Origin of the sequence: Pseudomonas sp. MEJ086 (assembly GCF_030209025.1) — a bacterium.
In the GTDB taxonomy this organism is placed as follows: Bacteria; Pseudomonadota; Gammaproteobacteria; order Pseudomonadales; family Pseudomonadaceae; genus Aquipseudomonas; species Aquipseudomonas fulva_A.
On record NZ_JARVSV010000030.1, the window covers coordinates 1 to 57,400 of the forward strand.

Consider the following 57,400-nt stretch of genomic DNA (forward strand, 5'->3'; position numbering starts at 1 on the left):
ATTGGCAAGCGGTCCTTGCCGCATACCGGTACCCCGTAGGAGCTGGCTTGCCAGCAAAGCGGTCTCACCCTCGACGTCAGCGTGAATTCCACCGCCGCCAGCGCCGGTGAGCCGGCTCCTACACAGCCCGCATTGGCAATAGGTCCTTGCCACATACCGGTACCCCGTAGGAGCTGGCTTGCCAGCGAAGCGCTCTCACCCTCGACGCCAGCGTGAACGTCAACGCCGCCGGCGCCTACAGGAGAGAATCAGTCCTCGGTCTTCCAGTTCTTGCGGCTCATGTAATCGCGGGTTTCCTTGACCACGATGCCGGAGAGCAGCAACAGGCCGATCAGGTTGGGCAGCGCCATCAGGCCGTTGGCGATGTCGGAGAAGGTCCACACCACCTCCAGCGAAGTTACCGCTCCGACGAACACCACCACCGAGAAGATCAGCCGGTACGGCATCACCGCGACGCGGCCCATCAGCCGTTCCATGCAGCGCTCGCCGTAGTACGACCAGCCGAGGATGGTGGTGTAGGCATAGACCAGCACACCGATGGTCACCGTATAGATACCCCAACCGCCGCCGAGGCCCTGCTCCAGCGCCCAGGCGGTCATCGGCGCGCCCTTGAGACCCTCCTGGGTCCAGGCGCCGGTGACGATGATCGCAAAGGCGGTGAAGGTCACCATTACCAGGGTGTCGAGAAAGGTCTGGGTCATCGAGACCATGGCCTGGCGCACCGGCTTGTCGGTTTTCGCCGCTGCCGCGGCGATGGCACCGGTCCCCAGGCCCGACTCGTTGGAAAAGATGCCCCGCGCCACGCCCATCTGCACGGCCAGGATAATGCTGGAGCCAAGGAAACCACCGGCCGCCGCGCTGCCACTGAACGCATCGGTGAAGACCAGTACGATGGCGTCCGGCAGACGGTCGGCGAACACCACCAGCACGGCGACGTTGCTGATGATGTAGAGGACGATCATCACCGGCACCACGCCCGCGGCGAAACGCCCGATGCTCTTGATCCCGCCGATGATCACCACGGCAGTCGCAATGGCCATCACCAAGCCGGTGGCGGTCGGCGAGATGCCCCAGGTGTCATGAAGCTGATGGGCGGCGGTGTTGGCCTGCACCATGTTGCCGATCCCGAACGAGGCAATCGCGCCGAAAATCGCGAAGGCGATGCCCAGGCTCTTGCCCAGGGTGCCGCCGACTCCACGGGTCAGGTAGTACATCGGCCCGCCACTCTGCTCGCCCCTGGCATCGGTGACCCGGTACTTCACGCCCAACAAGGCTTCGGAGTACTTGGTGGCCATGCCGACCAGGCCGGTCATCCACATCCAGAACAGCGCGCCCGGGCCACCGATGCCGATGGCAGTCGCCACCCCGGCGATATTGCCGACGCCGATGGTCGCCGCCAGCGCGGTGGCCAGAGCCTGATAGTGAGAAACGTCACCGGGTACGTCACCCTTTTCCTTGCGTTTGACGAAAGCCAACCAGAAGGCGTGGCCGAGCACGCGAAACTGGATGCCACGCAGGCGAATGGTCAGGTACAGACCCGTGAGCAGCAGCAGGGGGATGAGCAGAAACGGGCCCCAGATAAAACCACTGATGGCCGAGAGTACAGCGAGAAATTGTTCCATCGAGGATATCCTTCTTGTTCTATCCGGTGCGGCTCGTGGCCGGCAGGAACGGCACCCGGGCTGGTAGCACGGGATGTCGAGGGATGAACGCAGATGCGTCCGTGCAGCCTTGGGCGGCAGCGTTACGAACCCTGGGAACGTAACGAAATGTTAGGCGAATCAATCGATTGCGACGGGGCCGATTGTTGCCAGGAGGGCAAGGCTATAACAACTTGCCCGCGAGAGGGGCCGAAAAAACGGGGAATTTAGCTGCAGCAGCGCACCGAATCAGGCGTTCGCCTCGCCCACCCGGGTTTCGCCAGAGGTCATTGAGCGCACTGCAACGGCAGCTGCCGCCACTGTGCCCAGGCGGCCTCCCAGCCGTCGCGGTGCGACACCTGCGCAAGGCTGACGGCCTCCACGCACCGCGCCTCGCCAAGGCCATCGAGGTACTCGCGCAGGACTTCGGCCGGTACCACACGATCATCGTCGCCCACCAGGTGACGTTGCGCCACATGCGTCAGCCGCTCACGATAATCCAGCGGCTCCAGCGAGCCGGTCAACGGGCTCAACTGGCGCACCTGCACCCAACGACGCGGGCTCAGGTTGCCCGCGAGCGTCTGCACGCTGGCGACATCATCACGGCGGGCGGCGAGCAACAGGGCCAGGGCCGCGCCACCGGAGTAGCCGACCAGTTCGAAGTCACGGTTGCCGTAGCGCGTCTTGATGAGATCGAGGGCACCGTCGAGGCTGGCCAGCACCTCGCTGCCAAAGCGCCGATCCGTCCACAGCGCGGTGTCGCAGGCATCGCTGCGCACGAACTGACAGGGCCGCGCCAGGTACAGGCTCGGTGTGGGATCGGCGAACGCCAGACGAGCCACCAGCAGGTCACGGGGAGAAGGGTCGAGGCTGGGCTGCGAACGGGTCGCCCAGGCCTGACCATCGCCTTCCAGATACACCCGAATCCGCGAGGTGGACAGCGCTCTGCCTGGCGCGCTCAGGAGCAACGGAAAGGGCGTGCTGTCGAGGGTTTGCAGGCGTTGATCCTGCTTGCCCGCCAACTCGTCGAGCTGTTGCAGCGGGGATTGGCAGCCGCTCAATGCAACGCTCAGCAATACGCCAAGAAGCAGCGCGCCCGAGCTCGCGCGGCTGGCCATCAGCATCCCGTCAGCTTCTCCTCACGGCGCTCGCCGGGAAAGAACAATGGCCGCAGGCGTACGCCCACGCCATTGCCGATGAACGCTGCCACCAGCCAGAGCCAGCCGTGCAGGCTGCCGGAGGCGATACCGCTGAAGTAGGCGCCGATATTGCACCCATAGGCCAGACGCGAGCCGTAGCCGAGCAGCAGGCCACCGATCACCGCGGCGATCAGCGAACGCAGCGGAATATTCAGGTTCGGAGCGAAGCGCCCGGCCAGGCCAGCGGCCAGCAGTGCGCCGATGACGATGCCGATATCCATCACCGTGGTGATGTCCTCCCACAGCGGTGCGGCAAGCGCCTGCGCATTGCCCGGTTGCTGCCAGAACGCCCAGGCGGAAACGTCGACACCGGAGCCCTGCAGCACCTTGGCGCCCCACAGCGCGAATGCCGACGTGATACCCCATGGGCGACCGGCCAGCGCCAGGGTGGCGAAGTTGAGCAGCGCCAGCAGCACCGCGCCCCAGATCAGCGGCCAGGGGCCACGCAGGAAACGTTGCCAGCCCTGATGCTCACTGGGCGCCGCACGCTCCAGGCTGCCATGCCGACGCAGTTCCAGACGGGCACTTAGGGCAGCGATGGCGGCGAACAAGGCGAGGCTGACCAACAGTGCGGGCACCAGACCCAGGCTGGTGACGATGGAGGTCGGCGGCAGGCTTGGCAGGGCCGACCACCACTGCAGATGATGAGTCGCGCCAACGCCACCGATGATGAAGAACAGCAGCGTCACCAGCATCCGCGCATTGCCACCGCCCACGGTGAACAGCGTGCCGGACGCACATCCGCCGCCCAACTGCATGCCGATGCCGAAGATGAAAGCGCCGACGATCACCGAAGTACCTGCCGGCGCCACCAGCCCCTTTACCGGCTCACCGAACAGCGTGCCCACAGACAGCGCCGGGAAGAACAGCAGCACGGCAATCGCCAGCATCACCATCTGCGCGCGCAGGCCGGCGCCACGGCGCTCGTTGAGCAGCACGCGCCAGGCCGAGGTGAAACCGAATGCTGCGTGGTACAGCACCAGGCCCAACGCACCACCGACGATGAACAGCAACGCCTGACGACCACTCACCGCGAAGGTGAGGGCCAGGGCACCAGCCAGCAGCAGCGCGATGGCGACCAGCGGCGTGCCTGGACGATTGGCCGGCGCGGTGGCAGGAATGGACAAACTCATATAGACCTTCGAATAACCAATTGAAACGGTCGGTTATTTTAGCCTTTCCCAAGCGCCATGGCAGTCATTGGTTAGACCGACTCATGCAGTGCCCATTTCGTCGCGCTATAAGCGGCTGGTCAATGCACCGCTGCAGATCACACCAAGCAAAAAAAGGGGCCGTTCCAGTCCATGTGAAAACGTAGCGAGCGAAGGTCAGGCAAGGCAAAAATCGGCGAAAAGTGCAGTTTACGAGGTGTAAACGAGCATTTTGAGCCGGCTTTTGACGCCGCATGAACGAGCGCAGTAGTTTTCACACAGCCTGGTTCGGCCCCCAGAGGTAAAACGGTGGGCAGTCAGGCCTCGACTTCGATCAGCACCTCGCCCGGGTTGACCCGGTCGCCCTTGGCCACGTGCACGGCCTTGACGGTGCCGGCGATCGGCGCCTGCACTTCGGTTTCCATCTTCATCGCTTCGGTGATCAGCACGGCCTGTCCCGCCTTCACGGTGTCGCCCTCCTTGACCAGTACGTCGACGATATTGCCCGGCATGCTGGTGCTCACGTCACCCGGCGCACTGGCGGTGCGGCGCTTGCTGCCGGTGCCGCCGGCGACGTAGTCGTTGAGCGCTTCGAACACCACCTCTTCGGGCATGCCGTCGATGGACAGGTAGAAGTGCCGCTTGCCCTCGCCCTTCACACCGACGCCGGTGATATCCACGCGGTAACTTTCGCCGTGCACGTCGATGATGAATTCGGTCGGTACGCCAGCCCCGCCGGCTGCCGCCACGCCGCTGCCATCGGGAATCGGCAGCAGCGCCTCGGGTTGCAGGCTGCCGGCTTCGCGCTCCTCGAGAAACTTGCGGCCGATATCCGGGAACATGGCGAAGGTCAGCACGTCCTCCTCGGACTTGGCCAGGTCGCCGATCTGCCCGCGCAGGTTGGCCATCTCCGGCTTGAGCAGATCGGCCGGCCGCACGTCGATCACTTCTTCACTGCCGATGGCCTGCTTGCGCAGCGTTTCGTTGACCTTGCCCGGCGCCTGGCCGTAGCCGCCCTGCAGGTAGAGCTTCACCTCGTTGGTGATGGTCTTGTAGCGCTCGCCGGCGAGCACGTTGAAGAACGCCTGGGTGCCGACGATCTGCGAAGTGGGCGTGACCAGAGGCGGAAAGCCGAGGTCTTCACGCACCCGCGGAATCTCCGCCAGCACTTCGTTCATGCGGTTCAGCGCGCCCTGCTCCTTGAGCTGGTTGGCCAGGTTGGAAATCATTCCGCCCGGCACCTGATTGACCTGCACCCGGGTGTCGACCGCCGTGAATTCGCTCTCGAACTGGTGGTACTTCTTGCGCACCGCGTGGAAGTACATGCCGATTTCCTGGATCAGCGAGAGGTCCAGGCCGGTGTCGTATTCGCTGCCCTTGAGCGCGGCGACCATGGACTCGGTACCGGGATGGCTGGTGCCCCAGGCGAAGCTGGAAATGGCCGTATCGATATGGTCGGCGCCCGCCTCGATGGCCTTGAGCTGGCACATCGAACCCAGGCCCGCGGTGTCGTGGCTGTGGATAAATACCGGCAGATCGATCTCGGCTTTCAGCGCTTTGACCAGATCGGCCGTGGCGTAAGGCGTGAGCAGACCGGCCATGTCCTTGATGGCGATGGAGTCGATGCCCATGGCCTGCATGGCCTTGCCCTGGGCGACGAAGGCATCGACGGTGTGCACCGGGCTGGTGGTGTAGGCGATGGTGCCCTGGGCGTGCTTGCCGGCGGTCTTCACCGCTTCGATGGCAACGCGCAGGTTACGCACATCGTTCATGGCATCGAAGATGCGGAACACGTCGATGCCGTTCTCCGCCGCCTTGGCAACGAAGGCGCTGACCACGTCATCGCTGTAATGGCGATAACCGAGCAGGTTCTGCCCGCGCAGGAGCATCTGCAGGCGGGTATTGGGCAATGCCGCACGCAGCTCGCGCAGGCGCTCCCACGGGTCCTCCTTGAGGAAGCGCACGCAGGCGTCGAAGGTCGCGCCGCCCCAGACTTCCAGCGACCAGTAGCCGACCTTGTCGAGCTTGTCGCAGATCGGCAGCATGTCTTCGGTGCGCATGCGGGTGGCCAGCAGGGACTGGTGGGCGTCGCGCAGGATGGTGTCGGTGACCGTGATTTTTCTTGTCATGGTGTGTTCCTCACAGGCCGGCATGGGCGGCGATGGCGGCGGCGATGGCCAGGGCCAGTTCGCCCGGCTTGCGTTTGATCGAGTAGTTCAGCAGCTCGGGATGGTTGTCGACGAAGCTGGTGTTGAAGCGCCCGCTGCGAAATTCGTCGTTGGCGAGAATCTGCTGGTAGTAGGTGGCGGTGGTCTTCACGCCCTGTACGCGCATGTCGTCGAGCGCACGGGAGCCACGGGCCAGGGCCTCTTCCCAGGTCAGCGCCCAGACGATCAGCTTCAGGCACATGGAGTCGTAATACGGCGGGATGGTGTAGCCGGTGTAGATCGCCGTGTCGGTGCGCACGCCCGGGCCGCCAGGCGCGTAGTAGCGGGTGATCTTGCCGAACGACGGCAGGAAGTTGTTGCGCGGGTCCTCGGCGTTGATCCGGAATTGCAGGGCGAAGCCGCGGTACTGGATGTCTTCCTGCTTGATGGAAAGCGGCAGGCCGGAGGCGATGCGGATCTGCTCGCGAACGATGTCGATGCCGGTGATTTCCTCGGTGATGGTGTGTTCCACCTGCACCCGGGTATTCATCTCCATGAAGTACACCTCGCCCTCGGCGAGCAGGAACTCCACGGTACCGGCGTTCTCGTAGCCTACCGCCTGGGCGGCGCGCACGGCGAGGTCACCGATGTAGGCGCGCTGCTCCGGGGTCAGTTGCGGGCTGGGGGCGATTTCGATGAGCTTCTGGTTGCGCCGCTGGATCGAGCAATCGCGCTCGAACAGGTGCACCACGTTGCCGAAGCTGTCGCCGAGAATCTGCGCCTCGATGTGCTTCGGGTTGACGATGCACTTCTCGAGAAACACCTCGGCCGAGCCAAACGCCTTGGTGGCCTCGGAGATCACCCGCGGGAACGCCTGCTCCAGTTCCTCGCGGCTGTTGCAGCGACGTATGCCCCGCCCACCGCCACCGGAGGTGGCCTTGAGCATCACCGGGTAGCCGATGCGATCACCTTCGCGCAGCGCCTCGGCGATATCCGCCACGTTGCCCTCGGTGCCCGGCGTCACCGGCACGCCGGCCTTGATCATGCTGCGCCGGGCCTCGGTCTTGTCGCCCATGCGGCGGATGACCTCGGCGCTCGGGCCGATGAACCTGATGCCGCGTGAGGCGCAGATTTCTGCCAGCTCGGCGTTCTCGGAGAGAAAGCCGTAGCCGGGGTGCAGCGCGTCGCAGCCGGTTTCCACGGCGAGGTTCACCAGCTTGCGCGGGTTCAGGTAACCCGCCAAAGGGTCGTCGCCAATGCCATAGGCCTCGTCGGCACGCTTGACGTGCAAGGCCTGGCGGTCGGCATCCGAATAGATGGCCACCGACCGAATGTTCATCTCGGCGCAGGCCCGCACGATACGGACCGCGATCTCGCCACGGTTGGCTATCAGGATTTTCTTGATCACGAGCCAGCATCCTCGATCACGTGAACAGGCAACCCTTTAAGGGTCGAGATATGACCGGATAACTCCACTCCGGCTTCTGTCTTAACCCTACTCGGCTGTAACAATTAACCAAAATCAATATTTATTGGGTCCTGCATAAGTAAAAACTTATGCTGGACGAACAAGAATCCACTGGAGTGGTGAATAAAATTCGCAAGTCATTGTTACGTATGACCTTTCGTCAACTTCAGGTGTTTCGGTCGGTGTGCGACAACCGCTCGTACAGCCGCGCTGCTGAAGAAATGGCCCTGACCCAGCCAGCAGTGAGTCTGCAGATCCGCCAGCTCGAGGAGCTGCTCGATCAGCCGCTGTTCGATTACGTCGGCAAGAGGCTGTACCTGACCGAGGCAGCCGAAGCCCTGCAGCGCGCCAGCGAAGACATTTTCGGCCGCCTGGAAAGCCTGGACATGCAGCTGGCCGATCTCAAGGGCTCGCTGCAGGGCCAACTGAGCCTGGCCATCGAGTCCAGCGCCAAGTACTTCATGCCGCATCTGTTCGCCGCCTTTCGCCGCGAGCATCCGGAAGTCAGCCTGCAACTGACCGTGGTCAATCACGCCCAGGCGGTCAGGCGACTGAGCGCCAACCGGGACGACCTGCTGATCATGTCCCAGGTGCCGGCGGACATGTCCCTGGAGTTTCTGCCCTTCCTGAACAACCCGATCATCGCCGTGGCGCCCGCTGATCACCCGCTGAGCCAGGCACGATCGTTGCAGTTACAGGACCTGTGTGCCTGGCCATTGCTGGTGCGCGAACCTGGCTCGGGCACCCGGCGAGCCTGTGAAGAGTACTGTCACCAGAAGCGTGCACATTTCGCCCAGTTGCAAGAGGTGGGCTCCATGGAGGGGCAGCGCGAGGGGGTGATCGCCGGGCTGGGCCTGGCCCTGATACCGCGCCATGCCGTGCGTCGCGAACTGCAACTGGGCGTGCTGCGCGAGTTACCGGTAGCCGAACTGCCGTTGTTGCGCAGCTGGTGCGTGGTGCATCCGCGGGGCAAATACCTGTCGCCTGTCGCCCAGGCGTTCTTCAATTTCGTGCGTAACGAGCGCACGCAGATTGGCGCTCTGGCCGAGCAATTCAGCGGCGCGAGCAATTCGCTGTAGGGATTTCGTATATGATATCCAAAACCCTCACCTAGCGGGTGCCTCAGCGTGCCATTACCTCCCCTGAACGCCCCGAATCTGGGCATCACCCCGTCCGCTTCCGAGGTGATCACCAAGCACCTGCGCGATGCCATCGTCTCCGGCCATTTCGCCGAAGACGAGCCGGTGCGTCAGGACGACATCGCCAAGCTGTTCAACGTCAGCAAGATTCCCGTGCGCGAGGCGCTCAAGCGCCTGGAAGCCGAAGGGCTGGTGGTGTTCCAGCGCAACAAGGGAGCGGTGGTCACGCGCATCTCCGAGCCGGAGCTGGCGCAGATGTTCGAGGTGCGCATTCTCCTCGAAGACAAGGTACTGCGCCTGGCGATTCCCAACATGAGCGAAGAGACCTTCGCCCGCGCCGAGCGCATCTGCGAGGAGTTCATCGGCGAGGAAGACATCGGCCGCTGGGCCGAACTCAACTGGGAGCTGCACGCCTGCCTCTACGAGCCGGCGCAGCGTCCGTTCCTGGTCAGCCTGATCCGCTCCATCCACGACAAATTGGAGCGCTACCTGCGCATGCAGATGAGCCTTTCCGAGGGCAAGGATCGCGCCGACCGCGAACACCGCGAGATCATCGCCGCCTGCCGCGCCCGTGACGTCGAACTGGCGGTCACCCTGCTCGACCAGCACATCATCGGCGTCTGCCGCAGCCTGTTCGAGCACCTGCCCGAGCACCGTTGAATCGGCAGGCTTAAACATACGGAAGCGGCCGTTCAGCAAAATACCTGCGGCTCACGAGATCGCGGGCGTGGCCCACTCCCACACTGAACCGATGGACACTTGCTACTGCCTTGCAAAGGTTCCTCGAACCGCGACGCCCTAGATCCGGTTCGACGCATCCAGCGCCTTGAGCAGGCGAGCGTCGTGGCCGTAGATATCGGGGCGGAACTGCACCTGCCCGTCGGCGCCGACCTGGGCTGTCCAGTACGCCATCAGGATCGGTACCGGGCGCGGCAGATCGGCACGCAGCGTGCGACCACTGTCCCACTGCCTGGCGATCCGCGCGCGGTCGGTTGGAGTGGCTTCGGCGAGCAACTGATCGACCAGCTCGGTCACCCGCTCGATGCGCACGCAACCTGAGCTGAACAGCCGCGGCAGGTTGTCGAACAGGCGCTGGCTCGGTGTGTCGTGCAGGTACACCGAGAACGGATTTGGGAAGCGGATCGCCACTTTGCCCAATGGGCTGTGAGCGCCAGCAGACTGACGAATCATCACGCGGCCAGGGCGCTCCCAGTCGACGCCACGCGGATCCACCGGATTGCCTTCGTAATCGATCACCTGCATATGGTTGGCGGCCAGATAGCCGGCGGCGTCGCGGCGCAGCTCCGGCAGTTTGTCCTCGCGCAGGATGGTCGGTGGAATCGTCCAGGTCGGGTTCAGGGTCAGGTGAGTGATCCGCGAGCGCAGCAACGGCGTCGGCCGGGCCGGGCGGCCAACCTGGGTGCGTGCCTGCCAGGCGATCGCATGGTCACGCAGGAAGATCACTTCGGCGCCAGCCACGTCGATCAGTACGCTGGTCGGCTCGATCTCGTGGGACAGCCAGCGCAGGCGCTCCAGGTTGATGCGGATCTGATCCATGCGCTCGCTGGCCGAGCGGTTCAGCTCGGCCAGCGTGCCCGGGCCGACCACACCATCGGGCTTGAGCAGGTGGTTGCGCTGGAAGGCCTTGACGGCCTCCACCAGCGCAGTGGAGTACACCGATGTTTCCTCGGCGACCAATGCCGGGGCGCCCTGGGAAAGATCGCCATGCAGTTGCAGGCGCTGCTCGAGCAGGGGCACGCGCCCGTCCACCGCACCAGGACGCAACAGGGTTCCGCCCGGAATCGCCAGCCATTGCGGCAGTGCCTGACGACGCAGATCGGCATAGCGCTGACGCAGCTCCCGGTAGGGGCCGAAATCCGGACGGGCCTGCTCGAAGGCTTGCGCCGGATCGCTCAACCCCGCCTGGGCGATGGCCAGCAGCGGTGCCTGGCTCTGCTCCATGGCCATGCTCTCGGGCTCCCAGAGCGGCTCGACCTGAGACTGCTCCAGACGCCCATAGGCCAGGTCACGCAATGCCTGCAGATAAGCCGTGGTGGCGAGCACCTCGACACAGGCGGAAAGACGTGGCGACGGGCTTTCCACCGCGGCCAGCTCACGCAGCGGCTCAAGATGGTAAGCGCGAGGCTCGAGGCCATCGTCGGCCAGCGTATCCAACTGCGCGAGCAAGGTGGGCAGGTTCTGCTCACTCCACACCGGCTGCGAACCACGCAGCAGATAGAAAGGCTCCAGCCATTCGCGATCCTTGGCGGTAAGGTTCAGGGCCGGCGATACGCAGGTCAGGCTGGGTTCGGCGAGCTGCTGTTCGAGAGGGCTGGGTGGCATGGCATCGGCCACGGCCAGAGGAGCGGTGAGGACCAACGCCCAGGCGGCGGATGAAGTGGGAGAAAACAAAGCGCCGCTCCAATTTACGACAAAGTGAATGACAGCCCGTCGGATTGGCCCGCGGGTCAGAAGATTTCGGCTGCTAGAATCGCGGGCTTTGTTGTGCCCGCATCGCCTGGCGAAGGCTCGACATATCGATGGCCGAAACTCAGAGACTTGAAATGATGACCACGATTCAGCGAATTTGCTTAGCCTTTCTTTGCCTGGCATTGCCCGTTCCGTCCCTGATGGCCGCCACACTGGCTCCCGATCCCCTGCTGGAAAGCCTGTCTGCCAAAGCACCGGCATTGAATCGCAAGGTACTCAACCATGCCATCGACGCCATGCGTTGCGCCATCAATAATGGCGCCGTACCCGCTCAACGACTGGCGGTCATCGATTTTTCCAAGCCCTCCAGCGAACGCCGCCTGTGGATCTTCGACCTGACCAGCAAACGCTTGCTGCTGCACGATCTGGTCGCCCATGGCCAGCAGTCCGGTGAAAATTTCGCCACCCGGTTCTCCAATACCGAAGGCAGCCATCAGTCCAGCATCGGCTTGTTCCGCACCCAGGAAAGTTATACCGGCAAGCACGGCTACTCGCTGCGCATGGACGGCCTGGAACCAGGCTTCAATGATCTTGCCCGCCAGCGCGCCATCGTCATACACCCGGCCGATTACGTGAACCCAGCCTGGATCAAGACCCAGGGCCGAATCGGCCGCAGCCAGGGCTGCCCTGCCGTGCGCCCGGAAGTCGCCCGCATGGTGGTAGACAGCCTCAAGGGCGGCCAATTCATGTTTTCGTACTACCCGGATAAGCGCTGGTTGCAGTCGTCGGCGTTCATCAATTGCAAGCCCGGCCTGGTCGCGAGCATCGTCAGCGCCAAAGAGGGCTGATACGCGGTCGATTGGTGGGTGCCATGCAGGGCGTCAGGAACGGCCTGGACCACTATGCCGATTTCGTCATCACGCCCGCGCAAATCCTTCAAGCCGGGCAGCCCGCCTCGCGTCACCCTGTAACCATTCAATCGGCATACAGGCGCAGCTCCCATGAAACGCATCGAAGTGATCGACTCACATACCGGCGGCGAGCCGACCCGTCTGGTGGTCAGCGGCTTTCCTGATCTCGGCAAGGGCAGCATGGCCGAGCGCAAACAGCTGCTGGCCAGCGAGCACGATGCCTGGCGTGCCGCCTGCATTCTCGAGCCACGCGGCAATGACGTGCTGGTCGGCGCCCTGCTCTGCGAGCCGGTCGACCCTAGCGCCTGTGCCGGAGTGATCTTCTTCAACAACACCGGCTACCTCGGCATGTGCGGGCACGGCACCATCGGCCTGGTGGTATCGCTGGCGCACATGGGGCGCATCGGCGCCGGCGTGCACAAGATCGAAACCCCGGTGGGCACGGTCGAGGCGACCCTGCATGAAGATCGCTCGGTCAGCGTGCGCAACGTGCCGTCCTACCGTTACCGTCAGGCCGTCGAACTGCAGGTGCCGGGCTATGGCTCGGTGCAGGGCGATATCGCCTGGGGCGGTAACTGGTTCTTCCTGATCGCCGACCACGGCCAGCGCATCGCGGGAGACAACGTCGAAGCCCTGACCGCGTATACCTACGCGGTGCAGAAGGCGCTCGAGGACCAGGGCGTTCGTGGCGAGGACGGCGGCCTTATCGACCACATCGAGCTGTTTGCAGAAGATGAACAAGCCGAAGGCTCGCAGCCAAGCGTCGCGAGCGATGAGGAGGCAAGGCGGGAGCTGGCGAAAAAGCGCAGTTTACTGGCTGTAAATGAGCATTTTTCGCCAGTTCCCAACGCAGCATCATCGAGCGCAGCAGCTTCGCTGCGAGCCGACAGCAGGAATTTCGTGCTCTGCCCTGGCAAGGCTTACGACCGCTCGCCCTGCGGCACCGGCACCAGTGCCAAGCTGGCCTGCCTGGCCGCCGATGGCAAGCTGCAACCCGGCGAGATCTGGCGCCAGGCCAGCGTGATCGGCAGCCTGTTCGATGGCTCGTTCGAATGGCAGGGCGACAAAGTGATTCCGACCATTCGTGGTCGCGCCAATATCAGCGCCGAGGCGACCCTGCTGCTCGAACAGGACGACCCGTTCGCCTGGGGCATCCGCCCGTGAACCCGACGCGGGTCGCTGATGTGATCGTCATCGGCGCTGGCATCATCGGCGCCGCCTGCGCCCGCGAACTGGCCCGCCGCGGCCAGCAGGTGCTGGTGATCGATGCCGGTCTGCATGGAGCCACTGCCGCGGGCATGGGGCACTTGCTGGTACTCGACGACAACCAGGCCGAACTCGACATCAGCCGCTACTCGGTGCGCCGCTGGCGTGAGCTGGGCCCGCAATTGCCGAGCGACTGCGCCTATCGCAACAACGGCACGCTGTGGCTGGCCGCCAACGAACAGGAGCTGGCGGCGGCGGAAACCAAGAGCGTCAACCTGCGTGCCGAGGGAATACGCTGCGAAATGGTGCCCGGCCACGCCCTGCAGGGGATGGAGCCGATCCTGCGCGACGGTCTGCACGGCGCCCTGCGCCTACCCGACGACGGTATTCTCTATGCACCGAACACCGCCCGCTGGATGCTCGACGCTCCCGGTATCACACAACGCCGCGCCAAGGTCACGGAGCTGGACGGCAACCGTGTACGCCTCGAAGACGGCAGCTGGCTGAGCGCCGATGCCGTGGTGCTCGCCAATGGCATACAGGCCGTGGAATTGTGCCCGGAGTTGCCCATCGCGCCGAAGAAAGGCCATCTGCTGATCACCGATCGCTACCCGCATCCGGTCACTCACACCATCACCGAGCTGAGCTACCTGACCAGCGTGCACAACAGCAGCGGCGCCTCGGTGGCCTGCAACATCCAGCCGCGGCCGACGGGCCAGCTGTTCATCGGCACCTCCAGGCAGTTCGATACGCTGGACCCCGAGGTCGAGGGCTGGTTGCTGGCCCGCATGCTCAAGCATGCCGCGAGCTATGCGCCAGGCCTGGCGCAACTCAATGGCATTCGCGCCTGGGCGGGCTTTCGTGCCGCCACCCCGGACGGCATGCCGCTGATTGGCGAACACCCTGCACAGCCCGGCCTGTGGCTGGCGGTCGGCCACGAAGGGCTGGGTGTTACCGCCGCGCCGGGTACCGCCGATCTGCTCGCTGCACTGCTGTTCAACGAGGCCGAGCCAATCCCTGCCGCGGCATATTCGCCGCGACGTTACCTGAGCCAAGCTGGAGACCCCGCGCATGCCTGACCTGCATCTCGATGGCCGCCCGCTCAGCGTAGCGCCGGGCACCACGGTCGCCGCAGCCCTGGCGCTGGCCGGTGATGGCAGCACGCGCACCTCGGTCAGCGGCCAGCGCCGCGCTCCCCTCTGCGGCATGGGCGTCTGCCAGGAATGTCGGGTAACCATCGACGGCCTGCGCCGACTGGCCTGCCAGACCCTGTGCCGCGATGGCATGCACGTGGAGACGCGGCCATGAGCGAACAGACTGACGTACTGATCATCGGCGCTGGCCCGGCGGGCATGTCCGCAGCGCTGGCCGCGGCCAACGATGGCGCCCAGGTGGTGCTGCTCGACGACAACCCGTTGCCGGGCGGACAGATCTGGCGGGACGGCGCTCAGGCAAGCATCCCAATCCAGGCACGCCGCCTGCGCGATGCGGTGGATACGCACAGCAATATCCAGCGCCACGCCGCCACTCGTGTGGTGGCACGGTCAGGCAGCCATGGGCTGCTGGTAGAAGACTCCCAGCGCGGCTGGGTGATCGCCTACCGCAAGCTGATCCTGTGTACCGGGGCGCGAGAGTTGTTACTGCCGTTTCCCGGCTGGACATTGCCCGGTGTTACCGGTGCCGGTGGCCTGCAGGCGCTGATCAAGGGCGGCTTGCCAGTAGCCGATGAACGCATCGTGATCGCCGGCAGCGGCCCGCTGTTGCTGGCCAGCGCGGGTACGGCGAAACACAACGGTGCCCGGGTGCTGCGCATCGCCGAGCAGGCATCAGCCGGCTCGGTCGCCGCCTTCGCCCTACAACTGCCGCGCTGGCCGCACAAGCTGTTGCAATCCTTCAGCCTGGTCGACAGCGGTTACCGCCCTGGCACTCGGATCGTCGCCGCGTTGGGCCAGCATCGCCTGGAAGGCGTACGCCTGCAGCGCGGCGACAAGATCGAAGAGCTGGAGTGCGAGCGCCTGGCGTGCGGTTTCGGCCTGATTCCCAATGGGCAACTGGGGCAGGCCCTCGGCTGCACGCTGGATAACCACGCCATCAAGGTGGATGCCTGGCAGGCCACCGATGTGGCCGGCATCTATGCCGCGGGGGAATGCACCGGCTTCGGCGGCAGCGAACTGGCCTTGGTCGAGGGCCGCATCGCCGGCCATGCCGCCGCCGGTAACCGCGGGGCAGCGCAACGTCTCTGGAAAGGGCGCGCACGCTGGCAGCGCTTTGCCGATGAGCTGAACAAGCGATTCGCCCTCGACCCGGCACTAAAACGCCTGGCCGAGCCGGATACCCTGCTGTGCCGCTGCGAGGACGTGCCCTACGCCGCCGTCGCCAGGCACGGCAACTGGCGCGAAGCGAAACTGGCGACCCGCTGCGGAATGGGGGCCTGCCAGGGCCGGGTATGCGGTGCAGCCACGCAATACCTGTTCGGCTGGCAGCCAGGGGCGCCCCGCCCACCGTTCGGACCGACCCGAATCGATACGCTGATGCAGCTGGAAGGCCCATTCCAGAGCCACCAATAATGGCAATGAATCTCATTTTCGAGAAGGTGTTCCAGCGCTCCATCAAACGGTAACAAACCGGGTAGTGCGGTAACGCTTTCTGTAGCGAAAACCCGAGCCGAAAAAATCGTAAAACACTAAGTAATTGAAAAATATAGATATTCTAAAATTGGCACAGGATATGCTCTATGTTCCGCACAACAAAAATAACAAGACACATCTGATAACAAGAACAAGACAACGGCTCTAGCATAAGAAAGACAAAATCGCAGAGACGCAGCTAACTGATTTCTTTGGAGAGGACCGCCCTCGGGCTTGTACCGCAACCGGGTCGAGAACAATAAAACTGCTTTGCAAGGCAGCGACAGACGGGTTGGATCTCAGGATCACGGCAACATCAGCGTCCAAACAAATCCGTTCGCTCTTGGCCCCCATTGGGGGCCGCGGCTAAAAACAAGAACAAAAGGCCGGTAGCACTAATAAGAACGATGATTCGAACAAGATTTAGGGGAGCCTCGGCTCCCCTTTCTGCTTTCTGGCGCTCAGCCTTGTTTCCCTTCCATGCTATGGCCAGTTCCCTTTCCTAATCCAAGTACCCCAGGAATTGCCGCTGGGCCGCATCTCTGCGTCTTGTGGATAACTCAGGTCTTATCGTAGGAGCCGGGGCGCCTAGCCCTTGCCAGCGATTGATGGCCATAACGCGCATCTACTTATGGCCACCACAGCATCGCCCGCAAGCGGGCTCCTACAGATTGCGGAGTACTCACGCGATTCTATTGGGAGCCGCCATCGCATTGCAGGGAGGCGGGGCACCAAGCAATGTGGGTAACTCTCATGTCCCTGCTTTGAGGCGAATGCCTCAGGCTTTCGGTCACTCGAATCACAGGCATGAAAAAGGCCGCATCCCCTTCCGGGCGATGCGGCCTTCGTTAGCGTGCAGGTGAGCTTACGGCAGCGCGTAGGCGATCACGTAGTCACCGCGGTCCGGCGACTGACGGGCGCCACCGGCCGTTACCACGATGAACTGCTTGCCGGTCTTCGGCGACACGTAGGTCATCGGCGTGCCCTGGCTGCCTACCGGCAGGCGCTGTTTCCAGACTTCCTTGCCAGTGCCGCTATCGAACGCGCGCAGGTAGTAGTCCTGCGTACCGGCGAAGAACACCAGGCCAGACTGCGTGGCCAGGGAACCGCCCAGGGTCGGCATGCCCACCGGCATCGGCAGGCGCATCTTGATGCCCAGCGGACCGGTGTCTTCCACGGTACCGACCGGTACCTGCCAGGCGATCTGCTGGGTCTTCATGTCGATGGCGGTCAGCGTGCCGAACGGCGGCGCCTGGCAGGGAATGCCAGCCAGCGACAGGAAGCGGTTCTTGTTGACCGCATAAGGCGTGCCCTTGAGCGGCACCGCGCCCATACCGGTATTGACGGCTTCGCCACCGGACGAGGCCGGACCGCGATTCTGCGCCGGAATCATCTGCACCCACAGGCCAAGACGCATGTCGTTGACGAAGATGTAGTCATTGACCGGGTCGGTGGACAGGCCACCCCAGTTCATCCCACCCAGTGAGCCGGGAAAGCTCAGCGACACGTCGGTGCCCGGTGCGGTGTACAACCCCTCGTAGCGCATCTGCTTGAAGGCGATGCGGCAGAGCATCTGGTCGAACGGTGTGGCGCCCCACATATCCGACTCGGTCAGGGTCTGCGCGCCGATCTGCGGCATGCCCACCGACAGGGGTTGTTTGAGCGCGTATTGCTCCCCTTTGATGTCTGCCGCCTTGACCGCCACTTCCGCCACTTCGGTCAGCGGCTGACCGGTAGCACGATCGAGCACGAATATCTGCCCGGCCTTGGTACCGATCACCACCGCAGGCACCTTGCTGCCATCAGCCTTGGGGAAATCGATCAGGCTGGGCTGCATCGGCAGGTCGAAATCCCAGAGATCGTTGTGCACGGTCTGGTAGACCCACTTTTCCGCACCGGTGGTGGCGTCCAGGGCGAGGATCGAGGCGCCGTACTTGTGGTTCAGCTCGGTACGCTCGGCACCGTACAGGTCGGTGGACGGGCTGCCCATGGGCAGGAATACGGTGTTCATGGCCGGATCGTAGGACATCGGCGCCCAGGAGTTCGGCGTGCTGCGCACGTAGGTCTGGCCGTCGGCCGGGGCCTGACGCTCCTCAGGATTGCCCGGATCGAACGCCCAGCGCATGGCGCCAGTGACCACATCGAAGCCACGAATCACACCGCCAGGCATGTCGGTCTGCACGTTGTCGGCCACACGCCCGCCCACCACGACGGTGGTACCGGCCAGCAGTGGCGGCGAGGTGAGCTGGTAGTGGGGATCCGGCGCAGCACCCAGACCGGCCTTGAGGTCGACCTGGCCATTCTCGCCGAAGCCTTCGCAGAGCGCGCCGGTGTCGGCGTCTACGGCGATCAGGCGGGCGTCGATGGTGTTGGTCAGCAGACGACGACGGCAATTGGCGCCTTCGGCGATAGCCACGGTCGGCACCGCGACGGCACCCGCAGCATCAGGCTGCTGCAGCGGTGCATCGGCGTCGAAGTAGGCCAGGCCACGGCAACGCTGCCAGACCGAAGCCTGAGCGTTGATGTCGTTACGCCACAGCTCGCTGCCGGTATCGGCGTCGAGGGCGATGATGTTGTTGTGTGGGGTGCAGATGAACACCTTGTCACCCACCTGCAGCGGAGTGAGCTGATCCTCGGCGCCATTACCATTGCTCTCCGCCACGTCACCGGTGTGATACGTCCAGGCGACCTGCAGGTCCTTCACGTTGGCACGGGTGATCTGATCCAGGGCGGCGAAACGGCTACCGCCAGCGGTGTTGCCGTAGTGTTCCCAGTTCTTCTGGGCCTGGGTCGGGTCGACCGGCTTCACGGCCGGGCCATCGCCGTTCGCCGCGACGGTGGGGTGAGCCAGGAAGGTACCGCTGAAGCTGGCGATCAGCGCCACCGCCAGTACGGCTGCCAACCCGTAGGCACCACGCCCGCCGCGTGCGCCTGCCGCTTTCTTCAGGGTCGGATAGATCAGCGCGACGACCAGGCCCATCACGCCAAAGGTGAACAGGCGAGAGAACAATGGCCAGAACACCAGGCCGACATCGACCAGCGCCCAGATCACGGTACCGAGCAGCGCCAGGGCGAACAGCCAGGCGCCGGTGGGCTTGCGAGCGGCGATCAGCACACCACTGGCCAGCACGGCCAGGCCCATGCTCAGGAAGTACAAGCTGCCGCCGAGACTGGCCAGATAACCACCACCGCCCAGCAAGGCAAGGCCGACCAGGGCGATCAAGACGCCGACGATCAGCAGTAGTGCACGCGTGCCGCGCTGGGCACCTTTACCCTCATTCATCGTTTTATCCTGTTTTGTCACGAACACAGAAACACAGCATCGACGCCACCACCCCTGAGGATAGTCGCCAATACTGTTTGTAATAATTGGTATGCGTACCAGTGTGCACCGAAACGGGACGCGTCGCACCCGAAAATTAACCAAACGGTACATTTTCCTGCGTCAATCCGACGCGGTAGGCTCAGCGCCACCTGATCAGCCGCCACCCGCCATGCAAACTCTGCTGCCCACCGCCCTACATCAAGATTTGCCTGCGCTGATCACCAGCCTGCGGCAGATCGAGCCGCTGCTCGACGCCCTGCCCGAGGTGGTGTTTTTCATCAAGGACAGCCAAGCCCGCTACGCGCTGGTGAACCAGACGCTGACGCAGCGGCTGGGCTTCAAGAGCAAGGCCAGGCTGCTCGGGATGACCGCCGAACAGGTGTTCCCGGCCAGCTTCGGCCCCTCCTACACGGCGCAGGATCGCCGGGTACTCAAGGACGGCAGCCAACTCGCCGACCAGTTGGAGCTGCATCTCTATTACGGCAATCAGCCCGTCTGGTGCCTTACCCACAAACTGGCACTGCGTAACCACGCGGGCGAGATCATCGGCGTGGCGGGTATTTCCCGGGATGTGCAACTGCCGCAATCGAGCCACCCGGCCTACCCGAAACTGGCGGCGGTGGACGCCCATATCCGCGAGCATTTCGCCCGGCCGATCAGCCTGGCCGAGCTCACCGGCCTGGCAGGCCTGTCGGTGGCGCAGCTGGAGCGCCACTGCAAGCGCATCTTCCAGCTCACTCCGCGGCAGATGATCCACAAGGCACGCCTCGGTGAGGCCAGCCGCCTGCTGCTGCAGGACCTGCCGATCACCGAGATCGCCCTGCGCTGCGGTTACACCGATCACAGCGCCTTCAGCCGCCAGTTCAGGTCGCTGACCGGGCTGACACCCAGCCAGTTCCGGGACTCGCACAGGGACTGATACCGGCGCTGTTCCGAAACGGGGCGCTCGACGCTACACATCGCTCCCTTATGTAACACCCCGCCTGCACTGAACGCCGCACCCTCCCCTCTATTTTCCGCCAATCCCTCGGCCCGTGGGCCGCTCAGCGACGAGCCAAAGAACAGGCACAGCCATTGCATATCAAATATCGTATACGAAATTTCCTATAACCAGCGTCTGCACAGTTTCGAGGCCCCTATGAAGAACCCCGCTTTTGCCGTAGCCCTCAGCGCAGTACTCAGCACCACACTGATCGGCACCGCACACGCCGACAAGCTCGACTCGATCATCGAATCCGGCAAGCTGCGCTGCGCGGTGACCCTGGATTTCCCACCCATGGGCTCGCGTGACGACAAGAACCAGCCGGTCGGCTTCGACGTCGACTACTGCAATGACCTGGCGAAAGTGCTTGGCGTCGATGCCGAAGTGGTGGAGACACCGTTCCCGGATCGCATCCCGGCGCTGGTTTCCGGCCGCGCCGACGTGATCGTCGCCTCCACCTCCGACACCCTGGAGCGTGCCAAGACCGTTGGCCTGACCGTGCCCTACTTCGCCTTCCAGATGGTCGTGCTGACCCGCGACGACACTGGCATCAACAGCTATGCCGACCTCAAGGGCAAGCCTGTGGGTAACACCAGCGGCACCTACGAAGCCATCGCTCTCGAGAAGGACGTGAAGGCGTGGGGCGACGGTACCTTCCGCGCCTACCAGTCGCAGAACGACACCATCCTCGCCGTCGCCCAGGGCCATATCGCTGCCACCGTAGTGACCAACACCGTGGCCGCCGCCACCCTCAAGTCCGGCAAGTACAAGGGCCTGAAAGTGGTCGGCGATGCGCCCTACGTCGTCGACTACGTGTCCCTGGCGGCCAAGCGTGACGAGTACGGCCTGATCAATTACCTCAACCTGTTCGTCAACCAGCAGGTGCGCAGCGGCCGTTACGACGAGCTGTGGAAGAAGTGGGTCGGCGACGAAATCAAGCCGGCCAACCTGACCGTGCCGGGCGTGTACTACTGATCAACCGCCATTCCTAGGGTGGGTCGAGGCGCAGCGCCTGACCCGCGCGGCCCGACCCACCCGACCAGCAACACCCACGATTTCATGCTCGCGCGCCCCATGGCGCCGGGCTTTTCATTCACGCCTGGAGCCATCGATGCCAACAGTCGCTGACCATCCCTCGCCCCACCTGCCAGCCTGCGCCATTCAGGGCCGCAGCCTGGTCGCCGGGTGCGCCGAGGGTGAGTTGCTGTTCGCCGAGATGGGCCTGAGTTTCTGGGGCGGCGTCGACCCGTTCACGGGCGAGGTGATCGACCGTCATCACCCGCTCAGTGGCGAGAACCTGGCGGGCCGCGTACTGGCGATTCCCAGTGGTCGCGGCTCCTGCACCGGCAGCAGCGTGATGATGGAGCTGCTCAGTGGCGAGCATGCCCCTACCGCGCTGGTGCTGGCCGAGGCCGACGAGATCCTTACCCTGGGTGTGTTGGTGGCCGAACTGCTGTTCCAGCGCTCCATCGCCGTGCTGTGCATCGGCCATGAAGCCTTCACCCGCTTGCGCGGCCAGGCTTACGCCCGACTCGATGGAGAACGGCTGCACCTTTATCCACAACCCCCTGCCGATGCGCGGCCGACAGGTGTGGCTTCGATACGTCAGCAGCCGCTGTTCGCCAGCGCCCTGCAATTGAGCGAAAGCGACCGTGCCCTGCTAGATGGCAGCCATGGCAAGGCGGCACAGGTGGCCATGCAGTTGGTGCTGCGCATGGCCGAACTGCAGGGCGCCAGCGAATTGCTGGATATCACCCAGGCGCATATCGACGGTTGCATCTATACCGGCCCGGCCAGCCTGCGCTTCGCCGAGCAACTGGTGGCCTGGGGGGCCAAGGTAAGGGTTCCCACCACCCTCAATTCAATCTCCGTGGACCAGCGTCGCTGGCGTGCACTGGGCATCGACGCCGCATTCGGCGAACCAGCCAGTGCACTCGGTGATGCCTACATGGCCATGGGCGCCCAGCTCAGTTTCACCTGTGCGCCCTACCTGCTGGACAGCGCACCCGCCCGAGGCGAGCAGATCGTCTGGGCGGAATCCAATGCGGTGGTCTACGCCAACAGCGTGCTTGGAGCACGCACCCTCAAATATCCCGATTACCTGGATATCTGCATCGCCCTCACCGGCCGTGCGCCCAGGGTCGGCTGTCACCTCGACGAGCACCGCATGGCCAGCCTGCAGATACAACTGCCAGAGCTCGCCGAGCTGGACGATGCCTTCTACCCGCTGCTCGGCTACCACGTCGGCCTGCTCTGCGGCAGCGGCATTCCGCTGGTACGCGGCCTGGAACAGGCTCAGCCGAGCCTGGACGATCTCAAGGCCTTTGGCGCCGCCTTCGCCACCAGTTCGGCAGCACCACTGTTCCATATCGCCGGGGTGACGCCGGAAGCCAGGCACCCGGAGAACGTTATCCACAGCGCCGAATCGACGCCCACCGAGCCGGTCACCCTCGCCGATCTGCGGCGCAGCTGGGACGAACTCAACAGCGCTGATGAAGCCGAGGTAGGCCTGATCGCGCTCGGTAATCCGCACTTCTCGCTCAGCGAATTCGCCCACCTCGCGCACCTGTGCGCGGGCCGCAGCAAGCATGCTCAGGTAAGCCTGGTGATCACCTGCGGTCGAGCGATTCTCGAGCAGGCCCGCGCGGCCGGCTACCTGAGCGTGCTGGAAGCATTCGGTGCGACGCTGGTGACCGACACCTGCTGGTGCATGCTCGGCGAGCCGGTGGTGCCGACCCGTTGCCGCACCCTGATGACCAACTCGGGCAAATACGCCCATTACGCGCCCGGGCTGGTCGGCCGTTCGGTGCACTTCGCCAGCTTGGCCGAGTGCGTCGACGCCGCCTGTTCGGGCCAGGCCAGCGGCCGTCTGCCGCGCTGGCTGCAACCGGCTTCCCCTGTGGAGAACCCCACGCATGTTTGATTACACCTTCCATTGGCGCCAGGCATTCAAGGCTCTGCCCGACATGCTCGCCGGCGCCTGGGTGACCTTCGAAACGGCCGCCCTGTCGATGATCTTCGGCGTGTTCATCGCCCTCGCCCTGACGGTGATGCGTGAGCTGAAGAACCCCGTGGCCCGCGGCTTCGCCAATGGCTGGGTATCCATCGCGCGCAACACGCCGTCGCTGTTCCAGATCTACATCCTGTACTTCGGCCTGGGCTCGATGGGCTGGCACGTCAGCTCCTGGGTCGCCCTGCTGGCCGGCATCACCTTCAACAACGCCGGCTACCTGGCGGAAAACTTCCGTGGTGGCCTCAAGGCGGTACCCGACACTCAGGTGCGTGCTGCCCGCTCGCTGGGCATGAGCGCCTTTCAGGCCTATCGGATGATCGTCGTGCCGCAGCTGCTGCGCATCGTCTTCTACCCACTGACCAACCAGATGGTCTGGGCCGTGCTGATGACATCGCTGGGGGTGATCGTCGGCCTCAACAACGACCTTACCGGCGTCACCCAGGACTACAACGTCAAGACCTTCCGCACCTTCGAGTTCTTCGCCATCGCGGCGGTGCTGTATTACCTGATCGCCAAGGCGATCGTAGCGGTTGCCCGGCTGCTGGCCTGGCGCCTGTTCCGTTACTGAGGAAGCACGCACATGTTCGATACCAGCTTCACCTGGAACGATTTCCTCTACCTGCTCGACGGTGCCTGGGTCACCCTGCAGCTGACCTTCTGGGCCATCCTGCTGGGCTCCTTCGCCGGCCTGCTGTTCGGTCTGTTGCGTGCCCTGCTGCCCCGCGCCACCCTGCCGCTGGCGTGGGTACTCGACGTGTTTCGCAGCGTGCCACTGCTCATCCAGTTCGTGCTGTTCAACTCGTTCAAGAGCATCGCCGGCATCGATATCAGTGCCTTCGCGGTGGGCTGCATCGTGCTGGGCATCTACGCCGCCGCCTACTTCACCGAGATCGTGCGGGCCGGTGTGCTGTCGGTGCCGTTCACCCTGCGCCGCGCCAGCCGCTCGCTGGGCATGAGCTATGTGCAGGACCTGCGCTACATCGTCCTGCCGATGGCCACGCGGGTGGCCTTCCCCGGCTGGCTGAACCTGGTGCTCAGCGTGATGAAGGACACCGCGCTGGTCATGTGGATCGGCATCGTCGAGCTGCTGCGCGCTTCGCAAACCATCGTTACACGCATTCAGGAGCCGCTGCTGGTGCTGTGCATCGCCGGCCTCATCTACTACGTCATGAGCCTGGTGGTCGCCCAACTGGGCGCCCGTCTGGAAAGAAGGTGGCAGGAAAATGATTGAGATCGACAACGTATACAAATCCTTCGGCGACCTCGAAGTGATCAAGGGCGTCAGCCTGACCGTCAACAAGGGTGAAGTGGTATCGATCATCGGCGGCTCCGGCTCCGGCAAATCGACCCTGCTGATGTGCATCAACGGCCTGGAGTCGATCAAGAGCGGCAGCATCCGCGTCGACGGCACCGAAGTGCACGCCCCGGGCACCGACATCAACAAGCTGCGGCAGAAGATCGGCATCGTGTTCCAGCAGTGGAACGCCTTCCCGCACCTCACGGTGCTGGAAAACGTCATGCTGGCGCCGCGCAAGGTACTCGGCCTGAGCAAGCAGGAAGCCGAGGCCATCGCCGTCCAGCAACTGACTCACGTGGGCCTGGGCGAGAAGCTCAAGGTGTTCCCCGGCAAACTGTCCGGCGGCCAGCAGCAGCGCATGGCGATCGCCCGCGCCCTGGCCATGAGCCCCGACTACATGCTGTTCGACGAGGCCACCAGCGCCCTCGACCCGCAGCTGGTCGGTGAAGTGCTCGACACCATGCGCATGCTCGCCGAAGACGGCATGACCATGGTGCTGGTGACCCACGAGATTCGCTTCGCCCGAGACGTGTCCGACCGTGTGGCGTTCTTCCGCAACGGCCTGGTGCACGAGATCGGCGCGCCCGAGCAGGTGCTCGGCAACCCGCAACGACCGGAAACCGCCGACTTCCTCAAGTCGGTTCACTAAAGAGGACTGCCCCGTGCGCTCCAGCAAAGTCATTCATGTGGTCAGCTGCCATGCCGAAGGTGAGGTCGGCGACGTCATCGTCGGCGGCGTCGCGCCACCACCTGGCGATACCCTGTGGCAGCAGTCGCGCTGGATCGAACAGGACGACTTCCTGCGTAACTTCGTGCTCAACGAACCGCGCGGTGGCGTGTTCCGCCACGTCAACCTGCTGGTGCCGGCGAAGAACCCCAAGGCGCAGATGGGCTGGATCATCATGGAGCCGGCCGATGTGCCGCCGATGTCCGGCTCCAACTCGCTGTGCGTGGCCACCGTGCTGCTCGACAGCGGCATCCTGCCGATGACCGAGCCGCAGACCTTCTTGACCCTGGAAGCGCCAGGCGGCCTGGTGGAAGTGATCGCCGACTGTCGCGACGGCAAGGCCGAGCGGGTCGAAGTGAAGAACGTACCCTCGTTCGCCGACAAGCTCGACGCCTGGATCGAGGTCGAAGGCCTGGGTTCGCTGCAGGTCGATACCGCCTACGGCGGCGACAGCTTCGTCATCGCCGATGCGCGCCACCTGGGGTTTGCCATCCAGGCCGATGAAGCAGCCGATCTGGTCGCCGTGGGCCTGCGCATCACCAAGGCCGCCAACGAGCAGCTCGGCTTCCAGCATCCGCTGAACCCGGACTGGAGCCATATCTCCTTCTGCCAGATCGCCGCTCCGGTGGTTCACGAGAACGGCATCGCCACGGGCGCCAATGCGGTGGTCATCCGCCCCGGCAAGATCGACCGCTCACCCTGCGGCACCGGCTGCTCGGCACGCATGGCGGTGCTGCATGCCAAGGGTCAGCTGGCGGTGGGCGAACGCTTCATCGGTCGCTCGATCATCGGTTCCGAATTTCACTGCCGCATCGACTCGCTGACCGACGTGGCCGGCCGTGCGGCGATCTACCCCTGCCTATCCGGCCGGGCGTGGATCACCGGCACTCACCAGCACCTGCTCGACCCGAGCGATCCCTGGCCAACGGGCTATCGCCTGTCGGACACCTGGCCGGTGGAGCTGAAGCTGTAAGGACCCGTTCATGAGAACCTGTTCATGATTTTTCAGCCCATGCTCGTCGATTTTGGCAGCTCAGTGGCGAAAGCGTCCATCGGCGCAGTATCCGTGGGAGCGGGCCATGCCCGCGAAAAATCACGGGCATGGCCCGTTCCCACAATGGACCAGCGAAGGACGCTTCTGCCTTGTAGCTGCCGCTTCAGGTAAACAAAGATCGTGAACAGGCTCCAAGACCTGTTGAAAACTTGAAACTGCCGGTTCGCCGGCGCAACGAACCGGGCGCCATGCCCACCAACGGAAAACGGACGGCCTGCTACGGCCATCTGCTTTCGTATACGAAATACTTTTACCCTGCCCAGGAGGCAACACCATGAGCAGCAACATCTTCACCGGCACCATTCCCGCCCTGATGACCCCCTGCACCGCCGACCGCAAGCCGGACTTCGACGCCCTGGTGCGCAAGGGCAAGCAGCTGATCGAGACTGGCATGAGCGCGGTGGTCTACTGCGGTTCCATGGGCGACTGGCCGTTGCTCACCGAAGCCCAGCGCCAGGAAGGGGTGGCACGCCTGGTCGCTGCCGGCATCCCGACCATCGTCGGCACCGGTGCGGTGAACAGCCGCGAGGCGGTTTCCCACGCCTCCCACGCCGCCAAGGTTGGCGCCCACGGCCTGATGGTCATCCCGCGCGTGTTGTCCCGTGGCGCTTCACCGGCCGCTCAGGAAGCGCACTTCGCCGCCATTCTCGAAGCCGCGCCAGAGCTTCCGGCGGTGATCTACAACAGCCCGTACTACGGCTTCGCGACCCGCGCCGAGCTGTTCTTCAAGCTGCGTCGCAAGTACGCCAACCTGATCGGCTTCAAGGAATTCGGCGGCGCCGCCGACATGCGCTACGCCGCCGAGCACATCACCTCGCAGGATGAGGACGTGATTCTCATGGCCGGCGTCGACACCCAGGTGGTGCACGGCTTCGTCAATTGCGGCGCGACTGGCGCCATCACCGGTATCGGCAACGCCCTGCCGCGCGAAGTGCTGCAACTGGTCGAGCTGAGCAAGAAGGCCGCCAAGGGCGACGCCGTTGCCCGCCGCCTTGCCCTGGAGCTGTCCGAGGCGCTGAACGTGCTGTCGTCCTTCGACGAAGGCACCGACCTGGTTCTCTACTACAAGCACCTGATGGTACTGGGCGGCGACCAGGAATACGCCCTGCACTTCTACGAAACCGATGCCCTCAGCGATGCCCAGCGTAACTATGCGGAGACGCAGTACAGGCTGTTCCGCCAGTGGTACGCCAACTGGTCGGCCGAAAACAACGCCGCCTGATCGCTGCAAGTCGGCCGGGTGCCTCCAGCGCATCCGGCCGAGCGGGCTCGTGTCCATCGACCGCTTGCCGATTTCGCCGAACAGATTCGTTTGCCTGCCGGCAGCCGCTATCCCGTTCGCGCGTCTTTACCGTTCACCGGTCAGGCCCTGACACTGCCGAGTTTGACGCCCTGCCAACGCCTGCGCCTCCGATCGCGATACCGGAATTGAGCGACTCGGTGCAGTGCACAGACATGGCAGACTTGCGCAACTTATCAGACATCGTACAATCAAAGCCTTTCCGTACGTGTTCATACGTCACCAACAGGAGCTAACAATGCCCGCTACCATCGGCCACAACATCATCGGCGGCGCGTACAGCGCAGCCGGCTCCGTAGTCCACAAGAGTCACGACGCCACCACTGGCGAAGCCCTTTCCTACGACTTCATCCAGGCCACTCCTGAAGAAGTCGATGCCGCTGCCAAAGCCGCCGCTGCCGCCTACCCCGCTTACCGCAGCCTGTCCGCGGCCAAGCGCGCCGATTTCCTCGACGCCATCGCCGACGAGCTGGATGCCCTGGGTGACGACTTCGTTGCCACCGTTACCCGCGAAACCGCCCTGCCGACCGCCCGGATCCAGGGCGAGCGTGGCCGTACCAGCGGCCAGATGCGCCTGTTCGCCAAAGTGCTGCGTCGCGGCGATTTCTACGGCGCGCGTATCGACCGCGCCCTGCCGGATCGCCAGCCGCTACCGCGCCCGGATCTGCGCCAGTACCGCATCGGCCTCGGCCCGGTTGCCGTGTTCGGCGCCAGCAACTTCCCGCTGGCCTTCTCCACCGCTGGCGGTGACACCGCTTCCGCGCTGGCCGCTGGCTGCCCGGTGGTATTCAAGGCCCACAGCGGCCACATGGCTACCGCTGCATTCGTGGGCGAAGCCATCCTGCGCGCTGCCGAGAAAACCGGCGCGCCGAAGGGCGTGTTCAACATGATCTACGGCAGCGGCGTCGGTGAGACTCTGGTCAAGCACCCGGCCATCCAGGCCGTTGGCTTCACCGGTTCGCTGAAAGGCGGTCGCGCCCTGTGCGACATGGCTGCAGCGCGCCCGCAACCGATCCCGGTGTTCGCCGAGATGAGCAGCATCAACCCGGTCATCCTGCTGCCGGAAGCCATCAAGGCCCGTGGCGAGAAGATCGCTGGCGAGCTGGCAGGTTCGGTGGTCATGGGCTGCGGTCAGTTCTGCACCAACCCTGGCCTGGTGATCGGTGTTCGTTCGCCTGAGTTCAGCGCCTTCCTGGAAAGCTTCACCGCCAAGATGGCCGAGCAGCAGCCGCAGACCATGCTCAACGCCGGCACCCTGAAGAGCTACGTGAAAGGCCTGGAAGCGCTCAACGCACATTCCGGCATCACGCACCTGACCGGTGCCAAGCAGGAAGGCAACCAGGCTCGCCCGCAACTGTTCAAGGCCGACGTCAGCCTGCTGCTGAACGGCGACGAGCTGCTGCAGGAAGAAGTCTTCGGTCCGACCACCATCGTCGTCGAAGTGGCTGACAAAGCCGAGCTGCTGGCGGCCATCAATGGCCTGCACGGTCAGCTGACCGCCACCCTGCTCACCGAGCCGGGCGATCTGGCCGGTAGCGAAGAGCTGTTCGCGCTGCTCGAGCAGAAAGTCGGCCGTGTGCTGTTCAACGGCTACCCGACTGGCGTGGAAGTCTGCGACTCCATGGTCCACGGTGGCCCGTACCCGGCGACTTCGGACGCCCGTGGTACGTCGGTCGGCACCCTGGCCATCGATCGCTTCCTACGCCCGGTTTGCTACCAGAACTGCCCGGACGCGCTGCTGCCCGACGCCCTGAAGAACGCCAACCCGCTGGGCATCGCCCGTCTGGTCGATGGCGCCAGCAGCCGCGACGCGCTGTAAGAAACGGCTCGGCGCTCCGGCGCCGGCCCGCTCTGCGCCGTAAAGAGAAAGCCGACCTCAGGGTCGGCTTTTTTGTGGGCGGTGGATTGGCGTTGTACTTGTGTGCCGCCGCGCTCGAACCGGGCTATGGCAGAGGGCATTTGCGCGGATCTACTGTGGGAGCGGGCATGGCCCGCTCCCACGAACGTGCGATGCGCACCGATCAACTCGTAGGGTGGATAACGCGAAGCTTATCCACCAGCGATCGCGCCGTGCGCGCAGTCAACTGCCAGCCTCGAGGCGCTTGCGCGAAAACCCTGTCGCTCACGACTACCCCCAGGTCGCACTCGAATCCCGCCACGGCGGGCGAGCCACGTAAGTTATCCACAGATGGACGCAAAGGCCCGGGCCAGGCGCGTTCGCATGTTGGAGCAACTGCGCGGAGGCAGCCATGAGCGTGACCACTTATCCACAACAGGCGACGCACGTCGATCTTGGCATTCTGCGCAAGGTGATCGCCGCCTCGGCCATCGGCAACTTCGTCGAATGGTTCGACTTCGCCGTCTACGGCTTCCTGGCCGTCACCATCGCCGCGCTGTTCTTCCCTCAGGGTGATCCGGCCCTGGCGTTGCTGCAGACCTTCGCGGTATTCGCCGTGTCGTTCGCACTGCGCCCGCTGGGCGGCATCGTGTTCGGCATCCTGGGAGACCGCATCGGCCGCAAGCGCGTGCTGTCGATCACCGTGCTGCTGATGGCCGGCGCCACCACCCTGATCGGCCTGCTGCCCACCTATGCCAGCATCGGCCTGGTCGCGCCGCTGCTGCTGGCCCTGGCGCGCTGCCTGCAGGGCTTCTCTGCGGGCGGCGAGTACGCGGGCGCCTGCGCCTTCGTCATGGAGCACGCGCCAACCGAACAGAAGGCCCGTTATGGCAGCTTCGTACCCGTCTCCACCTTCGCGGCCTTCGCCTGTGCGGCGGGCCTGGTGTTCGGCCTGGGCCTGTGGCTGGACGAAACGCAGATGCAGGCCTGGGGCTGGCGCGTACCCTTCCTGATCGCCGCACCGCTGGGCCTGGTGGGTTTGTACATGCGCCTGCGCCTGGATGAATCGCCCGCATTCCAGGCCCTGGCCGCGCAAGCGCACCCGGAGCACTCGCCACTGCGCGAAACCTTGCGTGAGCACGGCGCCACCGTGCTGTGCCTGTCAGCCTTCATCTCCGCCACGGCGCTGTCGTTCTACATGTTCACCACCTACCTGACCACCTACATGCAGGTGGTCGGCGGCGCGGCGAGGCCCACGGCACTGCTCGCCAGCCTCATGGCACTGCTGTTCGCCGCCTTGCTGTGCCCCTTCGTGGGCCGCTATTCGGATCGCGTGGGCCGCCGCCGAACCATCCTCACCGCTGGCGTGGCATTGATCGTCGCGGTCTATCCGGCCTTCACCCTGGCTGCCTCGGGCAGCCTGCTGGCCTCGGCCCTCGGCGCCATGCTGCTGGCCGTCGGCGCGGTGATCTGCGGGGTGGTAACCGCCGTGCTGCTCTCCGAACAATTCCCCACCCGCGTGCGTTACACCGCCTCGGCCTTCACCTACAACCTGGCCTACACGGTGTTCGGCGGCACCGCACCACTGGTCGCCACCTGGCTGATCGAGGTGACCGGCAACCGCATGTCGCCGGCCTTCTACCTGATCGCCATCGCCCTGCTGGCTCTGGTAGGCGGCCTGTCGCTACCGGAGTCGTCGAAGCGTTCGCTGGAAGACCCGATGTCGTAAGGCAGCGTTATGATGGGCGCCCTCCTCGTTCCAATGGGTGCCCCCATGCGACTCGATCCCGTACATGAACCCGACGGCCGCCTGCTCGGCCAATGCTTCCGGCTGCACCAGCCGGCCTCGCTGGAAGAGCTACTGAGCGCCTATGACGATGTGCCCGACGGACATCGCCATCTGTTCACCCTGGATGACCTGGGTCAAGCGCTCTACACCGCGATGCATGCGAGCAACCGCCATGATCTGGACAGCGGCGACTGGCTGCAGGAGGCGGGGATCGCCGCGAGCTGGCTGGAAGATGGCTATCCACGGGACGACCTGTCGCTGCAGCAGCGACTGCACATCCGTCGCCAGGGGTTTGAACGCACGATGCAGGAAACCTCCTTCGACGACCTGTTCGCCAAGGATCTGCGTGTGGATGAAGACAGCCTCGCCGACCTGGTGGCTGCCAATACCGACCTGGTCTCGGTGCTCGATGATGAATGCTATCTGCTGCGGATTCCCGTACAGCGCGCCTGCGAGGCCATCTACGGCTTCGCCAATGGCTACTTTTCCAGCGACCTGTCGCCTCAGGAGAATTTCCGCCTGGCCGAGCATCTGGAAAACCACTACGGCTATGCCCTGTTCGGCATCGGCGCCAGCCTCATCGCCTTTCGTCGCTCACGGGCCCTGGATCAGGCGCAGACCGCCAGCCTGCTCGATCTGCTGAGCCGCCTGTATGCCCGCGAGGACAATGGGGCGCAGGTTCGTGCACTGTTCGCGGACAGTATCGAGAACCGCGAGCTGCTGGTGCTGCGCTACACCGAATGACCGGGTGAAATCAGATCGGCAGCAGATCCGTCTCGACGCCAGCGCTCGACTCATCGCGGTTGCCCGATTGCATGGCCAACAGACGCGCCAGCGTCGTATCGATTTCGATGAAGTCGGGTCGGGCACTGACCTGCGGTTGCTGGCAACGCATCACCAGCTCTTCCAGCAGCGCCGCGTAGAGCGCGGGCACTTCGCTTCGGGTGAGCAACTCTTCGAGCAGAATGCCAAAGGCGCGCACCTCGATGCGCTGCACGGCTGCGTGTTGCCAGGGGGCCGCCGGGGGCTGGAACGACGCGGCACCGAAGTCACCGAGCAGCACCTCGCCAGCGTCATCGAGCAGGATGTTGTGGCCGTAGAGGTCGCCGTGGGAAATGCCCTGCGCATGCAGGTGACGCAACGCCGAGGCGATGCCGCAGACCACTCGCAACGCCTGAGCGAAGGGCGCCCGCCAGGCTGACGGATAGGTGTCACGGCTGCAGCTCTCCAGGCTCGGCGGCCCGGCCAGGGTGCTGAACCGCGGATCGACGAGGCCCAGTAACAGCCCCTGCTCGCCTTCGGGTGCCGCAGCGAGGCGCCCGAGTACATCGATCAGATTCGGGTGGCGCCCGGCGGCGAGGCAGGCGCGCATTTCGCTGTCCGGGGTACCGTCGCTGGTCATCTGGCCCTTGAACAGTTTGAGCGCCACGGCCTCGCACGCGCCATCCGGCCGCTGCCAGCGGGCATGATGAATGATGCCGGAGGCGCCCTGACCCAGTACCTCACCGACCTGCAACGCCTGCCACGGCACCTCGGGTGCCAGGGATTCGAATGCCGCACTGCTGTCGAAAGGATTACCGGCGTAGGCCAGCCAGGCCAGGCGGGGCAGATCCAGCAGCGCATCCGGCAAGCCGGGTAGTCGATTGGCGGCGATGCGCAGCAACTCCAGCTTCTCCAGGCGCGCCAGGCTGGCGGGCAATGCACTCAGGCGATTGCCGGCGAGCATCAGTTTCTGCAGTTCGACGCAGTCGCCGAGGGCTTCAGGCAGACTCTCCAGGCAGTTGTCGGTCAGGATCAGCCAGCGCAGGTGCGGAGGTAGGGCATTCTCGGACAACTCACGAATACGGTTGGACTTGAAGCCCACCATGCGCAACGACAGGCAGCGACCCACCGACTCCGGCACATGCTCGAAGCGATTGTTGGAGCAGAACAACACCTGCAGACGATGCAGCCGGTGCAGGTCGTGGGGCAAATCGCTCAGCAGGTTGCCGCTCAGATTGAGCACTTCGAGGCTGTCGGCCAGCGTGTAGATTTCCTCGGGAAACTGCTCCAGCGCGGCGCACAGGTCGAGACGGGTGATGCCATGGAGCTGGCCGGCACGCAATTGATCGAGGGTATGCATGCTGGCGCAGGCTCGGGCAGGAAGGAGCCTGCCATTCTAAGCGATCATGGCCCTTGGCCACCCAGTGCCCATAAGAAAAATTTCCCGTTTGCCGAACAGTTGTCGAAAGGCACGCGTCGCGACAGGTCAGCGCCGTATCACGGGCCTAGGGCCTGTTAACACTACCGCACGACCGCGCCGGAGCCCGTTTTGCCGCGAGGCAAGGCACGAGCCGCGAAGTTTAGCGGGCTAAATGAGCCGGCGAGAAACGCCGTATCGCGGCAAAACGGGCCCGGCCCTGTGGGTTGCGCGAAAAATCTCGCCATGCGTTGTTGGAGGACTTGGCAAGGGAACAACCATTCCCTGCGTCCTCCGCCTAGCCTGGCGAGATTTTGCGCAGCAACGCGGCTTGCGCGGTAGCGTTAACAGGCCCTAGCGAGTCGATGTGCCGGTACTCGGCGCCCAGCTCATCTGCCAGCTGCGCAGCGCGGCCCAGACGGATCGGCGCGCATTCGATATCCACCAGTGTCGCCGGACAGGGGCTGGGCGGCAGGGCTGGCCATTCCCGCAAGCGCCCGTCGGTGACCACCAGCAGGCGTTGCTCCTCACCCGGCTTGAGACGCTGACGCCGCTGCAGCCAGCCATGGGCGTCCTGCAATGCCGGGATCAACGGGCTGCCGCCACCGGCCCCGAGCTCCACCAGCCATTGTTGCAGAGCGCCGGACGCCTTCTGGCCCTGCCAGTGCCATTGCGGTCGTGCTCCCTGGGCGTCCAGCACGGCGATCCGCGCACGCTCGCGGTAGGCCCGCTCGAAGACTTCGGCGAGCACCCCCTTGGCCTTGCCCAGCGCACCGTGGCGCCGGGTCGAGGCCGACGCATCGACGACGATCAGCCATAGCTGTGTCGGTGCGCTGCTTCGGGACCGATGCTGCAAATCCGCACGACGCTTCGGCTTGCCTTGCAACAAGGTGGCAAGCCAGTCGATGGCGCCGCTGGCACCACGCTGCCTGGCACCACGGCGGCCCTGTGCCTGTTTGCCGGGGGCCGGCTTCGCATCCATCCCCGCTCTGGCACGCGGGGGGATGCCTAGGGCTTTTTTGCCCAGCGCGGCGGTTCACGGCGCTCACCGGTAGCTTGCGCTTGCGGCGGCAGCTCGCCCCACTGACCTTCCCCCGCTGCGGGCTGCTCGCTCGGCGCCTGGGCGGGAGGGTTGGCCGGCGGCTGAGCCTGCTGCCGGGGCGGCGTGTGCCGACGGCGATGGCGCAGCACGAAATCCTCAACCGCATCGATATCCACAGGCTCGATGCCAGCCGCGCCACGCCATGCCGCATGGGCGCGGGCCGCGCGCAGCCAGACCAGGTCGGCGCGCAAGCCATCGACACCGGCCTCGAAACAGCGCTCGGTGATCGCCTCCAATGCCTGATCGTCGAGCGCGATGCGCGCTACCTGAGCACGGGCCTGTTCACACCGCTCGGCCAGTGCCGCCTGCTGCTCGGCCCACTGCGCGATGAACGCCTGGGGGTCGGCATCGAAAGCCAGGCGGCGGCGGACGATGTCGGCCCGCGCCCCCGGTTGCGGCTGGCCATCCAGCGCCAGGTTGAGGCCGAAGCGGTCGAGCAGTTGCGGGCGCAGCTCGCCCTCTTCGGCGTTCATGGTGCCGATCAGGATGAAGCGCGCACTGTGGCGATGAGAGATACCGTCACGCTCGACATGATTGACGCCACTGGCTGCCGCATCGAGCAGCAGATCGACCAGATGATCGGGCAGCAGATTGACTTCATCCACATACAGCACCCCACCATCGGCCTTGCTCAGCAGGCCGGGCGAGAACTGCGCGCGGCTTTCGCCAAGGGCAGCGTCCAGATCGAGCGTACCGACAATGCGCTCCTCGCTGGCACCCAGCGGCAGGGTAACGAACACGCCGCTCTCCAGCAGCTCGGCCAGGCCGCGGGCCAGGGTCGATTTGGCCATGCCCCGCGGGCCTTCGATCAGCACCCCGCCGATTGCCGGATCGACCGCCACCAGGCACAGCGCCAACTTCAGCGAGTCGGCACCGACCACGGCGGCAAGGGGGAAGTGGGCGTTATCGGTCATGGCGCAATCCGGCTGAGCAAAGCTGCCATTGTAGCAGCGGGCGGTCGAATCCCACCCCGCTGTTCTGCTATGGTCGGCGGTTTCGCGATGCTGTCGCGTGCGATTTATCCAGGGAGACTCAGATGCGCCTGTGCATTTTCTGCGGTTCCAATGCGGGCACCAATCCCGTCTATATCGAGGCGGCTACCCGCCTCGGCCAAACGCTGGCCAAAGCCGGCATCGGCCTGGTGTATGGCGGCGCGTCCGTCGGTCTGATGGGCGCCGTGGCCGACGCGGCGCTGGAGGCCGGTGGCGAGGTGATCGGCGTGATTCCGCGTTCGCTGTGGGAAAAGGAAGTGGCCCACACCGGCCTTGATGACCTGCGAATCGTCGACTCCATGCATCAGCGCAAGGCGCTGATGGCCGAATTGTCCGATGGTTTCATCGCCATGCCAGGCGGCGTCGGCACCCTCGAAGAACTGTTCGAGGTGTGGACCTGGGCACAACTGGGCCACCACCGCAAACCCTGCGCACTGCTCAACATCAATGGCTACTACGACCGCCTCAGCGCCTTCCTCGACCACATGGTCGACGAAGCCTTCGTCAAGGCGCCGCACCGCGAGATGCTGATCGTCGAACAGGACATCGACGCACTGCTGAAGGCGATCAACGGCTATGAAGCGCCGCAGGTGGGCAAATGGATCGGCCGGCAGGAAACCTGATGAACGAGCAACCACGCCTGGGTTGTGGGGCGGCCATCGTGCAGGACGGGCGCCTGCTGCTGGTGCGCCGCCTGCGTGAGCCGGAGGCCGGCTGCTGGGGGTTGCCCGGCGGCAAGGTGGACTGGCTGGAGCCGGTCGAGCAGGCGGTACGCCGCGAGATTGAGGAAGAACTCGCCATCCGCCTGACGTCACTGAGGCTGCTCTGCGTGGTCGATCAGATCGATGCGCAGCGCGGCGAGCACTGGCTGGCGCCGGTCTATCTGGCCGATACCTTCGAGGGTGACGCACGCAACGTCGAGCCCGACAAACACGACGACATCGGCTGGTTCGCGCTGGACAGTCTGCCCGAGCCGCTGACCGTGGCGACCCGCCGCGCATTGCCCGCGCTCAACCGACAGCGCTTGCAATCGACCACCGCGATGAATTAACGTCGAGCCCATTCAACGGAGTCTTGCATGTCCACATCCCTGATCCTGACCAGCACCCGCCTCGATGCAGCCTGCATCGTGATCGCGCGTGCCCAGGCATCCGTGGTCGCGGCGGCCTCGTATTTTTATGGGTATTGGTTTAGCCACAGGCGCGCCTGATACCCCACAGGCGCCCTAGTAACTCAGGGTCGCCACCAGACAGTTTCTCGAAACCCCCGGTCGGCCTCCCGACCGGGGGTTTTGTTTTTTCCGGCACATCGATTGTTCACAGAGGATTTCACCATGACCGCCGACACCACCTACCAAAACGATTACCGCTACAGCTGGCGATTTACCGGCAGCCGCGCTGCCCATCCACTCAATCGAACATCCCATCGAGCCAGATAGTGCGCCGCGCGCGGTAACGTCCGCGCCGGCCGAGGAAACCACCATGTCCGTAGCCGTCAATTCCCGCTCCACCGCCAAACCCGCCGATCTGCATCTGGTCGACACCAAGACCCGCCGCCAGACCTCGCCGTTGCCCAGCGCCACCCAGTTGCGCGAAGAGCTGCCACTCTGCGCTGCGCTCGCGCGCCAGGTGCAGCAACAGCGCCACTCGATCCGCGCCATCCTCGATGGTCACGACCCACGTCTGCTGGTAGTGGTCGGCCCCTGCTCCCTGCACGACGACGCCGCCGTACTCGAATACGCCGAGCGCTTGGCCGCACTCAGCCAACGAGTGGGTGATCGTCTGCTGCTGGTGATGCGCGCCTACGTCGAAAAACCGCGCACCACGGTGGGCTGGAAGGGGCTGGTCTACGACCCGGCGCTGGATGGCAGCGGCGACATGGCCGAAGGCCTGCGCCGCTCGCGAAAATTGATGCTGCGCATGCTCGAGCTTGGCCTGCCACTGGCCAGCGAGATTCTGCAGCCGCTGGTGGCTGGGTACTTCGACGACCTGCTCGGCTGGGCGGCGATTGGCGCACGCACCAGTGAATCCCAGGTGCACCGCGAGCTGGTCAGCGGTCTGGAGATGCCGGTGGGCTTCAAGAACGGCACCGACGGCAGCCTCGGCATCGCCTGCGACGCCATGCGCTCGGCGGCCCATGCGCACCAGCACTTCGGCGTCGATGGCCACGGCCGGCCAGCGCTGGTGCAGACCCACGGCAACCCGGACACCCATCTGGTGCTGCGCGGCGGCCACGGCGCGCCGAACTACGACGCTGCCAGCATCGCCATTGCCCGCGCCGAGCTGGAGCGCCAGGGCATCGCGCCACGGATCATGGTCGACTGCAGCCACGCCAACAGCGGCAAGAACCCGCTGCGCCAGCCCGACGTGCTGCGCAGCGTGCTCGACCAGCGCCTGGCCGGCGACGGCGCCCTGCGTGCGGTGATGATCGAAAGCCACCTGCTCGATGGCGCTCAGAGCCTCGGTGGCGAGCTGCGCTACGGTGTATCGATCACCGACGGCTGCCTCGGCTGGACCGGCACCGAGCGCATGCTGATCGACGCCGCCGTGCGCATGCGTCATCTGGTCTAACGCCAGGCGCAGCGATACCCAGGACACTCTCCCGGGTGTCGCTGCACTCGACCCGAGCGAATGACGCATCATCGATCAGGCCCTCTGAAACGCCCAGCCCTGCGTTGTCCACCCTTGCGATCGTGAAGCGGTGGACGGATCGGGCTGCGTAGGTGAAGCGTCGTCCACCCTACGCCTGAAGGCAGCTTCGAGGCGATAGCAGCCGTTCGTAGTCGGGGGCCAATTGGTGGGCTAAAGCCCACCCTACAGCCGCGCATCTAGCCGTAGGGTGGGCTTTAGCCCACCAAATCGAAGGTCCGCTTTCGCCACTTTTCAGCCAACGCGCCAAAAACCTCAGCGTTCTTCACTGTCGAGGAGCAGGTTTTCCAGGGCTTCGCGATAGTCGCCCGGCTCCTGCCACATGCCGCGCTGCTGGGCTTCGAGCAGACGTTCGATGATGTCCTGCAGGGCACCGGGGTTGTGCTGCTGGATGAAGTCGCGGGTGTCTCTGTCCATCAGGTAGGCGTCGGTGAGCAGGGCGTACTGATGGTCATCGACCAGCTCGCTGGTGGCGTCGAAGGCGAACAGGTAGTCGATGGTCGCGGCCAGCTCGAACGCACCTTTGTAGCCGTGGCGCTTCATGCCTTCGATCCACTTCGGGTTGGCCGCACGGGCGCGCACCACGCGGGCCAGCTCCTGCTTGAGGGTGCGGATACGCGGCGTATCGGGCTGGCTGTTGTCGCCGTGGTAGCTGGCTACCTTGGCCCCCCGCAGGGTTTCCACCGCCGCCAGCATGCCGCCCTGAAACTGGTAATAGTCGTTGGAGTCGAGGATGTCGTGCTCGCGGTTGTCCTGGTTGTGCAGCACCGCCTGCAGATGCTCCAGGCGCTCGGCGAACTGGCCCCGTGCGGGCGTACCTTCGCTGCCTTTGCCGTAGGCGTAGCCGCCCCAGTTCAGGTACACCTCGGCAAGATCCGCGCGGCTCTCCCAGAGGCGCTCTTCGATGGCGTTCTGCACGCCAGCACCATAGGCGCCGGGCTTGGCGCCGAAGATCCGCCAGCCGGCCTGACGCCGTGCCTCGAGCTCGTCCAGCCCACCATCCTGCAGCGCCAGGGCTTCCTGCCAGACCCGCGCTGACAGCGGGTTCATGTCCGGCGACTCGTCCAGATCGGCGACCGCCTGCACGGCGTCATCGAACAGGCGGATCAGGTTGGCGAAGGCATCACGGAAGAAGCCGGAGACCCTCAGGGTCACGTCGACACGCGGACGCCCGAGCTGCTCGAGGGGCAGCACGTCGAAGCGCTCGACCCGCTGGCTACCCGCCTGCCATACCGGGCGCACGCCCATCAGGGCCATGGCCTGGGCGATATCATCGCCACCGGTACGCATGGTCGCGGTGCCCCACACCGACAGGCCGAGCTGGCGCAAGTGGTCGCCTTCGTCCTGCAGGTGACGTTCGAGCAGGCGGTCGGCAGCCTGCACGCCGAGGCGCCAGGCCGTGGGCGTAGGCAGGTTGCGCACGTCCACGGAATAGAAATTGCGCCCGGTGGGCAGTACGTCGAGCCGCCCACGACTCGGCGCGCCGCTCGGGCCGGAGGGCACGAAGCGGCCCTCCAGCGCATCGAGCAGGCCATGCATCTCGGCATCGCCACAGGCGTCCAGCAGCGGCGCGATATGGCTGCGCAGGCTGTGTAGCACTGCGTCACTGCTCGGGCCGCAGGGCCGCTCACCCTCGATCAGCCGTAACCCCAGCAGCTCCAGGCGCTCACGGGTATCGCCCAGAGTGCGCCAGGGCTCATCGCTCAGATCAGCCAAAATTTTCGGGCGCGGGCCCGTCCACGGCGCGGCCATATCGCAATCGAGGGGGTCGAAGTCCAGCGCCAGGTCATGGGCCAGGGCACGCAGCAGGCTGGCATTGCCGCCCTGGCCATCGCCGCGAGGGATGCGCAGCAGGGCCAGCAGGGTGTCGCGGCGCAGCGTGCCGGCCGGTGATTCGCCGAACACATGCAAGCCATCGCGAATCTGCGACTCCTTGAGGTCGCACAGGTAGGCGTCGAGCTGCGGCAACCAGCTGGCGGGGTCGTCATTGAGCTGCAAGCCCAGCTCACGATCGAGGCTGGCCTCGCGGACCTTCTGCAGAATCTCGCCGCGCAGCTCACCGGCGCGGCGCAGATCGAGCTGGCTGGCGTCGTAGTACTCGTCGGCCAGACGCTCCAGATCGCGCAGCGGACCGTAACTCTCGGCGCGGGTCAGCGGCGGCATCAGGTGGTCGATGATCACCGCCTGTGTGCGGCGCTTGGCCTGGGCACCTTCGCCGGGATCGTTGACGATGAAGGGGTAGATGTTCGGCAGGGCACCGAGGATCGCCGTCGGCCAGCAGCTTTCGGACAGGCCAACGCTCTTGCCCGGCAGCCACTCCAGGTTGCCGTGCTTGCCGACATGGATCACCGCCTGGGCAGCGAACACCTGGCGCATCCAGCAATAGAAGGCGAGGTAGCCATGCGGTGGCACCAGATCGGGGTCGTGATAAACCGCCGCCGCATCCACCTGATAACCCCGCGCCGGCTGGATGCCGACGAAGGTCAGACCGAAACGCAGGCCGGCGATCATCAGCCGACCCTCGCGGAACATCGGGTCGTTTTCCGGTGCGCCCCAACGCTCCAGCACCGCCTGGCGATTGGCCTCGGGCAAGGCTGCAAAGAACGTCTGGTAGGCGTCCATGGCCAGGCTTTGCGCACAGGGCCGCAGGTCGAGGTTGTCGAGATCGTTGGTCACGCCACCGAGCAACTGATGGATCAGCGCGGTGCCGCTGTCCGGCAAGGCCTCTACCGGGTACCCCCGCTGCTGCAAGGCCTGGAGGATATTCAGGGCCGCCGCCGGGGTGTCCAGGCCGACACCGTTGCCGATGCGCCCGTCGCGGGTTGGGTAGTTGGCCAGCACCAGGGCGACGCGCTTGTGCGCAGCCGACGTGCGCTGCAGCTCGCACCAGCGCCGCGCCAGTTCGGCGACGAAATCCATGCCAGGCAGGTGCGCGCGGTAGCAGACCACATCGCTCTGGCTGCGCTCGCTGCGCCAGGCCAGGCCCTTGAAACTGATCGGCCGGGTGATCAGTCGGCCGTCCAGCTCCGGCAGCGCGATATGCATGGCCAGGTCACGGGGGCCAAGGCCCTGAGCGTTACCTTGCCACTGCTCTTCGCTGTCCAGCGCGCAAAGCGCCTGCAGCACCGGCACATCACGGCGGAACGGCCGCGCCTGGGGCGACTCCGGGTTGGATTGTGCGAAACCGGTGGTGTTGAGGATCACGCTCACGCCAGCTTCGTCCAGCCAATCCTCGACCTGCGCCAGGCAGGCAGCCTCCTTGAGGCTGGCCACGGCGATGGGCAATGGATTGAGGCCCTGGGCCTGCAGCCGCTGGCAGAAGGTGTCGACGAAGGCGGTGTTGGCGGCCTGCACATGGGTGCGGTAGAACAGCAGCGCGGCAACGGGCGCATCCGGCTGCCAGCTGGCACGCCAATCCTGCAGCGACGCATTGCCCAGGTGCGGGTGATACAGGCCGACCCGCGGTAGCGCTCGGGGAGGCTGGCTGCCGTAACGCCGGCCAAGATAGCGATCAGCGATGCAATGGAAAAACTGCCGCGCGTTATCCACACCACCCTGACGAAGGTATTGCCAGAGCCGCTCGGCGTCTTCGCCGGCGACATTGCCCAAGCCGGTCAATTCCGGATCGGGGCTGTCGTCGCCAGGCACCAGAATCAGCGTCTTGCCCTGCCCCGCCAGCTCCACCAGCCGCTGGATGCCATAGCGCCAGTAACTGACACCGCCGTGCACGGAAATCAGAATGACCTTGGCATGCTGCAGGACCTTCTCGACGTAGAAGTCCACCGAGGCGTTGTTACTCAGCTGCGCCGGGCTGGCCAGGCGCAGGCTGGGGTAATCCTCGGGCAGATGACGGGCGACCTCGGCCAGCAGCGACAGGTGCGAATCACCGGTGCACAGCACCACCAGCTCGGCGGGGGTCTGGCCGAGGTCGGCGATGCTGTCGGCCGGCAGCGACTGGCCGGGCTGGGTGCGCAGGAGGTGCATATTCTCGCCTAAGGCATCGCCCGCAAGCGGGCTCCTACGCGAACCGCAGGAGCCCGCTTGCGGGCGATCATGGTTATACCAGCGCCGCTTTCAGCTCAGCCGCGATGGCCGTGTGGTCGAGCTCCTGGCCGATCACGATCAGGCGGGTAACCCGCGCTTCATCGGCCTTCCAGGCGCGGTCGAAATGCTTGTCGAAACGCAGGCCGACCCCTTGCAGAAGCAGACGCATGGGTTTGTTCGGCACGGCGACGAAGCCCTTGATGCGCAGGATGCCATGTTTGCCGACCACATCCTTCAGCGCGGCCAGCAGGCGGGCTTCATCGGCTTCCGGTAGTTCCACGTGGAACGAGTCGAACTCGTCGTGATCGTGGTCTTCGTCTTCATTGTCGTGGTGAGTCTTGCGGCCTTCAATGTGCAACTCGGTCTCGCTGTTCAGGCCCAGCAGCACATTGAGCGGCAACGAACCGCCATGGGCCTCCACCACCTTGACCGCTGGCGGCAGCTCTTCGCCGACTTCGGCGCGCACCGCTGCCAGGGTCTCGGCATCGAGCAGATCGGCCTTGTTGAGGATCACCAGATCGGCGCTCGCCAGTTGGTCGGCGAACAGTTCGTGCAGGGGCGACTCATGATCGAGGTTGGGGTCGAGCTTGCGCTGGGCATCGACCTGATCGGGGAAGGCAGCGAAGGTGCCGGCAGCCACCGCCGGGCTGTCGACCACGGTGATCACCGCATCGACGGTGCAGGCGTTGCGGATTTCCGGCCAGTTGAAGGCCTGGACCAGTGGCTTGGGCAGGGCCAGGCCGCTGGTTTCGATCAGGATATGGTCGAGGTCGCCGCGACGCTCCACCAGTTCGCGCATCACCGGGAAGAACTCTTCCTGCACGGTGCAGCACAGACAGCCGTTGGCCAGTTCGAAAACCCGACCGTTGGCTTCTTCCTCGGTGCAGCCGATGGTGCATTGCTTGAGGATCTCACCGTCGATACCCAGTTCGCCGAACTCGTTGACGATCACCGCAATGCGACGGCCCTCGGCGTTTTCAAGCATGTGCCGCAGCAAGGTGGTCTTACCAGCACCGAGGAAGCCGGTGACGATGGTGACGGGTAGTTTGGCGAGCGTTTTCATGATTGGCCCTGCGTCTGAATGAACGGCGAGCGGGCAATAGGATGGCAGGCGCCAGCCGAGGCTGGCGAAGGCATCACCGGATCACCCCGCCCGGTTGTCGAAAGCGTTATCGAGGCAGGTCTCCTGGCTCACAGGTCATGGCGCGTAGCCGGCCTTCCCGGTTTCCCAGTGGCGATTGGCGATGCGCTCGCTGCTTACAGTTGCGGGGGCAGCCACGGCTTGCCGTGTTCCCTCTTAGCTCCACGCGAGTGGAGAACCTCGAAAGACGCAAGGCTACGCAGAGCCTGCGACACGGTCAATCACGAGCTGATCCGTAACATATTGACGCATCTGCCGCTTCATGATGTCCTTGCGCGGTTGTTTCAGGTGTCTCACGCCGCCGTGCGTGAGGTGAAACGGGAAGCCGGTTCGAGTCCGGCGCTGCCCCCGCAACGGTAAGCGAATGTCAGGATCGTCGTGGCCACTGTGCGAAAGCATGGGAAGGCCGATCCTCATCACTGCCCAGTGATCATCGTGAGCCCGGAGACCGGCCTGAATCCTCTGTTTGGCAACCCGCGGTGGGCGGGCACGCGCCGATAACTGCCCGTTATGCGGGCGGGCTCGCTGCGTCCCTGCTGTGCCGTTCACCTCATAGTGAAGGTTCACGACCATGTCCAGCAGCGCCATCTCGCACTCCAGCGCACCTGCACTTCCCCTGTCACAGCGTATTCTGCTTGCCGTTGGCAGCTGCGCGCTGGGCGCCGTGCTGATCTTCTTCGCCGGCTTCTCCCACGTCGAAGCCTTGCACAATGCGGCCCACGATACCCGGCATAGCGCCGCGTTCCCGTGCCACTGAGGACGCCAGGATGATCAAGCGCATCGCCCAGACCGCAGGCTTCGCCGGCCTGCTCGCTGCCATCGTGCTGACCGTGCTGCAGAGCCTGTGGATAACCCCGCTGATCCTGCATGCCGAGACGTTCGAAGTCGCCGAGCCCGCGGCCAGCATCGAACACAACCACGACACCGCAAGCGCCGCTCACGATCATGGCGCCGCTGGCGGTCACAGCCATGACGGTGAAGCATGGGCACCGAAAGATGGCTGGCAACGGCTGTTATCCACAGGCTTGAGCAACCTGGTGGTAGGTGTGGGCTTCGCGCTGATGCTTGCCGGCCTGTTCACCCTGCGCGCCCCCGAGGGAACCTGGCAGGGCCTGCTCTGGGGCCTGGCCGGTTTCGCCACCTTCGTGCTGGCGCCCTCGAGCGGCTTGCCGCCGGAGCTGCCAGGTACCGCTGCGGCCGAATTGCTGCTGCGCCAGTACTGGTGGATCGGTACCGCAGCTTCGACCGCTGCTGGGCTGGCGCTGCTGGCATTTGGCGGCAACTGGCTGCTGCGCATACTTGGCCTGGTGATTCTGGCGCTGCCCCATGTGATCGGCGCACCGCAGCCTGAGGTGCATGAAAGCCTGGCACCCGAAGCGCTGGAGCACGAATTCATCCTTGCCTCGCTGCTCACCAACGCTGCGTTCTGGGCTGCTTTGGGGCTGGCTGCCGCCTGGTTCCATGGCCGCACTCGACACGCAGAATGAACGAGCGCTCGACCCTCGTCGCCGGCCTGGGTTGCCGGCGCGGGTGTTCGCTGAGCGAGCTGCTGGCCTTGCTCGACGATACGCTGGCCGAGCATGGCTCGAGCACTGCCGAGCTGACGGCCCTGGCCAGCAGCGACCACAAGGCTGACGAGCCCGGGTTGCTGCAGTTGGCCGAGCATCTGGGCCTGCCCATCAGCTTCCTGCCCACCGATGCGCTGACGGGTTACCATGAGCGCCTGAGCCAGACCTCGGCCATCGCCCTGCATGTCACTGGCAGCCCGAGCGTTGCCGAAGCCAGCGCCCTGGCCTTGGTCGAGCGCTTGAGCAATCGCCCCGCTCGCCTGTGGATAACCAAGCGCAAGAGCGCTAACGCCACACTGGCCGTTGCCCGCAGCGATCCGTAGGGTGGATCGGGACGCGTAGTCCACGCTTTCTCGATCCGCCGGATGGCGATCCCCCGCCGAGTGACCGGATAAGCCGAACAACACGGTGGAGGAGAAAAGCCTCTTCCACCCTACACCCAGGATTCGCATGACCGTCTACTTCATCGGCGCCGGCCCCGGCGACCCCGAACTGATCACCGTGAAGGGCCAGCGCCTGATTCGCTCCTGCCCGGTAATTCTCTACGCCGGCTCCCTGGTGCCGGAAGCGCTGCTCGACGGCCATCAGGCCAGCCTGGTGGTGAACACCGCCGAATTGCATCTCGATGAAATCGTCGCCCTGCTGCAGGCGGCTCATGCACGCGGCGAGGACGTGGCACGGGTGCATTCGGGAGACCCATCGCTGTACGGCGCCATCGGTGAGCAGATTCGTCACCTGCGCGCCCTGAGCATTCCCTTCGAGATCATCCCCGGCGTCACGGCCACGGCAGCCTGCGCCGCACTGCTGGAAAGCGAGCTGACGCTGCCGGCCGTTTCCCAGACGGTGATCCTCACCCGCTATGCCAGCAAATCACCGATGCCCGAAGGCGAGCAGTTGCACGATCTGGCGCGGCATGGTGCGACCATGGCGATCCACCTGGGTGTTCAGCATCTGCCGAAGATCGTCGGCGACCTGCTGCCTCACTATGGGGCCAGTTGCCCGATCGCGGTGGTGCATCGCGCCAGCTGGCCGGATCAGGACTGGGTGCTCGGCACCCTCGCCGATATCGAGGCCAAGGTCAGCGCCAAGGGCTTTCGTCGCACCGCGCTGATTCTGGTCGGCAGGGTGCTGGGCGCCGACGACTTCGCCGACTCGGCGCTGTACGACGAGCGCCATCGCCACCTGTTCAGGGCAGGCGTTGCAGACGATACAGACTCTCGCTGACCTTGCCGCGATTGTCGGCGATGACGATCTGCACGCCCTGGCGGGCGAGACGAGCGTTGAGATCGCTGGCGTACAGGCGCTGCAGGAAGCTCGGGTAATCAGGCTCGTTACGGATGGCCGTTTGATCGATCAGCCAGGCATGCAGCGCGGGCAGATGGAAACTCCAGCAGCCCTCCCGGCAGTCGAAGCCGGCGTCGCGCAGTTGCCCGATCAGCGTCTGATCGCCACTCAGCACGCCGTCGCAACAGCGGTACAACGCATCCACCCAGTCGCTCATGTCAGGTGACGACCACCGGCAGCTCGATACGGAAGCACGCACCACCCTCCTGGTTGCTCACGCTGAGCTTGCCACCCATCTGGTTGACCAGCCCGTAGCTGACCGACAGCCCCAGCCCGGTGCCCTTGCCCACTGGCTTGGTGGTGAAGAACGGATCGAAGACCCGATCCAGCAGCAGCGGGTCGATACCGCCCGCATTGTCCTGAACCTGCACGACCACCTTGTCCTCGCTGAGCTCGCTGCGCAGGAGGATGCGCGGCTCCAATTCGGGCTGCTTTTCCCGCGCGCTGAGCAGCGCATCCTTGGCGTTGACCAGCAGGTTGATGATGACCTGCTCGAGCTGGTCGGCATGCCCACGCACCTGTGGAGAACCGCAGAGGTCTAGGGTCAGGTCGATATCGCGGGCGAGTTCGCCTTCGCGGATCAGCGTCAGGGCGCCCTCGATGGCCTCGTCGGGGCTGAACAGATCGTCCTCGACCTCGGAGCGCCGCCCGAAGATGCGCATGTGGTTGACGATCTTCGCCGCCCGGGTGATCTGCTGTTCGATACGCCCCAGTTTGTTCTTCAGGTAATCAGGGTTGGCCGAACCGTTTTCCACACCCTTCAGGGTGTTGGTCAGGGCGATGCGCATGACGTTCAGCGGCTGGTTGATCTCGTGGGCCAGCCCGGTGGCCATCTCGCCCAGCACTGCCATCTTGGCGCTCTGATTGAGCATCTGCCGGGCCTTCTGCAGTTCCGTGTCGTCACGCCCGACAGCCTGCACCTCGAGCAGCTTGCCGTGCTCGTCGAACACGGCACGCTCGGCCAGCACCCACCAGATATGTTCGCGCCCCGGCAGATCCATGCGCACCAGTGCCGTGGAAACCGGCTCGGCGGGCGTCAGCTGCCGATGGCGCTCGCGAAACTGGGTCAGTTCCTGGGCCGACAGATAGGTCGCCAGGCTGGTGCCCGGCAGGTTTTCCTGGCGGATGCCCAGATACTGCGCCAACGGTCGGTTGGCGTAGACCAGGGTGAGATCGGGTCGGTAGCGGCAGATGATCGCCGGCGAGTCTTCCACCAGGATTCGATAGCGCTCCTCGCTCTCGCGAATCCGCTCGGCGGCCTGGGCAGCCTCGGTCACGTCCAGGCAGAGGCCAACCGCTTCCACGGGAATACCACGCTCATCACGCAGCAGTTTGGCTTCGTCCTGCAGCCAGTGGTAGCGGCCATCGCGGTCGATCAGCCGATAGCGAGAGCTGGCGGCACCCTGGCCGAGCAGCGTGCGGGTGTGGGCGAAATAGATGTCCCGGTCATCGGGGTGGATGAAGTCGGCCATGCTGCGCTGCACGAAATCCTCCAGTGTCCAGCCCAGCAACGCGCTGCTGCTATCGCTGCAGAACACCGGCACGAAGACGCCCTCTTCGTAGCGATTCACGTAGATCAGCGCTGGCGCGCTGGCGACCAGACTCTTCAGGCGAGTGGTCGCCGCATCCGCCTCCACCTCCTTGAGTTTCATGTCGTTGATGTCCAGCACCGCGCCGACGATGCGCCGCTGGCCGTTGGCATTGAGAATCCGCGTATGGATGCGGAACCAGCACAGCTCCCCGGCGGCGTCACGCAGACGCACCACCTGCTCGAAGGCGCGACCGCTCATCTCGGCATCCCCCAGGCGGATGCGGAACTCGTCGCGGTCCGCCGGGTTGAGCAGCTCCAGCCAGTCGGCCAGGGCCACCGCTGCGCGTGGGTCGAAACCGAAGCGCTGCATCAGGCTGGGGGCCAGGAGAAACGCGCCACTGCGCGGCATGTATTCCCACCAGCCGGTGCCGAGCAGATTCTGCAGGATATCCACACGCTCGCCATGCACCCGGCGACCCTGCTCGTCGAGGCGTTGCAGCAGGGGCGCTGCGACATGGGCAAAGAGGTCCAGCCAATCACGGGTGTTGAGCTCGGGCATGCTCTGGTGGGCGATGTAGGGCGAGCACAGCAGCCAGGCCCGGATCCCCTGATGATCGGCATAGGGCACCAGCCAGACGGAGTCCGCGGCGTGCCATTCGGTGACATCCGCACCGCCGCGCAACCACTGGACGGGCTGGTCCCCAGCGTACTGCTGCAGCTCGCGGGGCAGGTGCTGGCCATCGTCCCAGAACACCGGCGTCAGCGCGTCGCGGTAATGACCGACGATCTGCCAGCCGCCCCGCTGCGCATCCGGCAGGGCCAGCGCCGTGCAGGCCAGTCGCAGCGCCTGGGCCATCGCGCCCAGCCACTCGTGGGCATGCCGCGGAAACTCGACCCGGTCGGCCCCCCGTATGCTCTGCGCCACGGCGCTGATTTGCGAGAACACCTGCAGGCGCTGTTCGCAGGCCTGCAAGCGGGCCAGAAAGTCGCCGATCTCGAAGGCCTGCAGGGACCAGCCCTGCACTTCGGCCTTCAACCAGCCGCGGGTATGCAGGATGCTGCCGTCACGGGTGACGAAGGAAAGATCGAGCATCTGCTGCACGAAGGCCGCCAGATCGGTCACCAGATAGCGGCTCTGGCCGTGCAGCAACTGCTCCAGCGGCAGCACCTGGGAAACCGCGATCGGCAGGCGGTACGAAAGGCTGCCGGACACCTCGAACACCCGCCCGAGGGCGTCGATGGAAAGATTCAGACACGGGCTGTTGGCGGAAACCGCTACGGGTGCAACTGTCGCCTCCGGCGCCGCCTGCGCTTCGGGGTCACGCTTGAACCAATCCTTGAACACTTGCATTGTCCGGCCCACCTACCATGATTAGCGCCGCAGACGGATCGAAATATCCGTCGACATGATCGGGCTGCATCGCCCTTCCTGAACCCGGACACCCAGCGCATCCATGGCCTATATCGTATTGCTCTGCTGGCTCGGCGCCTGCGCATTCCAGGACGCTCAGCACCGCAAGATCGCCAACCTGCTGACCCTGGGCGGCCTCTGCGTCGCCCTGGTCTACTTGCTGTGGTCAGGCAACAGCCTGACCGGCGCCAGCCCGCCAGCGGTGGCACTGGCGATCGGTATCGCATGCCTGTTGTCGCTGCCCGGCTACCTGAGCCGGCAAATGGGTTCGGCCGACGTGAAACTGCTCGTGGCCCTCGGTGCTGCCAGCGATGCCGCACATGTCCTGTTCAGCGTGATTGCTGCCGCGCTCGTACAGGTCACATGGGTCACGCTGGTGCGCATCTGGCCTGGCATCCGTCAGGCCCTTCCACAACGCCTGGTGGCGCTTAGAACGACCAGTGCCAAAGCGCCTCCCTATGCACCCTTTCTGTGCTTGGGATTCGCACTTACAACCTTGTGGTTCATAGCCAAATAACAGGTGCCATAAAACTGCCAACTTATAGTCGAACCTAAAGACGAATACCGATCTGCCCATGGCAACACAACAACTGATAACCCCTTCTAATCACACGCTGCTCGACTGCATAACTTTGACTATAACTTAAGGCATAGCTATTCTCGTTTTTCAATATCAACCGTCTCCCCATAGAGTCTTGGCATGGAAATCCCTTTGCGGATAATGATAGTCGACGACGAACCGATCATTGTCGAGGAACTCGCGGAGTTTCTCGAGCAACTCGGTTACGGCGTTACGGCATGCCATTGTGCAGAGGATGCATTGCTGGCATTCCAGCAGGACGAGCAGATTGGCATCGTGCTCAGCGACATGCACATGCCAGGGCTCACCGGGGTTCAGCTGGTCGGTGAACTGGCACGTATCGCCCGCCCGGGTCGACTCTACGAAACCGCTATATTCACCGGCAGCACGGACAAGCAGGACGTCATCCTGGCCTTGCGGGCGGGCGTTTCCGACTACTACCAGAAGCCGGTGGACCTGCAGGAGCTGCAGGCCAGCGTGACGCGTTTGTACGAGCGCGTCGAACAGCGAACCAAGGAACAGCAGATTCGTCAGCGCATTCAGGATCTGGCGGCATCGCTGCACGAGATGCACAGCGACCTGCTACCTGCCACACCGATAAAGAACGTCGCGCAAATGACCGCTTCGGTGGATATCATTCCCGAGCCCTTCGACAAGCTGTCGAGAAGGCAATTGGCAGTCGCTCAATTGATCGCCAAAGGGATGACCAATTACCAGATATCCTGTGAATTGGGTATTACCGAAAATACCGTGAAACTTTATGTGTCCCAGATATTGAGACTGACGCGGGTGCACAACCGTACACAATTGGCGTTGTCTTATCCTTCACACGGGTAAATTTTGTAAAAGCGCGGTATAGCATTGCGTTGAAACTTATACAGACGCGTCACGTGTGATGTTTATTTATACGGATAATAAGTCCGTAACACGCCGTCGATACACTATTCGGCCAATATCCTTTACTCGCCCAGTTTCCCACCCGCATCCTGCTCGAAGAATTCCGGGATGGGATGCTTGTGGCTATCCAGCCAACGCTGCAGCGCCAACTCCCGTTCTGCGGGTGTCGACGTCTGAGGATGAGACGACGCCAGGCGTCCCTCGCGCTGCAGGCGCAGCCAATGGCCCGTCTGCGTCTCCACCTCGCCGCCAACCAGGCCGCCCGAACCATCCTCGCCCGCCGCCTGGCCAACCAGCGGCAGGCAGGCCAGCAGCGCAACGCCAACGATCATCCCCTTCATGGTGTGCTCTCCTTCTATAGCTGCTGCGCCGTCCACTCAGCGCTGATTGGCCACCGTATTGCCCTGCAGATCGCCAACGGGCTCGACGCGGATGAAGCCGCCATCGTCAGGCACGATCAGACGGCCAGGGCGCATTTCGATCTTTGCCCGCGCCTGACTGGCAGGCGTGGCGGCTGGCGTGGAGCCCGGCGCAGACGCGATGCTCCTGCTCGCCGGCGCAGCCGAGGCGACAGACGCCACCGGAGCCGGCACCGCTGGCGCGGCAGCCACTGCAGGCGCCGCTGGCTGGACTACTGCCGGAGCGGCAATCCGAGGTGTCGCCGCCAGGGTCGGCGCCACACTCGCGGCTGGCGCCTGGGCCACGGTCACAGGGGCAGCGGCCGGCGCAGGGGCGGCTACAGCAGGCGCTGCCGGCTGGTTGACCGCTACCGGAGCAGCGGCTACCTGGCGGCTCGGCGCTACGCTAGCCACGGCGGTACGCGTGACGGCAGCGGCCGGCGCGGCGGCCACGACCACCGGAGCAACGGCTGGCGCTGGGGCTGCTGGCGGCCTCGCAGCGCTGGCAACGGAAAGCGGCACGACCGGGGCGGGGCGGAAATTGGACAGTTGCGGTGCCGGAACAGCTGGAGCGGGACGCGCCGGGCTCTCTGCCGCACGAGCCACCGCGGGCTGAGCAACCGGCTGTGGCGCTACCGGCTTATCGGCGGGTTTCGCGACAGGTGCGGCAACGACAGGGGCCACCGGCTGTTGCGCCGGAGCGGGCCGCGTCTCGGCGGGCTTAGGTGCCGGGGTCGCGGCAGCAGGCGATCGCTGCTGAGCGCCGCTGGCTGGCGTCGGGGTGTCGGGCTTTGCCGCAGCGGCACCGGCTACACCGATCTGGCTGCGCAATGTCTGGGCACGCTGCTCCGCCGTGCGAAACTCACTGGCGGAGAAGCCCATGCGTTGGGCCAGCGCACTGGCCTGCGGCAGGTTGCCCTGGAAGATCAGCAGGGTCAGCAGGTTGAGTGCCGGCTGTTTCTCCGTCTCATTGAGCTCCAGTGCGGTCAGCAGCTCGAAGCGCGCTTCATCCATGCGACCGAGGTTCATGTACACCACACCCAGGTCGTTGCGGATGGTATCGCTGGTCGGGTCCAGATTGGCCGCCAGGCGCAGATGCTCGAGCGCTTCCTGGTAACGGCCCTGAGCGCTGGCGAGCTGGCCGAGGCCGTGTTCACCCTGAGCCTTGAGGCAGGTACCGAGCAGGCTGGTATAAAGCGCCTGGGCTTCCGGGCGGTTCAGCGAGCGCAGAATGCGCGCCTTGTACAGGTTCGCCTGGGGCAGTCCGCCGGGCAGGCGCTCCAGATTGGCCAATGCAGCGTGCAGCCGCCCTTCATCGGCGGTTTTCTGAGCCAGATTGAGGGCCAGCTCCTGGTCCTGGGACAACGGCGCACAGGTCATCGGGATCGCCGCGCCCCTGCTCATCAACCAGGGGGACTGGGCCGGGCTGCTCGCGCAACCAGCCAACAATCCCACCACCCCAACCACGGTCACTACACGCTTCATTTCAACTCCCCAAGAGCCCCGACGATCGCGATAAATCCGGGCCCTGCCAATACGATCAACAATGCCGGGAACAGGAAGATCATCATGATCACGGACATCTTCCCGGACAATTTGGAAACTCTTTCTTCGAGAGCCGTATGATGCCGATCATCGATCAGCTCCTTGAGCCGCAGCAGCGAGGCCATGGCCCCGCCGCCCTGGACGATAAGCTGTTCAAGGATCACTACGCAATCGGTGACCTCGTAGACTTCCAGCAGGGCCGCCATGTCACGTAATTCGCGGCCCAGTTCGAGCCCTGCATCGACCCGCGCCAGCACCTGACGCAGCTCTGCACTGAGGTTCGGCAGGATGCCCTCGGACTCCTTGGCGAGCACCCGCAGCCCCTGCTCCACGGTCATGCCGACATCGAACAGGATGCGCAGCAGGGGAATGAACGTGGTCACCTCTTCGGCCAATTGTTCCTGCCGACGCCTGGCCGCCATGGCCAGCCAGCGCTTGGGGATCAGGTAACCGATACCGAGCGCGAACACCGGCGCCAGCCAGATCGGTTGCGGTGCCTTGTTCAAGAGTAGCTCGACGATCACCACCAACAGCAACAATACGATGGGCGTGCCCAACTGGATGGCCGAGAACATCGATTGCTGATTGCGCTTGCGCCAGCCCAGGCGATTGAGCAACTGCACCGTTTCGCTATCCATGCTCAGGGTACGCCGCCCCAGGGAACTGCCGCCGATGCCGCGCATCACGCCGCCACCGGACACCCGCGAGACTGTGCCCATGCGCTGGCTGAATTGCCGGCGGGCACGCAGATCGCCATAGGCCAGGTAGATGAACAGCACTGCGAGCAGCAGTTGCAGCAATGCGCTGAGCAGGAGAAGACCACCCATCACAAACTCCTCAGCATGCGCCACAGCGAGAAGCTGCCGAGGGCCTGCAGCACGAACGCCAGCAGCAGCACCATACGCCCCGTGGACTCCTGCCACATGCCCAGCATGAATTGCGGGTTGGTGACGAAGATATAGCAGGCCAGCGCCAGCGGCAGGCCGCCCATCACATAGGCGCTGATGCGGGTTTCGCCGGTCAGCGCGCGCAGTTTGCGAGCGCTCTGTTCGCGCTCGCGGATCAGCCGGATCAGGTTGTTCAGCAGCTCGGTGCTGTTGCCGCCATAACGCTGATTGACCCTGACCCCGAGCGCCAGCACCTGGAATTCTTCACGCTCGTAGAGGTCGGCGAAATCCTGCAGGGCATCGCCCAGGCCCATACCGCGCAGCACGTTACGGCGAGTGCGCGCCATCGCCCCACGCAGTGGCTCGGGGGCGGTCTCCATGGCCAGCATCAGCGCGTCACCCAGCGCACGCCCGGACTTCAGGCTGCGGATCACATGGTCGAGAAAGACCGGCAGTTGCTCGATCATGCGCAACAGCCGACGGCGATACCGCAAGGCGATGAACAGACGCCCCAGCAGCAGCGGTAACAGCAACATGATCAGCAGGCCGAGCCAATGACCGACGATCAGGCCCATCAGCGCGCCGAGCAGCCAGATGAACAACCAGAGACCAAGACCCTGACGCGGCTTGCTGAAACCGGCACGCAGGAACAACTTATCCACATGCCCGATGGACACCATCCCCAGCGGCTCCGGCTGATCCATCAGCAAGCGCTGGATGACCTGCTCGGAGGCGGCCTGCTCACGGCTTCTGCGCAGCATCAGCAGGCCCGCCCCGAGCAAGATCAGGCAGATCACCCCCAGCAGCATCGATGCGTTCATTCAAGCTCTCCTTGGCACCTGGGCCGCCCGCTCAGTCGCGGCGCATCTTGTGCCCAGCCGGGTTCGGCGCATCCCGGCAGAACGTGCCGGTACCACTGCGATCGAGCCGGAACAGGGTGTTGGTGACGTACTGATCCTCGCGCAGGCCGAGCACCTCGACCACCTCACTGACGCAACGACGGCCATCCGGCAGACGGGTCAGCTGGATCACCACGTCCAGCGCCGCGCAGATCATCTGCCGCAGGGTGCGCTCGGCCATCGTGGCACCGGAGAAACCCACCAGGGTCTCCAGACGCAGCAGGGCATCCTGAGCATTGTTGGCGTGCACGGTGCTCATCGAACCATCGTGACCGGTGTTCATCGCGGTCAGCACGTCGAGCACTTCGACGCCGCGAATCTCGCCGAGCACGATGCGATCCGGGCGCATGCGCAGGGCGTTGCGCACCAGCTCCCGGGCGCCCACCTCACCGTAACCCTCGGCATTCGGCGGCCGGGTTTCCAGACGCACCACGTGGTCATGATTGAGCCCCAGCTCGGCGGTGTCTTCGATGGTGACGATCCGCTCGCGTGGGTCGATCATCTGGCTGAGCATGTTCAGCAAGGTGGTCTTGCCGGTACCGGTGCCGCCGCTGACCATGATGTTGCAGCGGCGCCTGACCATCAGCTCCAGGCAACTGAGCATGGCCTGATCCAGCGAGTTGCTGGCCAGCAGGTCGGCGCTGCGCAGCATGTCCTTGCGGAACTTGCGCACCGAGATGCAGGGGCCGTCCAGGGCCACCGGCGGGATGATCGCGTTGATACGGCTGCCATCTGGCATGCGCGCATCGACCATCGGCGAGGATTCGTCGAGCCGCCTGCCCACCGGGGCCAGGATGCGCTGGATTACCCGCAGCACGTGCTGATCGTCGATGAAACGCAGGTCACTGAGCTGCAGCACACCGCCGCGCTCGATGAACACCCGGTGTGGCCCGTTGACCAGAATCTCGGTCACGCCTTCGTCCTTGAGGAGGATCTCCAGCGGGCCGAAACCGGTCAGTTCGTCCACCAGCTCCTCGGCGAGACGATCCACCTCATAGCGGGAGATGGCGATCTGCCGACGACTGACATAGTCGCTGACCTGCTCGCTGACGAAGCTCGCCAGCGAGGTGCGGGTACCCTCCAGAAGGTTTTCGCCCTTCTCTTCCAGGGCGTCGATCAGGTAACGGTGCAGCACCGGCTTGAGATCCTGCACACCGATTCGCGCACCATCGCCACCGAACGGACCAATCGTCATGAGCCGACCCTCAACATGCGTTGCCACCAGCGCCCGGAGCCACCCTGCTTGTGCTCGACCACGCCGTTGGCGAGCGCCAGCAGCCCCTGGGTGAGGCCATCACGGGGGGCGAACTCGTACAGGGGCACGCCCTGATTCTTGGCCTTGAGGCGAGTGACCGGGCTCAACGGCAGGCCAGCTTCCAGGGGCAGCGCAAAGGTTCTGCTCAACTCCTGCAGGCCAGGCGCCACGCTTGGTTGATAGCGGTCGACCAGCAGCCGTGCATGGTCGAGCTTGATGCCCTTGCCACGCCAGAGCGCCAGCAGAGCCAGGTTGCGGCGGCAGTTGGGCACGCTCTGATCGATGCACCAGAACAGGCGCTGGGCGTGGGTGGCGAAGGAGCGCAGGCCATCGCAGTCCGGCTGACCGCAGAGGTTCACTACCACGTGCTGGAAATGCTGACGCAAACTGCCCAGCAGCAGGAACAGCTCGCCAAGGCTGAACCGCTCCAGCGCATCGTCATCCGGCCCGTGGGGCAGCACGCGCAGGCCATCGGGATGCCGGGCGAAGGCGCTTTCGATCAGGTTCGAATCGAGACGACGAATATTGCGCAGCGCATCGCCAAAACAGAACGATGATTCCAGCCCGAACAGCTCCAGGCTCTCTCCTCTCGGCACCCCGAGGTCGATGAACAACGTGCGCTGGCCGCGAGCCTGAACCTGTAGCGCCAGGTGCACGGCCAGCAGCGCGGCGTCGGCATCCGGTTGCAGGCCACACAACAGCGTCAGTTCGCCCTGGTCGCGGGACGGCGGCAATTGCGGCAGGCGCTGCGTCAGACGGCGAACCAGCCCCAGCACTTCACTGCTGCGTGAACCGTAGGCGATGAAATCCCGGGCTCCGGCTCGCATGGCGTTGAGTACCAGCTGGTTGTCCAGACCATCGCCCAGGGCCACCACCACGACCATCGGCCGCGCGTCGAGCAGCGATTCGATCAGCGCGCTCTGGGCCGTCTGCCCTTCACGACTGAGGCCGACGAACACCAGGCAACTGCCGGTCATGTCCATCAACCCGAGCACTTCGTCGAGCGTCTCGCCGACATTGAGCACCTGCCCCTGACCAGCCAGGGCGGCCTGCAGCCATTCGAGGTCCTGCTTGCGGCGGGTCTGTGCGAGAAAAATCTGTTCCATGCCCACTCCCTAACGCGACAAGCCGTCAGCCCGGTGAAAGTCGCCGTTCTCGAGGAACAGTTGCCGGAACACGCCCGGGTCGTAGTTACGCAATTGCTCGCCCGGCAATTCCGGTAGCTCGGCGTCGGCCGCCATCGGTTGCACCAGACGCGGCGTGACCACCATCAGCAATTCACGCTCCTCGCGCTCGATTCGCGAGGAGCGAAAGAACGCGCCGAGCACTGGCACGTCACCAAGGAAAGGCAACTTATCCACAGTCGAGGAACTGTTGGTGGAGATCAGCCCGCTGATGATGAAGCTCTCGCCATCGGCCAGGGAAACGCTGGTGTCGGTGCGCCGTACGTTCAGCGCAGGCACCTGCGTACCGGCGATGGTAATGCCGGCGGTGAAGTCCAGTTCGCTGACTTCGGGGGCGACCTTGAGGCTGATGCGGTTGCGGCCGACCACGGTCGGCGTGAGCGTCAGGCGTACGCCGAACTCCTTGTACTCGATGGAGAGCGAATCGCTGCCGCTGCTGGGAACCGGTATGGGAAATTCGCCGCCAGCGAGAAAACTCGCGCTCTGGCCATTGAGAGACACCAGGCTCGGGCGAGCCAGGGTGTAAGCGAAGCCGCTGTTCTCCAACGCATCC

The 57,400-nt window shown here is 64.6% G+C and carries 49 protein-coding genes and 2 riboswitches (1 of these 51 cut by a window edge); of the genes, 28 read left to right on the top strand and 21 right to left on the bottom strand.

Features of this window, described 5'->3' with window-relative positions:
- Positions 1-248: 248 nt before the first annotated feature.
- The 5 genes from QRN22_RS19325 to QRN22_RS19345 all read right to left on the bottom strand — a co-directional run bounded on the left by QRN22_RS19325 (position 249) and on the right by QRN22_RS19345 (position 7,545).
- The gene (locus QRN22_RS19325; RefSeq protein WP_042555901.1) at positions 249-1,622 is read right to left on the bottom strand and encodes an alanine/glycine:cation symporter family protein; all 1,374 of its coding nucleotides are present in this window, start codon (positions 1,620-1,622) and stop codon (positions 249-251) included.
- A gap of 305 nt (positions 1,623-1,927) precedes the next feature.
- Entirely contained in the window at positions 1,928-2,764 is an 837-nt protein-coding gene (locus QRN22_RS19330; RefSeq protein ID WP_042555900.1) for a hypothetical protein, read from the bottom strand.
- A complete protein-coding gene (locus QRN22_RS19335) occupies positions 2,758-3,972 on the bottom strand; it encodes a YeeE/YedE family protein (protein ID WP_042555899.1) in 1,215 nt (404 codons plus the stop codon). Before QRN22_RS19335 ends, QRN22_RS19330 begins: the two co-directional genes overlap by 7 nt.
- 335 nt (positions 3,973-4,307) lie before the next feature.
- A complete protein-coding gene (oadA, locus tag QRN22_RS19340; protein ID WP_042555898.1) occupies positions 4,308-6,119 on the bottom strand; it encodes a sodium-extruding oxaloacetate decarboxylase subunit alpha in 1,812 nt (603 codons plus the stop codon).
- A gap of 10 nt (positions 6,120-6,129) precedes the next feature.
- A complete protein-coding gene (locus QRN22_RS19345; RefSeq protein WP_042555897.1) occupies positions 6,130-7,545 on the bottom strand; it encodes an acetyl-CoA carboxylase biotin carboxylase subunit in 1,416 nt (471 codons plus the stop codon).
- Between the two features lie 188 nt (positions 7,546-7,733).
- Between QRN22_RS19345 and QRN22_RS19350 the strand changes: the two genes are divergently transcribed.
- Entirely contained in the window at positions 7,734-8,684 is a 951-nt protein-coding gene (locus tag QRN22_RS19350; RefSeq protein WP_042555989.1) for a LysR family transcriptional regulator, read from the top strand.
- A 48-nt stretch (positions 8,685-8,732) separates the two neighbouring features.
- Positions 8,733-9,404: a GntR family transcriptional regulator gene (locus QRN22_RS19355; protein ID WP_042555896.1), complete on the top strand. Its 672-nt coding sequence runs from the start codon at positions 8,733-8,735 to the stop codon at positions 9,402-9,404.
- 138 nt (positions 9,405-9,542) lie between these two features.
- Here QRN22_RS19355 and QRN22_RS19360 read toward each other — a convergent pair whose 3' ends face one another.
- A complete protein-coding gene (locus tag QRN22_RS19360; protein WP_156152776.1) occupies positions 9,543-11,156 on the bottom strand; it encodes a L,D-transpeptidase family protein in 1,614 nt (537 codons plus the stop codon).
- A 152-nt stretch (positions 11,157-11,308) separates the two neighbouring features.
- On the opposite strand from QRN22_RS19360, the gene QRN22_RS19365 reads away from it, so the two are divergent.
- The 5 genes from QRN22_RS19365 to QRN22_RS19385 all read left to right on the top strand — a co-directional run bounded on the left by QRN22_RS19365 (position 11,309) and on the right by QRN22_RS19385 (position 15,858).
- Positions 11,309-12,022: a murein L,D-transpeptidase catalytic domain family protein gene (locus QRN22_RS19365; protein ID WP_042555895.1), complete on the top strand. Its 714-nt coding sequence runs from the start codon at positions 11,309-11,311 to the stop codon at positions 12,020-12,022.
- A 153-nt stretch (positions 12,023-12,175) separates the two neighbouring features.
- Positions 12,176-13,249 carry a proline racemase family protein gene (locus tag QRN22_RS19370; protein WP_042555894.1) on the top strand — a complete coding sequence of 358 codons (1,074 nt, stop codon included), beginning with the start codon at positions 12,176-12,178 and terminating at the stop codon, positions 13,247-13,249.
- A complete protein-coding gene (locus QRN22_RS19375; RefSeq protein WP_042555893.1) occupies positions 13,246-14,370 on the top strand; it encodes an NAD(P)/FAD-dependent oxidoreductase in 1,125 nt (374 codons plus the stop codon). The genes QRN22_RS19370 and QRN22_RS19375 overlap by 4 nt, the downstream gene beginning before the upstream one ends.
- Positions 14,363-14,599, top strand: a complete 237-nt coding sequence (locus QRN22_RS19380) for a 2Fe-2S iron-sulfur cluster-binding protein (RefSeq protein ID WP_042555892.1) — start codon at positions 14,363-14,365, stop codon at positions 14,597-14,599. The genes QRN22_RS19375 and QRN22_RS19380 overlap by 8 nt, the downstream gene beginning before the upstream one ends.
- Positions 14,596-15,858: an NAD(P)/FAD-dependent oxidoreductase gene (locus QRN22_RS19385; protein WP_042555891.1), complete on the top strand. Its 1,263-nt coding sequence runs from the start codon at positions 14,596-14,598 to the stop codon at positions 15,856-15,858. The genes QRN22_RS19380 and QRN22_RS19385 overlap by 4 nt, the downstream gene beginning before the upstream one ends.
- Positions 15,859-16,783: 925 nt before the next feature.
- Here QRN22_RS19385 and QRN22_RS19390 read toward each other — a convergent pair.
- A complete protein-coding gene (locus tag QRN22_RS19390) occupies positions 16,784-19,201 on the bottom strand; it encodes a glucose/quinate/shikimate family membrane-bound PQQ-dependent dehydrogenase (RefSeq protein WP_042555890.1) in 2,418 nt (805 codons plus the stop codon).
- Between the two features lie 211 nt (positions 19,202-19,412).
- Between QRN22_RS19390 and QRN22_RS19395 the strand changes: the two genes are divergently transcribed.
- From QRN22_RS19395 to QRN22_RS19445, 11 genes are all read left to right on the top strand, one after another.
- A complete protein-coding gene (locus QRN22_RS19395; protein WP_042555889.1) occupies positions 19,413-20,162 on the top strand; it encodes an AraC family transcriptional regulator in 750 nt (249 codons plus the stop codon).
- A gap of 219 nt (positions 20,163-20,381) precedes the next feature.
- Positions 20,382-21,200 (top strand): ABC transporter substrate-binding protein, encoded by an 819-nt coding sequence (locus tag QRN22_RS19400; protein WP_042555888.1) that lies wholly within the window; start codon positions 20,382-20,384, stop codon positions 21,198-21,200.
- Positions 21,201-21,336: 136 nt separating this feature from the next.
- The gene (gene lhpI, locus QRN22_RS19405) at positions 21,337-23,148 is read left to right on the top strand and encodes a cis-3-hydroxy-L-proline dehydratase (RefSeq protein ID WP_042555887.1); all 1,812 of its coding nucleotides are present in this window, start codon (positions 21,337-21,339) and stop codon (positions 23,146-23,148) included.
- Entirely contained in the window at positions 23,141-23,806 is a 666-nt protein-coding gene (locus tag QRN22_RS19410; RefSeq protein ID WP_042555886.1) for an amino acid ABC transporter permease, read from the top strand. Before lhpI ends, QRN22_RS19410 begins: the two co-directional genes overlap by 8 nt.
- A 12-nt stretch (positions 23,807-23,818) precedes the next feature.
- Complete coding sequence (locus QRN22_RS19415) at positions 23,819-24,469, top strand: amino acid ABC transporter permease (protein ID WP_042555885.1); 651 nt, start codon at positions 23,819-23,821, stop codon at positions 24,467-24,469.
- Entirely contained in the window at positions 24,462-25,184 is a 723-nt protein-coding gene (locus QRN22_RS19420) for an amino acid ABC transporter ATP-binding protein (protein ID WP_042555884.1), read from the top strand. Before QRN22_RS19415 ends, QRN22_RS19420 begins: the two co-directional genes overlap by 8 nt.
- A 13-nt stretch (positions 25,185-25,197) precedes the next feature.
- Positions 25,198-26,235: a trans-3-hydroxy-L-proline dehydratase gene (locus QRN22_RS19425; protein ID WP_042555883.1), complete on the top strand. Its 1,038-nt coding sequence runs from the start codon at positions 25,198-25,200 to the stop codon at positions 26,233-26,235.
- A gap of 355 nt (positions 26,236-26,590) precedes the next feature.
- Entirely contained in the window at positions 26,591-27,538 is a 948-nt protein-coding gene (locus tag QRN22_RS19430; RefSeq protein WP_042555882.1) for a dihydrodipicolinate synthase family protein, read from the top strand.
- A 316-nt stretch (positions 27,539-27,854) separates the two neighbouring features.
- Positions 27,855-29,435, top strand: a complete 1,581-nt coding sequence (locus tag QRN22_RS19435) for an aldehyde dehydrogenase (NADP(+)) (RefSeq protein ID WP_042555881.1) — start codon at positions 27,855-27,857, stop codon at positions 29,433-29,435.
- 430 nt (positions 29,436-29,865) lie between these two features.
- A complete protein-coding gene (locus QRN22_RS19440) occupies positions 29,866-31,182 on the top strand; it encodes an MFS transporter (RefSeq protein WP_042555880.1) in 1,317 nt (438 codons plus the stop codon).
- A gap of 45 nt (positions 31,183-31,227) precedes the next feature.
- On the top strand, positions 31,228-31,986 hold the full coding sequence (locus QRN22_RS19445; RefSeq protein ID WP_156152775.1) for a hypothetical protein: 759 nt from the start codon (positions 31,228-31,230) through the stop codon (positions 31,984-31,986).
- A 10-nt stretch (positions 31,987-31,996) separates the two neighbouring features.
- Here the strand turns inward: QRN22_RS19445 and QRN22_RS19450 are convergent, their stop codons facing one another.
- The 3 genes from QRN22_RS19450 to QRN22_RS19460 all read right to left on the bottom strand — a co-directional run bounded on the left by QRN22_RS19450 (position 31,997) and on the right by QRN22_RS19460 (position 35,437).
- On the bottom strand, positions 31,997-33,364 hold the full coding sequence (locus QRN22_RS19450) for a leucine-rich repeat-containing protein kinase family protein (protein ID WP_082045880.1): 1,368 nt from the start codon (positions 33,362-33,364) through the stop codon (positions 31,997-31,999).
- Between the two features lie 355 nt (positions 33,365-33,719).
- Positions 33,720-34,403, bottom strand: a complete 684-nt coding sequence (locus tag QRN22_RS19455) for a vWA domain-containing protein (RefSeq protein WP_042555879.1) — start codon at positions 34,401-34,403, stop codon at positions 33,720-33,722.
- A gap of 26 nt (positions 34,404-34,429) precedes the next feature.
- Complete coding sequence (locus QRN22_RS19460; RefSeq protein ID WP_042555878.1) at positions 34,430-35,437, bottom strand: magnesium chelatase ATPase subunit I; 1,008 nt, start codon at positions 35,435-35,437, stop codon at positions 34,430-34,432.
- 122 nt (positions 35,438-35,559) lie between these two features.
- Here QRN22_RS19460 and QRN22_RS19465 point away from each other — a divergent pair, with 122 nt between their 5' ends.
- The 4 genes from QRN22_RS19465 (at position 35,560) to QRN22_RS19480 (ending at position 38,085) form a co-directional block, all read left to right on the top strand.
- On the top strand, positions 35,560-36,138 hold the full coding sequence (locus tag QRN22_RS19465) for an LOG family protein (protein ID WP_042555877.1): 579 nt from the start codon (positions 35,560-35,562) through the stop codon (positions 36,136-36,138).
- Positions 36,138-36,566: an NUDIX hydrolase gene (locus QRN22_RS19470; protein ID WP_042555876.1), complete on the top strand. Its 429-nt coding sequence runs from the start codon at positions 36,138-36,140 to the stop codon at positions 36,564-36,566. Before QRN22_RS19465 ends, QRN22_RS19470 begins: the two co-directional genes overlap by 1 nt.
- Before the next feature lie 27 nt (positions 36,567-36,593).
- A complete protein-coding gene (locus QRN22_RS19475; RefSeq protein WP_269432935.1) occupies positions 36,594-36,725 on the top strand; it encodes a hypothetical protein in 132 nt (43 codons plus the stop codon).
- 271 nt (positions 36,726-36,996) lie between these two features.
- Entirely contained in the window at positions 36,997-38,085 is a 1,089-nt protein-coding gene (locus QRN22_RS19480) for a 3-deoxy-7-phosphoheptulonate synthase (protein ID WP_042555875.1), read from the top strand.
- Between the two features lie 333 nt (positions 38,086-38,418).
- Here QRN22_RS19480 and cobN read toward each other — a convergent pair whose 3' ends face one another.
- Together cobN and cobW are read right to left on the bottom strand one after the other, a co-directional pair.
- Positions 38,419-42,147 carry a cobaltochelatase subunit CobN gene (gene cobN / locus QRN22_RS19485; RefSeq protein WP_042555874.1) on the bottom strand — a complete coding sequence of 1,243 codons (3,729 nt, stop codon included), beginning with the start codon at positions 42,145-42,147 and terminating at the stop codon, positions 38,419-38,421.
- 73 nt (positions 42,148-42,220) lie between these two features.
- Positions 42,221-43,270 carry a cobalamin biosynthesis protein CobW gene (cobW, locus tag QRN22_RS19490; protein ID WP_042555873.1) on the bottom strand — a complete coding sequence of 350 codons (1,050 nt, stop codon included), beginning with the start codon at positions 43,268-43,270 and terminating at the stop codon, positions 42,221-42,223.
- A 96-nt stretch (positions 43,271-43,366) separates the two neighbouring features.
- Positions 43,367-43,547: riboswitch (cobalamin riboswitch) on the bottom strand.
- Between the two features lie 70 nt (positions 43,548-43,617).
- A riboswitch (cobalamin riboswitch) is annotated at positions 43,618-43,819 on the top strand.
- Positions 43,820-43,919: 100 nt separating this feature from the next.
- Between cobW and QRN22_RS19495 the strand changes: the two genes are divergently transcribed.
- From QRN22_RS19495 to cobM, 4 genes are all read left to right on the top strand, one after another.
- Entirely contained in the window at positions 43,920-44,105 is a 186-nt protein-coding gene (locus tag QRN22_RS19495; protein ID WP_082045879.1) for a CbtB domain-containing protein, read from the top strand.
- A gap of 10 nt (positions 44,106-44,115) precedes the next feature.
- Positions 44,116-44,835, top strand: coding sequence for a CbtA family protein (locus tag QRN22_RS19500; protein WP_042555871.1), 720 nt, complete (start codon positions 44,116-44,118; stop codon positions 44,833-44,835).
- On the top strand, positions 44,832-45,239 hold the full coding sequence (locus QRN22_RS19505; protein WP_042555870.1) for a cobalamin biosynthesis protein: 408 nt from the start codon (positions 44,832-44,834) through the stop codon (positions 45,237-45,239). Before QRN22_RS19500 ends, QRN22_RS19505 begins: the two co-directional genes overlap by 4 nt.
- 127 nt (positions 45,240-45,366) lie before the next feature.
- The gene (cobM, locus tag QRN22_RS19510) at positions 45,367-46,140 is read left to right on the top strand and encodes a precorrin-4 C(11)-methyltransferase (RefSeq protein ID WP_042555869.1); all 774 of its coding nucleotides are present in this window, start codon (positions 45,367-45,369) and stop codon (positions 46,138-46,140) included.
- On the opposite strand, the gene QRN22_RS19515 is transcribed toward cobM, so the two are convergent.
- A complete protein-coding gene (locus tag QRN22_RS19515) occupies positions 46,103-46,417 on the bottom strand; it encodes a hypothetical protein (RefSeq protein ID WP_042555868.1) in 315 nt (104 codons plus the stop codon). The genes cobM and QRN22_RS19515 overlap by 38 nt on opposite strands.
- Position 46,418: 1 nt before the next feature.
- Positions 46,419-49,142: a PAS domain-containing sensor histidine kinase gene (locus tag QRN22_RS19520; protein WP_042555867.1), complete on the bottom strand. Its 2,724-nt coding sequence runs from the start codon at positions 49,140-49,142 to the stop codon at positions 46,419-46,421.
- Positions 49,143-49,245: 103 nt separating this feature from the next.
- Here QRN22_RS19520 and QRN22_RS19525 point away from each other — a divergent pair, with 103 nt between their 5' ends.
- Positions 49,246-49,719 (top strand): prepilin peptidase, encoded by a 474-nt coding sequence (locus tag QRN22_RS19525; RefSeq protein WP_042555866.1) that lies wholly within the window; start codon positions 49,246-49,248, stop codon positions 49,717-49,719.
- Positions 49,720-49,902: 183 nt separating this feature from the next.
- Positions 49,903-50,619, top strand: a complete 717-nt coding sequence (locus QRN22_RS19530) for a response regulator transcription factor (protein ID WP_042555865.1) — start codon at positions 49,903-49,905, stop codon at positions 50,617-50,619.
- 122 nt (positions 50,620-50,741) lie between these two features.
- Here the strand turns inward: QRN22_RS19530 and QRN22_RS19535 are convergent, their stop codons facing one another.
- The 7 genes in view from QRN22_RS19535 to QRN22_RS19565 are tightly spaced (at most 36 nt apart) and all read right to left on the bottom strand, a layout consistent with a single transcriptional unit that may run on beyond the window.
- Positions 50,742-51,020, bottom strand: a complete 279-nt coding sequence (locus QRN22_RS19535) for a DUF3613 domain-containing protein (protein WP_042555864.1) — start codon at positions 51,018-51,020, stop codon at positions 50,742-50,744.
- Between the two features lie 36 nt (positions 51,021-51,056).
- Positions 51,057-52,562: a tetratricopeptide repeat protein gene (locus tag QRN22_RS19540; RefSeq protein WP_082045878.1), complete on the bottom strand. Its 1,506-nt coding sequence runs from the start codon at positions 52,560-52,562 to the stop codon at positions 51,057-51,059.
- The gene (locus QRN22_RS19545) at positions 52,559-53,449 is read right to left on the bottom strand and encodes a type II secretion system F family protein (RefSeq protein ID WP_042555863.1); all 891 of its coding nucleotides are present in this window, start codon (positions 53,447-53,449) and stop codon (positions 52,559-52,561) included. The genes QRN22_RS19540 and QRN22_RS19545 overlap by 4 nt, the downstream gene beginning before the upstream one ends.
- The gene (locus tag QRN22_RS19550; RefSeq protein ID WP_042555862.1) at positions 53,449-54,330 is read right to left on the bottom strand and encodes a type II secretion system F family protein; all 882 of its coding nucleotides are present in this window, start codon (positions 54,328-54,330) and stop codon (positions 53,449-53,451) included. The genes QRN22_RS19545 and QRN22_RS19550 overlap by 1 nt, the downstream gene beginning before the upstream one ends.
- Positions 54,331-54,361: 31 nt before the next feature.
- Positions 54,362-55,603, bottom strand: a complete 1,242-nt coding sequence (locus QRN22_RS19555; protein ID WP_042555861.1) for a TadA family conjugal transfer-associated ATPase — start codon at positions 55,601-55,603, stop codon at positions 54,362-54,364.
- Complete coding sequence (locus QRN22_RS19560; RefSeq protein WP_042555860.1) at positions 55,600-56,769, bottom strand: CpaE/TadZ family protein; 1,170 nt, start codon at positions 56,767-56,769, stop codon at positions 55,600-55,602. The genes QRN22_RS19555 and QRN22_RS19560 overlap by 4 nt, the downstream gene beginning before the upstream one ends.
- A gap of 9 nt (positions 56,770-56,778) precedes the next feature.
- Positions 56,779-57,400 carry the final stretch of a type II and III secretion system protein family protein gene (locus tag QRN22_RS19565; protein ID WP_042555859.1) on the bottom strand. Its footprint extends 626 nt past the window's final position, so the window shows 622 of its 1,248 coding nt (coding positions 627-1,248); its start codon lies off the right edge, out of view; it ends in the stop codon at positions 56,779-56,781.

What these genes read in the sequence shown, in the direction of transcription:
- QRN22_RS19370 (WP_042555894.1), top strand. Translation starts at nt 12,176, where the DNA reads ATGAAACGCATCGAAGTGATCGACTCACATACCGGCGGCGAGCCGACC.
- QRN22_RS19555 (WP_042555861.1), bottom strand. Translation starts at nt 55,603, where the DNA reads ATGACGATTGGTCCGTTCGGTGGCGATGGTGCGCGAATCGGTGTGCAG.
- cobW (WP_042555873.1), bottom strand. Translation starts at nt 43,270, where the DNA reads ATGAAAACGCTCGCCAAACTACCCGTCACCATCGTCACCGGCTTCCTC.
- QRN22_RS19475 (WP_269432935.1), top strand. Translation starts at nt 36,594, where the DNA reads ATGTCCACATCCCTGATCCTGACCAGCACCCGCCTCGATGCAGCCTGC.
- cobN (WP_042555874.1), bottom strand. Translation starts at nt 42,147, where the DNA reads ATGCACCTCCTGCGCACCCAGCCCGGCCAGTCGCTGCCGGCCGACAGC.
- QRN22_RS19495 (WP_082045879.1), top strand. Translation starts at nt 43,920, where the DNA reads ATGTCCAGCAGCGCCATCTCGCACTCCAGCGCACCTGCACTTCCCCTG.
- QRN22_RS19465 (WP_042555877.1), top strand. Translation starts at nt 35,560, where the DNA reads ATGCGCCTGTGCATTTTCTGCGGTTCCAATGCGGGCACCAATCCCGTC.
- QRN22_RS19460 (WP_042555878.1), bottom strand. Translation starts at nt 35,437, where the DNA reads ATGACCGATAACGCCCACTTCCCCCTTGCCGCCGTGGTCGGTGCCGAC.
- QRN22_RS19410 (WP_042555886.1), top strand. Translation starts at nt 23,141, where the DNA reads ATGTTTGATTACACCTTCCATTGGCGCCAGGCATTCAAGGCTCTGCCC.
- QRN22_RS19445 (WP_156152775.1), top strand. Translation starts at nt 31,228, where the DNA reads ATGCGACTCGATCCCGTACATGAACCCGACGGCCGCCTGCTCGGCCAA.
- QRN22_RS19430 (WP_042555882.1), top strand. Translation starts at nt 26,591, where the DNA reads ATGAGCAGCAACATCTTCACCGGCACCATTCCCGCCCTGATGACCCCC.
- QRN22_RS19415 (WP_042555885.1), top strand. Translation starts at nt 23,819, where the DNA reads ATGTTCGATACCAGCTTCACCTGGAACGATTTCCTCTACCTGCTCGAC.
- QRN22_RS19515 (WP_042555868.1), bottom strand. Translation starts at nt 46,417, where the DNA reads ATGAGCGACTGGGTGGATGCGTTGTACCGCTGTTGCGACGGCGTGCTG.
- QRN22_RS19420 (WP_042555884.1), top strand. Translation starts at nt 24,462, where the DNA reads ATGATTGAGATCGACAACGTATACAAATCCTTCGGCGACCTCGAAGTG.
- QRN22_RS19400 (WP_042555888.1), top strand. Translation starts at nt 20,382, where the DNA reads ATGAAGAACCCCGCTTTTGCCGTAGCCCTCAGCGCAGTACTCAGCACC.
- QRN22_RS19550 (WP_042555862.1), bottom strand. Translation starts at nt 54,330, where the DNA reads ATGAACGCATCGATGCTGCTGGGGGTGATCTGCCTGATCTTGCTCGGG.
- QRN22_RS19365 (WP_042555895.1), top strand. Translation starts at nt 11,309, where the DNA reads ATGATGACCACGATTCAGCGAATTTGCTTAGCCTTTCTTTGCCTGGCA.
- QRN22_RS19335 (WP_042555899.1), bottom strand. Translation starts at nt 3,972, where the DNA reads ATGAGTTTGTCCATTCCTGCCACCGCGCCGGCCAATCGTCCAGGCACG.
- oadA (WP_042555898.1), bottom strand. Translation starts at nt 6,119, where the DNA reads ATGACAAGAAAAATCACGGTCACCGACACCATCCTGCGCGACGCCCAC.
- QRN22_RS19380 (WP_042555892.1), top strand. Translation starts at nt 14,363, where the DNA reads ATGCCTGACCTGCATCTCGATGGCCGCCCGCTCAGCGTAGCGCCGGGC.
- QRN22_RS19325 (WP_042555901.1), bottom strand. Translation starts at nt 1,622, where the DNA reads ATGGAACAATTTCTCGCTGTACTCTCGGCCATCAGTGGTTTTATCTGG.
- QRN22_RS19480 (WP_042555875.1), top strand. Translation starts at nt 36,997, where the DNA reads ATGTCCGTAGCCGTCAATTCCCGCTCCACCGCCAAACCCGCCGATCTG.
- lhpI (WP_042555887.1), top strand. Translation starts at nt 21,337, where the DNA reads ATGCCAACAGTCGCTGACCATCCCTCGCCCCACCTGCCAGCCTGCGCC.
- QRN22_RS19385 (WP_042555891.1), top strand. Translation starts at nt 14,596, where the DNA reads ATGAGCGAACAGACTGACGTACTGATCATCGGCGCTGGCCCGGCGGGC.
- QRN22_RS19390 (WP_042555890.1), bottom strand. Translation starts at nt 19,201, where the DNA reads ATGAATGAGGGTAAAGGTGCCCAGCGCGGCACGCGTGCACTACTGCTG.
- QRN22_RS19525 (WP_042555866.1), top strand. Translation starts at nt 49,246, where the DNA reads ATGGCCTATATCGTATTGCTCTGCTGGCTCGGCGCCTGCGCATTCCAG.
- QRN22_RS19435 (WP_042555881.1), top strand. Translation starts at nt 27,855, where the DNA reads ATGCCCGCTACCATCGGCCACAACATCATCGGCGGCGCGTACAGCGCA.
- QRN22_RS19505 (WP_042555870.1), top strand. Translation starts at nt 44,832, where the DNA reads ATGAACGAGCGCTCGACCCTCGTCGCCGGCCTGGGTTGCCGGCGCGGG.
- QRN22_RS19330 (WP_042555900.1), bottom strand. Translation starts at nt 2,764, where the DNA reads ATGCTGATGGCCAGCCGCGCGAGCTCGGGCGCGCTGCTTCTTGGCGTA.
- QRN22_RS19535 (WP_042555864.1), bottom strand. Translation starts at nt 51,020, where the DNA reads ATGAAGGGGATGATCGTTGGCGTTGCGCTGCTGGCCTGCCTGCCGCTG.
- QRN22_RS19395 (WP_042555889.1), top strand. Translation starts at nt 19,413, where the DNA reads ATGCAAACTCTGCTGCCCACCGCCCTACATCAAGATTTGCCTGCGCTG.
- QRN22_RS19540 (WP_082045878.1), bottom strand. Translation starts at nt 52,562, where the DNA reads ATGAAGCGTGTAGTGACCGTGGTTGGGGTGGTGGGATTGTTGGCTGGT.
- QRN22_RS19440 (WP_042555880.1), top strand. Translation starts at nt 29,866, where the DNA reads ATGAGCGTGACCACTTATCCACAACAGGCGACGCACGTCGATCTTGGC.
- QRN22_RS19455 (WP_042555879.1), bottom strand. Translation starts at nt 34,403, where the DNA reads ATGGATGCGAAGCCGGCCCCCGGCAAACAGGCACAGGGCCGCCGTGGT.
- QRN22_RS19560 (WP_042555860.1), bottom strand. Translation starts at nt 56,769, where the DNA reads ATGGAACAGATTTTTCTCGCACAGACCCGCCGCAAGCAGGACCTCGAA.
- QRN22_RS19545 (WP_042555863.1), bottom strand. Translation starts at nt 53,449, where the DNA reads ATGGGTGGTCTTCTCCTGCTCAGCGCATTGCTGCAACTGCTGCTCGCA.
- QRN22_RS19520 (WP_042555867.1), bottom strand. Translation starts at nt 49,142, where the DNA reads ATGCAAGTGTTCAAGGATTGGTTCAAGCGTGACCCCGAAGCGCAGGCG.
- QRN22_RS19500 (WP_042555871.1), top strand. Translation starts at nt 44,116, where the DNA reads ATGATCAAGCGCATCGCCCAGACCGCAGGCTTCGCCGGCCTGCTCGCT.
- QRN22_RS19470 (WP_042555876.1), top strand. Translation starts at nt 36,138, where the DNA reads ATGAACGAGCAACCACGCCTGGGTTGTGGGGCGGCCATCGTGCAGGAC.
- cobM (WP_042555869.1), top strand. Translation starts at nt 45,367, where the DNA reads ATGACCGTCTACTTCATCGGCGCCGGCCCCGGCGACCCCGAACTGATC.
- QRN22_RS19530 (WP_042555865.1), top strand. Translation starts at nt 49,903, where the DNA reads ATGGAAATCCCTTTGCGGATAATGATAGTCGACGACGAACCGATCATT.
- QRN22_RS19450 (WP_082045880.1), bottom strand. Translation starts at nt 33,364, where the DNA reads ATGCATACCCTCGATCAATTGCGTGCCGGCCAGCTCCATGGCATCACC.